Source organism: Nocardiopsis alkaliphila YIM 80379 (assembly GCF_000341005.1).
Taxonomy (GTDB): Bacteria; Actinomycetota; Actinomycetes; order Streptosporangiales; family Streptosporangiaceae; genus Nocardiopsis; species Nocardiopsis alkaliphila.
On sequence record NZ_ANBD01000126.1, the window covers coordinates 1 to 57375 of the forward strand.

The following is a 57375-nucleotide window of genomic DNA, read 5'->3' on the forward strand; positions in this document are numbered from 1 at the left end:
ACCGAGATCCCATCCCCGGTGGCCGGGGTACTCACCAAGATCCTCGTGGACGAGGACGAGACGGTCGAGATCGGTGACCGGATCGCCCTGATCGGTGGTGCGGGTTCCGCTCCGGCCCCCTCCGAACAGGGCGAGCCCGAACAGAGCGAGTCCCAGGGCGTGGCCGAGTCCACTCCGGCCGAGCCCGAGAGCAAGCCCGAGCCCGAGAGCAAGCCCGAACCCGCTCCGGCCGAGCCCGCTCCGGCCGAGCCCGAGTCCTCCACCGAGGAGGACTCCATGAGTGCTCCGACCGTGGACGTCGAGACCCTCAGCGGTACCGGTCGCTCTTCCGGTACCGACGCCGTGGCCGAGTCCTACGTGACCCCCTTGGTGCGCAAGCTCGCCGCCGAGCACCGCGTCGACCTGAGCCGTGTCTCGGGCAGCGGTGTGGGGGGCCGTATCCGTAAGCAGGACGTCCTCAAGGCCGCCGAGGAGCAGAAGAAGGCCGCCTCGTCGGCGCCCGCCGCCCCGGTCAAGCGCAAGGCCTCCTCGGACACGTCGTTGCGCGGCCGTACCGAGAAGCTGAGCCGCCTGCGCAAGTCCATCGCCGAGCGCATGGTCGAGTCTCTGCGCATCTCCGCGACGACGACCCAGGTCATCGAGGTCGACGTCAGCAAGATCGCGCGTCTGAGCGAGCAGGCCGGCGAGAGCTTCGCCGAGCGCGAGGGCGTGGAACTGAACTTCTTCCCGTTCTTCGCCGCCGCCACGGTGGAGGCCCTCAAGGCCCACCCGAAGGTCAACGCCGTGATCAACGCCGCCGACCAGACGGTGACCTACCACGACGTCGAGAACCTGGCCGTCTCGGTGGACACCGAACGCGGCCTGCTCGCCCCGGTGGTCAAGAACGCCGGGGCGCTCAGCCTCGGCGACCTGGCCCGTAGCCTCACCGACCTCACCGAGCGCGCCCACACCGGCAAGCTCGGCCCGGACGAGCTGGGGGGCGGCACGTTCTCGATCTCCGAGACCGGCCACACCGGTGCCTTGTTCGGCACGCCCATCATCAACCAGCCGCAGGTCGCCATCCTGGAGACCGGCACCGTCGTCAAGCGTCCGGTCGTGGTCGAGGACGAGGCCATGGGGGGTGAGGTCATCGCGGTCCGTTCGATGGTCTACCTGTCGATGGCCCACGACCACCGTCTGATCGACAGCGCCGACGCCGGTCGCTTCCTCCAGACGGTCAAGGAGCGCCTGGAAGAGGGAGCCTTCGAGGACGAACTGGGTCTGTCCTAGTCGCTCGCGCCTTGGCGCCTCCTCCGGCCCGGGCCGGGCATCGTCCGCGATGCTCGGCCCGGGCCGTTCCGCGTCCTCGTGCCGAGGGTCCTCCAGGGAGCGAGGTCACACCCGCCACCTTGACCTCAACCGAACTCGAGGTCCTAACGTGGGAAGGTAAGTTCGGACCGTGCCCCTGAAAAAGGACCCACATGCATCACGAGAACCTACGAGTCGCGGTCGTCCTCGGCGGCAACCGGCGAGGACGCACGGGGCCGGCCGTCTCGGCCTGGTTCCTCGACCTGATCGCGGCTCGGCCCGATCTCGTGGTGGACACACTGAACGTCGGCGAGCCGGAGGGGGACGGCCACGGCACACGGGTGGAGGCCTTCGCCGAGACCATCGCCGCCGCCGACGCCTTCGTGGTGGTGACTCCCGAGTACAACCACGGTTACCCGGGTCCGCTCAAGAGCGCCATCGACTCGGCCCGCAAGGAATGGTTCGCCAAACCGGTCGCGTTCGTCTCCTACGGAGGAATGTCGGGCGGCCTGCGGGCGGTGGAACAGTTGCGCTCGGTCTTCAACGAACTGCACGTGACCTCGGTACGAACCTCGGTGAGCCTGCACAACGCCCAAGAGATGTTCGTGGCGGACCCACCCACGGGCCAAGAGCTGCGCGGCGCCGAGATCGCGGTGGCGCAGATGCTGGACCAGCTGGTGTGGTGGGCGCTGTCCCTACGCGAGGCCAGACGAAGGCGTCCCTACCCCGGCTAGCTCCCAGGGATGACGACGGCGGACGGGGCGGCACCGTCGCCGGCACCGCCCCGTCTTTCTACCCCACCAATCACCATCCCCTGATGATCCCCATCATCAAAGGTCTGTGTCCGGGCGTACACCCACCTGAACGGTAGGGAGTCGCCCACAGTGGCTCCGCTCCGACGCGGAGTCCCCTGTCCCACCACTCAACCTAGAAGACCTCGGGCCCGCCCGCAGGGCTTTCACCGAAAAAGCCGGAGGAAACTTCGGACCACTTCCCGAGCCCTCGAACCCCGAACACCGGGAAACGGCCGGCCATTCCTCCGGACGGCCCATGGTCCGCGGTGCGTCATCCGACATCCTGGCCCGACCCGAACCCCTCACCGGGGCGTAAGGTGGGAGTGTGAGTGATCTCGTTTACGCATGGCTGGGCGACACCCCCATCCCGTACCACCAGGGCTGGGATCTCCAAAAGCGGCTCCACGAGAGCCGTGTCGCCGATGAGGTGCCCGACACGGTCCTTTTCCTGGAACACGAACCCGTGTACACGGCCGGCAAACGCACCGGGAGGTGGGATCGTCCCATCAGCGACCCCGGCGCCCCCGTCGTGGACATCGACCGGGGCGGCAAGATCACCTGGCACGGCCCCGGACAGCTCACGGTGTACCCCATCGTCAAGCTGGTCCAGCCCATCGACGTGATCGCCTACGTCCGCATGCTGGAGGAGTCGGTCATCCGCACCATCGCGGAATACGGCCTGACCGGCAGACGGGTCGAGGGGCGCAGTGGGGTGTGGCTGGACGCCGACCCCGAACGCGGCCTCATCGAACGCAAGATCTCGGCGATCGGCTGCCGCATCGCCCGTGGGGTCGGGATGCACGGGCTCGCCCTCAACTGCGAGAATGACCTGTCGTGGTTCGACCGGATCGTCCCGTGCGGGATCTCCGACGCGGGGGTCACCTCGCTCACCCACGAGTCGGGGCGCACCATCACCGTCGCCGACGTACGCCCACGCCTGGAACGACACCTGGCCGACGTGCTCGGAGCGGCGGAGTACAGCCACACCGACGGCATCGAGTCGCTCTTGGGCGCCACCGCCCAAGGGTGACACACCACACCATGAGCCAGTCCCCACCGGGACACGCCGCCCCCACAAGGGGCGTGAAGGTCCCCGTCACAGGGGTACAGAAGGGAACGGGTTCGCGTTGACCATCGCTCCTGAGGGCCGCAAGCTGCTGCGTGTGGAGGCGCGCAACAGCGAGACCCCCATCGAGAGAAAGCCGCCGTGGATCAAGATCAAGGCGCACATGGGGCCCGAGTACACCGAGCTCCAGTCCCTGGTCAAGGGTGAGGGCCTGCACACCGTCTGTCAGGAGGCGGGCTGCCCCAACATCTACGAGTGCTGGGAGGACCGGGAGGCCACCTTCCTCATCGGTGGCGACCAGTGCACGCGCCGGTGCGACTTCTGTCAGATCGCCACCGGCAAGCCCAGCGCCTTGGACAGGATGGAGCCGACCAAGGTCGCCACCTCCGTCCAGAAGATGGAACTGCGCTACGCCACCATCACCGGCGTGGCTCGCGACGACCTCGAGGACGGCGGCGCCTGGCTGTACGCCGAGACGGTCCGCAAGATCCACGAGCTCAACCCCGACACCGGCGTCGAGCTGCTCATCCCGGACTTCAACGCCGACCCCGACCAGCTGGCCGAGGTATTCGGTTCGCGTCCGGAGGTGCTGGCGCACAACGTGGAGACCGTACCGCGGATCTTCAAGCGCATCCGCCCGGGCTTCCGTTATGAACGTTCCCTCGAAGTCATCACCAAGGCCCGTCAGGACGGCCTGGTCACCAAGTCGAACCTGATCCTGGGCATGGGCGAGACCCGTGAGGAGATCAGCGAGGCCATGCGCGACCTGCACGAGGCCGGCTGCGACCTGCTCACCATCACCCAGTACCTGCGTCCCTCCAAGCTGCACCACCCGATCGACCGTTGGGTGAAGCCGCAGGAGTTCGTGGAACTGGGCAAGGAGGCCGAGGAGATCGGTTTCGCCGGCGTCATGTCCGGTCCCTTGGTGCGGTCCTCCTACCGGGCGGGCACGTTGTACAAGCAGGCCCTCGAAAAGCGTGAGGCCGAGGCCGCCACCACTGACCGCGCATAGCACTCGAATCACCCGAGTCGTGACCAAGCTGGAACGGTGGCCCGCGGGCCACCGTTCCGCATGTGGGCACACGGACGCATATCCTGGTGATTTCGAGGCGCCCGTTTCCGTGGCGCCGGAAGGCGTCGCGCCGAAGGTCGACCGTGAAGAGGAGGCAAGGCAGCACAGGGATCCCTTCCCCCACCGAGCCGTTCGGTGTGCGCTGCCTGAAAGCACGATGGCGAAGAAGTCCGACACCACGTCCGCCGGTAAGGGTGGCGAGAAGCAGCCGGGCCGGTTGAAGCAGATCGGCATGGTCGCCAAGGTCGTCCACCAGCAGAGCCCGCGCACGATCCCGCTCGCGATCACCGTCGCGGTCCTGATCTTCGCCGTCTTCATCGGCATCGGCGTCTGGACCGGGTCCTGGATCATCTGGCCGTTGACCGGTCTGCCGATCGCCTTCCTGGTCGGCTTCATCATGTTCATCCGGTCCGCCCAGAAGGTCCAGTACAAGATGCTGGACGGCCGCCTGGGCGCCGGTATGGCGATCTTGGAGAACATGCGCGGCAACTGGGTGGTCGAGCCCGGCGTCGCCGCCAACAAGCAAATGGACGTCGTCCACCGGGTGGTGGGCCGTCCCGGCGTCATCCTGGTCGGTGAGGGCGACCCCGGTCGTCTGCGCGGCCTGATCGCCGGTGAGAAGAAGCGCGTGGCGCGCGTGGCCCATGACACGCCCATCTACGACTTCAAGGTCGGTAACGGCGAGGATCAGGTGCCGGTCTCCAAATTGCAGCGCACCCTGGTCAAACTGCCTCGAAACCTGGACAAGTCCGGCACCGCGGAGCTGAACTACCGGCTCAAGGCGCTTCCCGCCGCGATGCAACTGCCCAAGGGACCGATGCCCAAGGGTGCCAAGTTGCCCAAGGGCATGCGCGGCAAGATGGGCGGCTGAGCCCACTCGGCCCCATCCTCGACGGACCTTCCACGGGGCCGTCTCACCGGCCGGTGCGACGGCCCCGTTCGCGTGCCCGGGTCAAGGTCCCGAAGACGCCGGATCGTGGCTGATGAGGTCGCCCGGCTGACAGTCCAGTTCGCGACACAGGGCGGCCAGGGTGGAGAAGCGAATCGCCTTGGCGCGACCGTTCTTGAGCACGGACAGGTTGACCACCGTGACGCCCACCCGTTCGGAGAGTTCGGCGAGGGTCATCCCGCGTTCGGCCAACAGCTCGCCCAGGTGGACGCGGATCCCGGTGTCCTCCCGCGAAGGCATCAGACGAGTCCTTCGACGTCGTCGCGCATCCTGGCGCCCCGCCGGAAGACCTCGGCCAGAGCGGCCAGGAGCAGCCCGGCGAGCAGCGCCACCAGAGGCCCCGATTCCAGGGAGAGGGTGAAGGACACCAGGACCATCCCGTCCTCGGGCACCACTCCGTGTTGGAGGAAGAGACCGGCGAACCCGTCCGCGGTGGGTACCAGGATCGCCGCGAGGATCATGGTGAGGGCGATGGTGTAGATACGTCGCACGTTGGCGGGGACGAAGGGGTCACCTTGGTCCAGGCTCCGAAGGACCCGCAGGATCAGGTAGAGGATCGTGAGCGCGGCGGCCTGGGTGAGCAGGGTCGACAGCACCAGCATGAGGCGCTGGAGGGTGCTCGGGTCCTCGAAGCGCAGCGTCATCTTCGGCTCTTCGACGATCGTGACGTCGTCGACCACCGGTTCCACGTCGGGAACGGTCGCGGGAGCGCCCATCGGCTGATGGACGGTGATCTGAGCGAACCGGCCCAGGCCCTCCGCGGGCAGGAGCGGGGTGATCCACAGCAGTGAGGCCAGGAAGGTCAGGCCCACCAGGACCATCCCCAGCGCCAGGATGGTCTGCGTCGCGACGGAGTCGGCTCGGCTCCAACGGAGGCGGAATCGTCTGGGGGAGGAAGGGCTTTCAGCGGACAAGGGCACCTCCATATCGTTTTTCGATATTAACGATAAACGATATTCCCTGGAGGTGGAAACGGCCCGCCCCCTTCAACGGGAGCGGGCCTTGGGGGCCGTGCGGGATCAGCCGCAGTCGACCTCGTCCTCAGCGGCACTGGTGCCACCCAGGTCCTCGATCGTGTCGCCACTACCACCGGAGCCATCGCCCGCTCCCGTGACGCCCTCCCAGCCGCCGCTCATGACCAGTTCCAGGTCATCGCCCAGCGAGGGCTCCTCGACGATCTCTGCGCCGCCTTGAACGGCCGAGGCCAGGACCTCGGCGTGCTCGCCCCGCCCCGGACCGTGGTAGACGGTGGTGTTCTGCGGGACGCGCAGCTCGGGGTTGGTCGTGTCGATGACCGTGAAGCCCTGTTCGATCAGCAAGGGCTCGACCTGGGCCCCCAAGCCGTCGACGCCGGTGTTGTTGAGCAGCACCAGGGAGACGTCGGAGGGTTCGAGCTCATCTTCGGAATCAGCGGAATCGTCCTTGCCGGCCGCCGCCTCGGTGAGCTCGCCGGTGGCCACCGAGGAGAACAGGTCCTGAGCGTTCGGCTGCAGCAACTGCACCTTGTTGGTGTTGGCCGGGTAGTCCTCGACCGGCGCGGTGACCATGTTCATCCGCCCCAGGTCGACCTCGCGCATGGCCACGGCCAGTTCGGTCATCTTGTCCACGGTGAGCCGGTCATCGGTCACCAGGCTGTCGGTGACCGAGTCCAGGAAACCGACGAGACTGCTGGGGCTGGAAAGGATGTCACCAGAGGTGACCTCCCGCAGGATGGCGCCCATCATGCGCTGCTGGTTCTGGATCCGCCCCAGGTCGCTGCCGCCCTCCGCGCTGTCACGTGAGCGAGCCAGCCCCAGGGCCTGCTCACCATCAAGGCGTTGCTCCCCCGCGTCCAGTCGCAGGTGCGCCTTGGGATCGTCGATGGGTTCGGGAACACACATCTGGACGCCGCCGATGGAGTCGACGATGTGCTCGAACCCGGCGAAGTCCACCATGACCATGTGATCGAGGTGGATGCCGGTGACCGTTTCCACGGTGTTGCCCTGACAGTCCATGCCGCCATAGGTCATGGCGTGGTTGAGCTGGTCGACGCCCCCGGCCCAGCCGGCCCCACCCTCGCCCGGATCGCACGCCGGGATCTCCACCATCGTGTCGCGAGGCAGGTTGACCATGGTCACGCCACCCTTGTCCACGTCGATGCTGACGACCACCAGGACATCGGGGCGGACGCCGTTGAGCTCGTTGTAGGCGGCGTCGTCCCCGGCCCTTTCGTCGGTGCCCAACAGCAGGATGTTGTGCAGGCCATCGGCCTGGGCCGGCCGGTCCCCCCAACCGTCGGGGTCGACCTCGGCGGTCTCGATACCGAGGATGTCCTGGTAGCCGGTGTAGACCACCAGAGTCGAGACGATGACCACGCCGGTCACCACGCACGCCACCCACTTACCGAGACTCATCTTGGCGACCGTGGCGGCCGTAGACATGTTTCTGGGGGCCAAGAGGGCACCTGCGATTCGATCTGGGACGAGAGGGAAGGTCCGACCGGAAGGGTTGGGCCACCCACGGGAGGGGCCGCGGGGTACTCGGACGTAACCCCCCGGATGGTACCGGAACGGTCTCGGTGTGTCAGACCCCGACCATCGTCGCCCCAGGCGAGGTCACGCCCCACCCGGGGCATCGGTGGTCAGCCGCCGACCCGGAGGGAGGCGTTGTCGTTGGCGGTGTAGTACAGGTTGCCGGCCATACCGGGACTCAGGACGTCCTGGTTACCGCCATAGTTCGGCGAGTAGTACATGCGTGCGATCTTGTTGCTGCGATTGTTCATGCTGGCGGCGTTGTTGCGGACCAGTTGGTTCATGCCCTGGGCCCCGCTGGTACAGCCGCAGAACTGGAACTTGAGGGTGGTGTACTCCCGGTGGTGGCTCGTTTGCGTGGTCTGGGACCCTTCCGCCCAGGTGCGGTAGTGCACGCACACGGCACCCGCGGTACAGGGCTCCTGACTCACCCATCCGTTGATATTGCGCTGAGCGGCCTGGGCCGTCCCGGCCACACCCAGGAGTGCGGCCGCGAAGACCACCGCCAGGAGCGCGGAAAGGGTTCTGGAACGCTTCACGTGAGGGGTTCTCCTTCTTGTCGGGGGGCGACCGGACGTGGGGACACGCCGGTACGGCGAAGGGAGCGACGGTGTTCGCTCAGGGGTGTTCCTCCAGCGAGGTCAGCGCGTTCTCCACGGCCTCCTCCAACTGGGCATGACGTTCCAGGAGTTCGGTCTCGTGCCGGGTGATGAGCTCCACCTGAACCTCGGTCTCGACCCGGACCATGAGATCGATCAGCCCGACCTCCTCCTTGCACTCCACCGCGGTGATCGCGGCCACGGTGTCGTCCACGGCCACGGCGCTCTCGGAGGACCCCACCAGCCAGAAGTCCTCCCCCGGGTAGCCGGCCCCGTCCATACACACGACCCACTCCCCCATCGCGTCGATGACCTCGGCGTCGTCCAGCGCCCGGTCGAAGGAGACGGCCTTGATCCACTCGGCGGTTCCGGCGATCCCGGGTTGCTCGCCCGCGATGCCCTCCTGCGCTTGCTCCTTGGTGACGATCTCCATGTGGGGGTCCACCCTCGCGTGAGCCCATCCGAAGCAGCCGTGCACGGGCACCGGTTCGCCGCTGGGGGTGTGAACGTCCTCGCGGCCGCCGAACAACGCGTCCATGGCGTCCTGCTCGGTCTGCCCGCCGTGATCGATGCGCCAGGGCGGGTCGGTGCCCTCCTCCGCGCCGTCCAGGTGTTCGGGGGCACCGAAGCCGTACTCTTCGGCGCTGTCCAGGCTGACGAGACCGTAACGCCGGTACTCACCGTGGGGGCCGAAGAAGGCGGTGTCCGTCTCCAGGTGCTCGTTCGTCTCGGGTACGTGGGTGTAGTCGTACCCCAGGCCCCGCATACAGCTTTCGACGTGTGCCCCGGCGGCTTGGGTGATGGTCCTCAGCTGGGCTTCGTTGGTGCGGTAGTCGTAGATCGGCAGATGGAGCCGTTCGGTGAGGTCACGGTCTTCCCCAGGAAGCACGGTCGCGTCCCGTTCCGGCGGGCCGAGACCGTCGGTGCCGGGGGAACAGGCCACGAGGAAGCCGAGCGCCACCGCACACGTGACCGCTGTCATACGCTGGGAGAACGTTTCCATTGTTCGATCTATGTTTCCTTCTCGCGGGGGATCACGGACAGCGATATGAGGCTGTCCGAGGCAGTCGGAAAATAGCAGATAAAACCGGTGGGCACCGGACTTCCCGGTGACGATGATCTCTGATCACTGACTTTTCCGAAATGGACAAAAGAGCGCCACCAGCGAACCTTTCGGGATGTACCGTTTCCAGAAAGGAAACGTCACGGTTCCGCAGCGGCCGCCTCGTCGGTGTGGAGCGCTCCCGGATCACCGGCTCGTCAGGTCCACCGCCCGTTCCAGTACGGCCTCCATCTCCTCGGCACGCTCCCGCAGAGCCGTCTCGTTGGCGGCGATGTCACGCTCCTGGATCCGGGAGAGGACCTCCAGGTAGGTCTCGGTCAACCCGGCCTCCTCCCGGCACTCCACGTTGCGTACGGCCGCCTCGGTGTCATCGGAGTCCACCCGTGTGTCCCGCCCCGAACCCACGGTGTCGGGGTCCTCGCCGGGGTAACCGGAATCTGCCATACAGTCCCGCCAGGCGGCTTCGGCGTCCAGCACCTCCTGGTCCGCGGCGGCCTCCTCCTGGGAGTCGTTGGAGATCTGTGTGGCCACGGGGCTCTCCCCCAATGGGGTGGGGACCTCACCCGCCTGGGCCTCTTCCACCCCGATGATCCGGACACCCTCGTCTAGTTCGGTTTCGGCCCACCCTTCGCATCCCCACTCCGGGACGGGATCTCCCGACGGGGTCTCCGCCCCCTCCGGGAAGCCTTGGAGCGCCGCCACCGCGGCATCGTAGGTCTGGCCCTGGTGGTCGATCCTGAGGTCGCGGAGTTCACCACCGGCGCCTTCCTCATAGCGTCCGTCGAACATCTCTTCCTCGTGCTGTCTCAGGAGTTCCTCCGGGTGGGAGAAGCCGTTCTCTGCGGCGTACTCGGCGTCGACGTGCCACCGGCCCAGGTAGTTGCTCTGCGGGCCGAAGGCGGCGACGGAAAGAGGATCGACTTCCTGGGGTTCTCCACGAGTGAAGGAGAAGCCGAGGTCTCGCATGCACTCCTCGACGAGGATCTCGTGGGCGTTGCGCAGGGTGGCCTGCTCCACCGCGGTGAACATGTAGGCGTGGATGGGAAGGTCGAAGAGTTCGTCCATCGCCTCGTCCGCTCCGGGGACCGGGGACTCGGCGTCCTCACGCAGTTCGGCGTCGGGGGCGGGGGAGTCGGAGGTGGAGCAACCGACGGCCGCGACCCCCAGGGTGATCGCGATCAAGGCGGTGCGCAGCGCGCTCACCGTGCGAACGAGTTCATCAGGCATGGGGGCTCCCTGAGGTTGTGGGTGTTCAAGATGGGATGTCCTGGGTTCCCAGGACGGTGGGGTGTGACTGATGTGGGAGGTGGAGGGGTCCGGGACGGTTCAGGAACGCAGGGCCTGGGCGGGTTCGGTGCGGGCCGCGCGCCAGGCCGGATAGGCCCCGGCCACCAGACCCACACCCGCACCGATCAGGGGGGCCGCGGCGATGGTGCGGGGGTCCAGCAGCGGCCCCCACCCCTGGAACAGGGAGACGACGACGACCGTTCCCGCGCCCAGGGCTGCGCCGACCATACCGCCCACGAAACCCGACCCGGCCGACTCGGTGAGGAACTGGGCGGCGATCTGGGAACGTCGGGCACCCATCGCCCGACGTAGGCCGATCTCCGGCACCCGCTCGATGACCGACACCAAAGTGGTGTTGGCGATGCCGAGCGCCCCCACCCCCAGGCACACCACGGCCAAGGCCATGAACAGTCCGGTCAGGTCGTTGTCGATGCCGTCACGCAGGGTGCGCGGATCCGGTGGGACCTGAACCTGGAGGGCGGCCGGGTGGTCCGGGCGCAAAGCGACACGGATCTCGTCGCCCACCTGCTGGGCGGCGCCCATTCGGGTGTCGACGATCAGCGTGTTCTCTCCCATCCCCGGTTCGGGGGCGCCCCAGGTCTCCATGGCCGAGCTTCGCGGCACCATGACCGAGGCCAGAGTCGCGGGGTGGCGCTCCACGTCCTCGACGATGCCGATCACGGTGAAGGGGTGACGTCCCACGAACAGCGTCGGTCGGTGTTCGACGCCGTTCAGCCCGATCCGGTGCGCGGCGGCCCGGCCCAGCACCGCCACCGGCTGGGTGTTCTCCTCGTGGAAGGAATCGAAGACCCTGCCGTGGGCGAGTCGGGCGTGCACGGCGTCGAAGTAACCGGGTGAGACGGCGAGCACGTCGACGGAGACCCCTGCCGGTTCCGTCCCCGGCGGCCCAGGGGGCAGCAGGGACCCCTGAGCCGATTCTCCACCGGGCTCTCGGATGTCGGGGACGAAGTACGACCCGGCGGCGGTCACTCCGTTGACCGCCATGGCCGCCTTTTCGGGGTCCTCCCCCAGACCGGGTTCGACCCCTCCCGGAAGGTCGTCGACGTTGCTCTGGTCGGTGACGGTGACCTCGGTGGCGGTCATGGCGTCGAAGCGGTCGCCGATCTGGCCCGCAGCGGTGGAGGCCAGACCCAGTGTGGCGACGAAGACGGTGATGCCGATGACCGTGCCCAGACCGGTCAGCGCCGTCCTGCCGGGACGGGCGAGCATGCCGGAGGCGGCTTCGGACAGGAGGTCGCGCAGCGGAAGCCGGTGCGGGGCGGGCCCGGACCAGGTGCGGCGGGGCATCGACGACTCCCCTCGCTGAGACACCCGTCCCGGATGATCACGGTGCGCTGCCCGCGCGCCGCCACACCGGTGTCGTGGGTGACGACCAACAGGGTGATGCCATCGGCGTGGAGTTCGTCCAGGAGCGAGAGGACCGAGGCGGCCGTGGTCGAGTCCAGGTTGCCGGTGGGCTCGTCGCACAACAGCAGGGAGGGCCGGGCGGCGAGAGCGCGAGCGATCGCCACCCGTTGGCGTTCTCCTCCGGAGAGGGTGGCCGCCAAGGCGTGTTCTCGGTGGCTCAACCCCACCCGCCGCAGAGCCGTGCGCGCCCGGGCGGTGCGTTCGGCGCGAGGGACGCCGGTATAGACCATGCTCAGTCGGGTGTTGTCGAGGGCACTGCGGTGGCCGATGAGGTGGAAGGACTGGAAGACGAAGCCGATGCGGTCGCCGCGGAGCGCGCTACGGTGTCGTTCACCCATGTCGGCGGGGTCGATGCCGTCGATGAGGTAGGTGCCGCCGGTGGGGGTGTCCAGCAGGCCGACCAGGTTGAGGAAGGTCGACTTGCCCGAACCGGAGGGTCCGACCACCGTCACGTACTCCCCCGCCTCGATGGTCAGATCGACGTCGCGCAGAGCGTGCACCGGGGAGGGTCCATCGAAGGTACGGCTCACTCCGCGCATGTCGATGACGGGGGTCATGTGTCCGACACCACCACGGTGTCGCCGACCTCCACACCCTCGACCTCGACCCAACCGCCCGCGGTGGTACCGATGCGCACCTCGACCTCGGTTCCATCCGGTCTGACCAGGTACGTGGTGCCGTCATGGCGGGAGAAGACTGCGGCGGAGGGAACCGCCGGGACCGGCTCCCCGGTGGCGGCGATCTCAATGGTGATCCGCACGTCGGCACCGCTCAATCGTTCCGTGAAGTCACCGGTGACCAGAAGCTGGTGCCCCTCGTCCCCGCCTTGGCCCTCCGGACCGTCCTCCTCGGTCTCGTTCGGGGGCAGGAGGGAGGCGACCTCGGCCTCGACCTCGACCCCGTGGGCCTCGGAGTGCACGAGGACGGCAGCTCCGACCTCGATCAGCGCGTGTTCGTTGTCGGAGACCACGGTGGTGGCGGACAGGCCACCGGAGGCCACTTCCAGGAACGGGCCCTCGGCGAGTTCGCCGACACGTGCGTGCAGCGTGTGCAGGGAGGAGGGGAATCCGGGAAGGAAGGCCAGTTCACCTCGGGGGATGGTCGGCCCGCCCACGGGCGCGGGACCGTCGGTGTCCTCCGGTCCGCTCGGTGAGGTCTCCGGAACCGTGTCGGTGAGGGGGGCGTAGCCGCGATTGTCGTACATCGCCTCGACCGCGGCCTGGGTGGCGGGGCCGTACACCCCGTTGGCCTCGGGCAGGGCGAAGCCCAGGGAGAGCAACGCCTCCTGGAGTTGGGTGACGTCACGCCCCTCCATCCCCGGGAGCAGGTCCCGGTACATGGGGAACTCTCCGGGGAGGGCGATGAGGGGACGGCCCGCCACTTCGGCCACCACGGAGCCGGGAAGGATCTCCTCCCCCACCGCGATCGGGGTGGCGGTGACCACCGGGTCACCCGCGGGTCCGGGGCCCGGCGCGGTGATGGTGGCGGTGAACTCGGAGCCGACGGTGCCACGGAGGACGATCGTGTCGACGAGTTCACGCTCCTCGACGCCGGCGGTCAGGGTACTGGGAGGTGGAGGCGCGGCCTCGGCCGCCCTTTGCTGGGGCGAGCGGACGAACACGGTCGCGGCGAAGGCGCACGCCGACGCCAGGGCGCACACCACGACGACAATGGCCAAGGTCCTGGCCCGTGAGGGAGCTTTCGACACGAGGAATCTCTGGTGGGGGTAGGGGTCCCGGAAAATGCGGGGAAATCCTTCGATAATCCGCCCGGGGTCGGGTGATCATAGCAGGACCACCTCACACGTGAATGGCCCTGTTCTTCTTCATGACGAGTATTGACGGAGCCGGTTCATAAAAGAAACCGGCAGGCCCCGAAGGACCTGCCGGAATGGTTCCCGAGAGGTTCGGGTCGAGGTGGCCTCAGCAGGCGCTCTCCTCCGCGGCCTCGGCGGTCACACCACCCAGGTCCTCGGTGATGGACAGGTCGGTCTCGGCCGAGGAGTCGCCCGCGAAGCCGTTCCAGTCGCTGCTCGCCACCAACTCCAGGGTCTGCTCCAGTCCCTCGATCTCCTCGGTCACGGCGTTCTGTAGCGAGCCCGCCAACAATTCGGCGGCGGCTTTGTCTCCAGGGCCGTGGTAGACCGTGCTGGCCTCGGGGAAACGCGATTCGGGGTTGCCCGTACCGGTGACCACGTAGCCCTCTTGGACCAGCACCGCCTGGATCTCCAGGGCGAGCCCATCGATGCCGGTGTTGTTGATGACCTCGACGGAGATGTCGGAGGGATCGAGCGAGGTCTCCTCGTTCCGCTCCGTGTCCGAGTCGTCGTCTCCGCCGGCCAGGTCCACGCCCGCGTTGATCGCCTCGAACAGCTCCGAGGCCTGGGGCTGACTCATGATGATGCGGTTGTTGTCCTCGGGGTGTTCCCCGTTGGGAACGGTGACGAACTGGATCCGATCCAGGTCCACCTCGCGCATGGAGATGGCGATGTCGGTCATGATGTCGACGGTGAGCTCGTCATCGGTGGTGATGGAGTCGGTGACCGCGCCCAGGAAGTTGGTGATGGTGATCGGACTGGTCATCACCTCACTGCTGAGTACCTCGCGCAGCATGGCGCCCATGAACTCCTGCTGGCGGTCGATGCGGGACAGGTCGCTGCCGTCCCCCTGGGCGTAGCGGGAACGTACGAAGCCCAGGGAGTCCTCACCATCGAGTGTCTGGAGCCCGGCGTCCAGCTTCAGGTGCGCCTTGGGGTCGTCGATGGGCTCGGGGATGCACATCTGCACCCCACCGATCGCGTCCACCATGTCCTTGAACCCGGCGAAGTCCATCATGACGAAGTGGTCCAGGTGCACGCCGGTGACCAGCTCGACCGCCTTCCACTGGCAGCCCACCCCACCGAAGGTCATGGCGGAGTTGATCATGCCCTGGTGGGGCCCCATGCCCTCGTACCCTTCGGACGGGTCACAGGCGGGAAGGTCGACCACCAGGTCCCGAGGCAGGTTGACCAGGGTCGCGGCCCCGTTGTCCACGTTGATGCTGGCGATGAGCATCGTGTCGGGGCGCTCGCCCTCGGCCTCGCCATAGTCGGCGTTCTCGCCCGAACGCACGTCGGAGCCGATGATGAGAAGGTTCATGACCCCCTCGACGCTGGTGGGCCGATCCCACTCGTCGGTGTCCACCTGGGCGGTGGTGATGTTGCCGACCAGACCCTGGTACCAGCCATAACCGCCCAGGCTCGCCACGATGGTGAGCGCGGTGACGACACAGGCGATCCACTGCCCCGCGGACAGACGGGAGTCGCCCAAAGCGCCGGAAGAGCGGGGGGCGGAACGTTTTCCAGCCATGCGAACCTTCGGATGCGAACAGACCTTGGAGGGGCGGGGTCAGGGCGGCCTGGAGGTCGCGGCCCCGAGAAAGCTGTGAACGGATGTTAACAGCGGTTCGATGAGGGCTCGGACCAGACCCGAATCCGATTCGGTGCGCCTGGTGATGACTCAGTAACGGGTAGCGATGGTGCCCGCTGCCCGGTCGTGCAGGCCACGCGTGTCACGGTCGTAGACCACGGCCGGGATGACCAGGCACAACAACAGGGTTCGCAGCACCATGGACACGAACCAGGGCCAAGAGCGCTCCCCGGTGGCCGTGATGCCGACGCCGACGATCCGCCGCCCGATCGTTGTACCGAACAGGGTCAGCAGCACGATGTTCATCGCCGCGTAGACCACCAACGTGGACAAGGTGGTGAAGTTGGTCAGGGCGAGGGCCTCCTCCTCCCCACCGGCCGCGGCCGCGGCCGTGAGGTCCTGACCGATCAGCCCCACGCTAAGGGCGACCGACACCAGCAGAACGGACAGGCTCCAGTCCAGAGCCAGGCCGACCAGTCGACGCATGACCCCTGGAACCGATCCGGGTCCACTCTCGGGCAGGCCGAGTCTGTTGCCCCGATAGCGGAAGTCATCGTCGAGGGCGGCGACGGACCGACTCTTGTCACTCATGTTTTCACGGTATCGGCACGTCATGGACGCGCGTACCCAGGTGGGGCGGGCCATCGTGACCAACGCCCGGACCGGGGGTGGCACCGATCACCTTCAGAGCGAAAAAACGCCCCCTCTCCCCTTATGGCAAGGGAAAACACCAGGTCGAACGGCCTACCAGACACCTTGGACCGACTGCGTAACATGCAGGAAACAATCGAGACATGGTGTGGAAATCACCCGCTTCTAGCTTCGATCACGAAGCCGGGAGACGACGTACGGTCCGAACACGGCCGCGATGGAGCGGCGAGGACCACGGGCCCGTCGTCTCAGCCATCTGCACGGAGGTGCCGTTTTGTTCAGCAACGCCGACGAGGTGCTCGCCTACATCCGAGACGAGGACGTTAAGTTCCTCGATGTCCGTTTCACGGACCTGTTCGGGGGTGTGAACCACGTTACCCTCCCGACGGAGAACGTGGACGAATCCACCTTCACCGATGGCCAGATGTTCGACGGCTCCTCGATTCGCGGCTTCCAGGCCATCCACGAGTCCGACATGCTGCTGCTGCCCGACCTGAGCACGGGTGTCCTGGACCCCTTCCGCAAGCACAAGACGCTGAACATGACGTTCTTCGTCCACGACCCGCTCACCCTGGAGTCCTACAGTCGCGACCCGCGTAACATCGCCCGCAAGGCCGAGGCCTACCTGCGCGGCTCGGGTGTGGCCGACACCGCTTTCTTCGGCGCCGAGGCCGAGTTCTACATCTTCGACGACGTCAAGTTCGAGACCCGGGCCAACACCGGCTATTACGAGATCGACTCCATCGAGGGCGCCTGGAACACCGGTTCCGCCATCGAGGGCGGCAACCGCGGCTACCGTCCGCGCTACAAGGGCGGCTACTTTCCCGTCGAGCCGGTCGACCACTACAGCGACCTGCGTTCGGACATGGTTCGCACCCTGATCGACTCCGGTATCGAGGTGGAGCTCCAGCACCACGAGGTCGGCACCGCGGGTCAGGCCGAGATCGGTATCCGGTTCGGCACCCTGCTCAAGCACGCGGACAACGTGCAGTTGTACAAGTACATCGTGAAGAACGTCGCCAACGCCGCCGGCAAGACGGCCACCTTCATGCCCAAGCCGCTCTTCGGCGACAACGGCTCCGGCATGCACTGTCACCAGAGCCTGTGGAAGGACGGCGAGCCGCTGTTCTTCGACGAGTCCGGTTACGGTCAACTCTCCGACACGGCCCGCTACTACATCGGTGGCCTGCTCAAGCACGCCTCGGCGCTGCTGGCGTTCACCAACCCGACGGTGAACTCCTTCCACCGCTTGGTCCCGGGTTACGAAGCTCCGATCAACCTGGTCTACAGCCAGCGCAACCGCTCGGCCTGCATCCGCCTGCCGCTGACCGGATCCAACCCCAAGGCCAAGCGCATCGAGTTCCGCGTGCCGGACCCGTCGGCCAACCCCTACCTGGCCTTCTCCGCCATGCTCATGGCGGGTCTGGACGGCGTCAAGAACAAGATCGAGCCGCCGGAGCCGCTCGACAAGGACCTGTACGAGCTGCCGCCGACCGAGGCCGCCGACATCGAGACGGTCCCCGCTTCCTTGGACGCCGCCCTGGAGGCCTTGGAGGCCGACCACGAGTTCCTGCTCGAGGGCGGGGTCTTCACCAAGGACCTGATCGAGACCTACATCGACTTCAAGCGCACCGAGGAGATCGACTCCCTGCGCCTGCGCCCGCACCCGCGCGAGTTCGAGCTCTACTACGACATCTAGCACCTCCTCTCGGGGCCGGTATCCGTTCGGGTGCCGGCCCCGGGTCGTACCCGGTCGGCCCGAGTCGTGCGGTGCGGTACGCATCGGACGGCTACCGTTGACCCGTGGCAAGGGACGGAAGAAGCGACATGACGGCAGGCGCGCTCGCCCGGCGCGGCTTCAGCGACAGCAAGCGGGCGCTGAGGCTGGTGGAGGAGACCGGGATGGACGCCCGGGCCGACGCCGACCTCTTGGACGCCCTCGGTGCCGCGGCCGACCCCGACCAGGCCTTGTTGGGTCTGCTTCGACTGTTGGAGGCCTCCCCCGACCCCGGGGAGGTCATCAGCGCGCTGCGCCGAGAGCGGGACCTGCGGGCCAGGTTGTCCAAGGTGCTGGGCGCCTCCCCGGCCCTGGCCGACCATTTGGTGCGTCACCCCGAAGACTGGCGTGAGCTGCGCGGGGCCGACGCCGCACGCACCCCCGAACCGGAGGAGCTGCGTCGGGGCCTGCTGCACACGGTGGGAGCCCAGCCCGACGACGTCGCGCCCGTCGCCGACCCCGCCGTGGTCGAGGGAGCGGATTCGGACCCCTGGACGGCCCTGCGACACACGCTTCGGGTCTCGTACCGCAGGCGATTGCTGCGTCTGGCCGGACGTGATCTGACCGGGGCCGACACCGTGGAAGAGGTCGCGGCGGAGCTGGCGGACCTGGCCTCGTCCCTATTGGACGCGGCGTTGGCGGTGGCCCGAGCGGAGTCGCCCGAGGACGCGGCACTGTGCCGGTTGGCCGTGATCGGCATGGGCAAGTGCGGTGGCCGCGAACTGAACTACGTCAGCGACGTGGACGTGGTCTTCGTGGCCGAGCCCGTCGAAGGGTCCGACGAACAGGACGCCATGAGGGCGGCGACCCGTCTGGCCACGGCCATGATGCGGGTTCCGTCACAGACCGACACCGAGGGCACCCTGTGGGAGGTCGACCCGGCCCTGCGGCCCGAGGGCAGGCACGGTCCCTTGGTGCGCTCGTTGTCGAGCCACGTGACCTACTACGAGCGTTGGGCCAAGACCTGGGAGTTCCAGGCCCTGCTCAAGGCCCGACCGATCGCCGGTGACACTTCCCTGGGCCTGGCCTACGTGAAGGCCATCGCGCCGATGGTGTGGGAGGCCTCCGGACGCAAGGACTTCGTGGAGGACGTGCAGGCGATGCGCCGTCGAGTGGTGGCGCACATCCCCACTGGTGAGGCCGAGCGTGAACTGAAGCTGGGCCCGGGCGGGCTACGCGACATCGAGTTCTCCGTGCAGCTGCTCCAGTTGGTGCACGGTCGCACCGACGACCGGCTGCGTTCGGGTAACACCCTCCAGGCCTTGACCGCCCTGTCCAAACACGGGTACGTGGGGCGCGAGGACGCTGCGGGGCTCACCGACGCCTATCGGTTCCTGCGCCGGATGGAACATCTGCTCCAGTTGGAGCGATTGCGCCGTACCCACCTGATACCCGATTCGAGTACGCAGGAGGGCTCCACCCGGTTGCGCGCTCTAGGACGGGCGCTGGGGTTCACCGCCGACCCGGTGAGCGAGTTGACCGAGGCACGTAAACGGGTCTCGGCGAAGGTGCGACGTCTGCACGAGAAGTTGTTCTACCGGCCCCTGTTGAACGCGGTGGCCAAATTGCCCGACGAAGAGGTGCGCCTATCGCCCGATCAGGCCAAGGACCGGTTGGGCGCGTTGGGTTTCGCCGATCCGCGTGGGGCACTACGCCATCTGGAGGCACTGACCTCCGGCCTGTCCCGGCGGGCCGCCATCCAGCGCACGTTGTTGCCGGTGATGCTGGGCTGGTTCTCCGATGCCCCCGACCCGGACGCGGGCCTGTTGGGGTTTCGGCAGGTCAGCGAGGCCCTGGGCACCACACCGTGGTATCTGCGGCTGCTTCGCGACGACGTCCGGGTGGCCGAGCGGATGGCGTGGTTGCTCGGAACCAGCCGTTACGTGACCGAGCTGCTGCTACGCGCTCCCGAGTCGGTGGCGACACTGGCCGACGACGCCGAACTACGCCGTCGGTCGACGCGGAGCCTGTTGGCCGAGGCGGACGCGGCGCTGCGCCGGTACGAGACCCCGGAGAAGGCGGTCTCCGCGGTGCGTGCCCTGCGTCGCCGTGAGCTGTTGCGTACGGCCTCCGCGGACCTGCTGGAGGTGTCCTCGGTGGAGGAGGTCGGCACGGCGTTGACCGACATCGCCGCGGTGACCATCGACGCGGCCTTGCGCGCTGCCTACACCAAGGTGGTGGCCGAGGCGGGGGGCGAGGTCCTCACGCGAGTGTGCGTGGTGGCGATGGGGCGGTTCGGTGGTGGTGAGCTGACCTACGCCAGTGACGCCGACGTGATGTACGTGCACGACCCGATGCCGGGTGTGGACACCGGAGCGGCCACCAGGCAGGCGTTGGCGATCGTGCGGGAACTCGCCCGGTTGTTGGAGGTGCCCCAAAGCGAGCCACCGCTTCAGGTGGACACCGATCTGCGGCCCGAGGGCAAGAGCGGGCCGGTGGTACGCACCCTGGCCTCCTACGCCGCCTACTACGAACGCTGGTCGCAGGCGTGGGAGAGCCAGGCGCTGTTGCGGGCCCGGCCGATCGCCGGCGACGAGGAGTTGCGCGCCTCCTTCCTCGCCCTGATCGACCCCCTGCGATATCCGGCCGGTGGGATCGGCTCGACGGCGGTGCTGGAGATCCGCAAGCTCAAGGCGCGGATGGAGGCCGAGAGGCTGCCGCGCGGGGCCGATCCCACCCTGCACACGAAGTTGGGCCGGGGTGGGTTGTCGGACGTGGAGTGGACGGTGCAGCTGCTCCAGTTGCGACACGCCCACCAATACCCGGACCTGCGCACAACCGGGACCTTGGAGGCGCTTCGGGTGGCCATCGAGCACGATCTGGTCACCGCCGACGACGGCGCGGTGCTGGAGCACGCCTGGCGATCGGCCTCTCGGGTGCGCGGCATGGTGATGCTGGTGCGTGGGCGGGGTGGTGACTCACTTCCCTCGGACCTGCGGATGCGCGCGGCCCTGGCCGAGGCCATGGGGTACCGGGCCGAGGCCGAGGACGAGGACCACTTGGAGACCGTGGGGTCGGCGGAGCGGTTGACCGAGGACTACCTGCGCGCCACCCGCCGGGCCCGGTCGGTCATGGAGCGGACCTTCTACGACGACTGAACCGCTCTCCTGGCCGGTCGTTGAACGGGTCGGCGAGTCGGCTCCACCCGAGTCCTGAAGGGCCGGGCTTGGAGTCGGCGCCCGACCGGTCGCCAGGGCGGTTCCTCCCTGAAGCGGGGTGCCCCACGCGCGGGAGTGAGCGCGTGGGGCACCGGGATGGACCGGGAGTGAACGGTCCGGGGCGGGCACGTGCCGTTCAGGTGCTCAGTGTCGCGCCCAGGTGACGGAAGTGCTCGGACCGACGCGGTTGTCTCCGGGTTCCCACTCCACGCCACCGTCCGGGTTCACCTTGACCAGTTTCCACTCGGTACCGGAGCCCAGGGGTACGGTGCCGTTCCACCGGGGATAGGTGTCGGCGTCGGTTTCGAGCGCGACCCCGCCGGTGGGCTCCCAGGAACCGAGCTCGGGGGTGGAACCGACCACGTACACCTGTTGTCCGAACCAGGTTTCGACGGTGGCGGTGAGGGTGTTCGAATCACCGGGGTCGCCACCGTCGCAGTCCTGTTCGCACTCGGCTCCCACGTGCAACGCCAAGGCGCCGTTGGCCGGCACGGTGGCGCTGACCCGGCCATCGGACACGGTGGCCGTGCCCGGGCCCGCGACGTTGTCGTAGTCACCGTCGGGCAGGGAGGTGGGCGCGCTCAGCGACCAACTCCCACCGGAGGCGTTGAAGGCCGCGAAGCCGGCCTCCCCGCGGTCGAAGGCCACCCGCGCCGAACCGTCCCGAGCACGTTCGGTCAAGGGGGTACCGCTCACCGCGTTACGGAAGGCGACCATGCCACTGACCGTCTCGTCGCGGTGCTCGCACACCCAGTCGCCACCGGCGGAACAGTCACTGTCGGCGGTGATCCACCCGGCGGGATTGCCGTCGACCTCACCGACGCTGGGCGGGCCCTCTGTCTCGTTGCCCTGGAAGTCATAACTCGACATCACCACGGGCGTTCCGTAGGGGTGGGCGAGCATGAAGGCGGTGGCGAGGTAGTAGCGTTCGCCGTCCACATGGGTGAGGGTGGGCTCGTAGCGCTGGGTGTCGTGGTTGTCGACGAAGACCACGGCCTCGGCGGAGGTGAGGCCACCGTGCTCGGGCATCGAGGTCAAGTCGGCGATGTCACCGTTGGCGAAGCTCGAGGCGATGTCACGCTTGTAGTCGAAGTTGGTGACCTGACCGTAGGGCGTATAGGCGGTGTAGGGGATCGTCTGGTCCCCGTAGACCTCGTGGTAGACGTGCGGAGCGCCACCGAAGCCCGGCACCTCGTCCAGGGCCGCGATGATGGCGCCCATGTCCTCCTCGGGGACGTGTTTGGAGGCGTCCACCCGGAATCCGCCCACCCCCATGGCCACGAGCCCGTTGAGGTAGCGGACGATCTGTGCTCGAACGTGGTCCGACCCCGTGTCCAGGTCGGCCAGGTCGAGGAGTTGGCAGTTCTGCACCTCTTCCTTGTCGTTCCAGTCCTGGATGCTGTCGTAGCAGGGGCCGAAGTCGTCGTAGCCGTAGGAGGCTCGACCGTCCCCGAACAGGTCCGGGTGGTCGTACCGGTCCCACTCGGTGCCGGCGCTGCCGGGGCGCTCGACCTCCTTGGGGCCGGTCATGTGGTTGATGACGGCGTCCACGTAGATGCGAACACCGTTGTCGGCACAGGTGTCCACCATGTCCTGGAATTCCTCGGCGGTGCCGCGCCGGGTGTTGTCGATGCTGTAGGAGACCGGTTGGTAGTCCTGCCACCAGGGGAAGTTCCCGCCTTCGGAGAAGGGGACGACCACGTGTTCCTGGGGCGGGGAGACCTGCACGCCACCGTAACCGTTGGGGCCGAGGAAGTCGGCGCACTCGGCGGCGACCGAGTCCCAATTCCACTGGAAGAGGTGCACGATGGTGTCGCCGGCGCTCTCCTGAGCGGCGAGGGGGGTCTTCGTCGGGGCTTGTTGGGAGGCCGCGGGGCCGGGAATCGCCAGCAGGCCCATTCCCAGGACCACGGCTCCGGCGAGGGCGCCGAGTCGGGGTCTTCTCATCTGCGCTCCTTGGGGGGTTCCGCGACGGGGCCACACCGCCCCGACGCCATCTTCTTGCAGTTCTTGCAAGAGCTTACGAAGCAGTGATGAAGGTAACACGCAGATGCGCGCGTGTGAACCAGGGGTTTCCGCGCCCTCACGAGAATCAGACCCGTGACCTCCATGAAAGCCACTGCAAGTTTTCTGAAAAAGGCTTGCGGAGGCCATCACCACCCCTTGAAGAGGACATCGAAAAGCCGGTGGCGGGTCGAGAACCGACCCGCCACCGGCGGACGCCCTTGTTGAGGAGGGAGCGGGCGTACGACTTACCAGAAGACCGCCACACCGATGTTGACGATGGCGAGTACGCCGGCGATGATCGCCAAGTTCTTGGCGGGCTTGCGCAGGTTGAGCACACCGAGCACCACGACGCTCAGTGCCACGACCAATTTGACCGCGATCTTGACGTGGTTCATCTCGGCGACGTCGCCCATCTCCGCCACCCCGACCAGGAGCAGACCGGTGACGAACTGGAGCAGGGCGCTGTGCAACAGGACCTTGGTGGCCTTGATGTTCTCGGTCATCAGCTGCATCAAGAAACCGGCGATGATGCCGGCCAGGCCGAGCATGTGCAGGAAGACGAGGAAGAGGTAGAGGAAAGCCATGCCCCACAGACTACTACGTCATGTAGTTGTCAATTCCCCGTCCCACCCTTTTCTCCGGCGAAGGTCCTGGCCCGCCAGAACCGATCTCATCTCCCGTTGGGCACACCCCACCGCCGCCACAGCAACCAGAGCAGCATCATCAGCGCGCCCACACCCACCGTGCCGACCAAGGTCTCCCGGTCGAGCACCTGGCCCACTCGGGCGAACATCGTCGATTCCGCGACCAGGAGCGCCTCGCTCGCACACGCCGAGGGGTCCGCCTCACGCTCCAGCAGCAGGCAGGCGGTACTCACCACCCGCTCCTCCCCCGGCACCTCCTCGGACACCCTGACCCGCACGGTGTAGACGGCCTCACCACCCGGGGGCACGTCGACCCGCCAGTTGGCGACCCCCTCCTCCAGCATTCCGCCCTGGTCGACGTCCACCACCTCCAGTGGTTCTGGGAGGTGCTGCGCGAGCAGGCCGTTCTCCACCGCCGTGTCACCCTCGTTGACCACCGTCGCCCGGTAGGTGAACTCCTCCCCTCGCAGTGGCGATCGCCCGGAACCGGACAGGGCCAACTCCACGAGTGCGGCGTCGAACCCCCCTCCATCCCCGCCGGTCGAAGGCGTGCTCGCTTCGCCGTGCTCCGCCGAGGCCGGAGCGGACAACAGAACGGCCACCGCCATCCCCGCGACCGTGCCGGCCACCGCACGCTCGCGTGCCCTGCCCAGACCTCGTCCACGGACGCCCCCGAAAGCGATCAGTCTCATCCCACGTCCCCCTGATCCGACTCCATGACACGACAAGACAACTACGGGTGATCACAGTCAGGGGTGCGATGACACGCCGTCCCCAGGAGAAGCCCACCTTCGGCCCACTGGAGGGCGGGGAGGCGAGCGCGGGCGGGGCAGCGGCCGGACACCTCCCCGTAGCGGCCGGCCCTGGTGCCGGCCGTGGTCGGGCTCGCCTGACGCCGACACCCCCTCTACGCCCCGTTCGCCGCAGCGAGATCACCGCCGTCGATCCGGACTCCCGCCCCAGACGCCCACATCCCCCACGCGGAAGTCCTCCGAGTGGACACCTTTCCTCGATAGGCCTTCAGTCTTCGAGGTCGACGCGGTTCACCACCCGGGTGACCAGCTCCTCCAGGTCGCCCTCGGGCCCCAGCACGCCGGGCAGGGTGAGGTGCTCGGTCACCAGCCGGTTCAGGGCCAGGTAGAGGATCAAGACGGTGTCCCTGCCGCCGGGCATGGCCACCTCCTCGTGAAAGGCGACGTTGGCCTCCAGGTCCGCGCGCACCCGGGCGGTGAGGTCCCGACGCAGTTCGGGACGCCGGGTCGCCTCCAGTTGGAGTTCCAGGGTGGCCAGGTAGACAGCGGGTTCGGCGACCAGGCGGGCGACCGTGGCGCGCATGGCCTCGGCCAGTCCGGCCCGATCTCCGGGTCCGGTGAGCAGGTCGTCCCACTCGGCCCGTTCAGGCGTGAAGCGCTCGTAGGTGCGCACGCTGATCTGGGCGAGTAGGTCGTCGCGGTCGGTGAAGTAGTTGGACGCGGTGCCGGTGGGCACCTTCGCCCGAACGTCGACCGCACGGAAGGTGAGCCCGCGCGCCCCTTCCTCGGCGAGTACCTCGATGGCGGCGTCCAGCAGGGCCACCCGCCGCTCGGGGTTCCTGACCATGGCTCTCTCCCGTTTCTCGAAAATCCCTTGGCATACCACTACAGATGGAGTACTTTGCTTGAAGTACTCCAATCATAGTGGTCATCGACAACGAAAAACCTTCTCGCGAAGGGCCAGAGGAGAACCATGCGAACCCTCACCTACTTCGTCGCGGTCTCGCTCGACGGCTTCGTCTGCGCGCCCGACGGTTCCTTCGACTTCTTTCCCAGCGGCAGCGAATACGACGAGAACACCGACTTCCACCTGAACGAATACCCGGAACTGGTCCCGACGAGCGTCCGTGCCGGGCTGGGGCTGGACACACCCAACAGGCACTTCGACACGATGCTCCAAGGTCGGGGCTCCTACCAGGTCGCCTTGGACCAGGCGATGACCAGTCCCTACGGCCACATGCGCGAATACGTGTTCTCCCGAACGCTGCCCGCCGACATCGACCCGAACGTGACCGTCGTGGCCACCGATCCTCGTACGAAGGTCCGCGAACTCAAGGCGCAAGAGAGCGAACTCGACGTCTGTCTGGTCGGCGGCCCCACCCTCGCCGGCACCCTGTTGCCGGAGATCGACGAGCTCCTGATCAAACGCTATCCCGTGATCGTCGGAGCCGGAAAACCGCTTTTCGCGGGCGCGACGTTCGACCCGACCCTCTTCGCCCGGGTGAAGAGCGACGTCTACGCCAACGGGTCCGACTACACGCTCTTTCGCCGCCACGAATCCTCGTCCGTGTGACCGAACGCCCATGACCCGGATGTTCACGTTCGCGAGGGCTCAAAACCCCCTCGTGAACGGCCATAATGCGTGTGTGGGGCACGGACCGGGCAGGCCACCGAGTGTGCGCGGAAATACCCCGGAAATATCCGCCCGGCACACTGGACCTTGGGACAAGGCCCGGCTCGGCTCCGCGACCACCGGAGTGGGCCGGAACCGATCGGCATCGAGGAAGGTTGATCGTGAATCGACAGCAGGAATTCGTGCTCCGCACGCTGGAGGAGCGCGACATCCGGTTCGTGAGGCTGTGGTTCACCGACGTGCTCGGGTACCTCAAGTCCGTGGCGGTGGCACCCGCCGAACTGGAGGCCGCCTTCTCCGAGGGCATCGGGTTCGACGGTTCCTCGATCGAGGGGTTCGCCCGGGTGCATGAGGCCGACATGCTCGCTCAGCCCGATCCCGCCACCTTCCAGGTATTGCCCTGGCGCAACGAGCCGCACGGCACCGCGCGCATGTACTGCGACATCCTCATGCCCGACGGTTCGCCCTCCCCGGCCGATCCGCGCCACGTGCTCAAGCGACAGCTCAGCAAGGCCTCCGAGCTCGGGTTCACCTTCTACACCCACCCCGAGATCGAGTTCTACCTGCTCAAGAAGTTCCCAGAACAGGGAGAGTTCCCCGAGCCGAACGACTCGGGTGGCTACTTCGACCACACCCCGCACAACAGCGCACACGACTTCCGGCGCAACGCGATCAACATGCTCGAAGCCATGGGCATCTCGGTGGAGTACAGCCACCACGAGGCCGGCCCCGGCCAGCAGGAGATCGACCTGCGCTACGCGGACGCGCTGACCACCGCCGACAACATCATGACCTTCCGGCTGGTGATGAAGGAGGTGGCGATGGAGCAGGGCGTGTACGCCACCTTCATGCCCAAGCCCTTCACCCAATACCCGGGATCGGGTATGCACACCCACCTGTCGCTGTTCGAGGGCGACCGCAACGCCTTCTACGAGCCGGGCGCCGATTACCAGCTGTCCAAGGTGGGACGCGGGTTCATCGCCGGTCTGCTGCGCCACGCCGACGAGATCGCGGCCGTGACCAACCAATGGGTGAACTCCTACAAGCGACTGTGGGACGACCCTGCGGCCTCCGCCGGAATGGGTGGTGAGGCACCCGCCTACATCTGCTGGGGACACAACAACCGCTCCGCCCTGGTCCGGGTGCCGATGTACAAGCCGGGCAAGTCCAACTCCAGCCGGATCGAGATCCGTTCCCTGGACAGCGCCACCAACCCGTACCTGGCCTACGCGGTCGTTCTGGCCGCCGGACTCAAGGGCATCGAGGAGGGGTACGAACTGCCCCCGGGTGCCGAGGACGACGTGTGGGCGCTGACCGACGCCGAACGTCGAGCGCTCGGGATCCGGCCCCTGCCGCAGAGCCTGGACGAGGCGCTGCGTCTGATGGAGAGCAGCGAGTTGGTCGCCGAGGCCCTAGGCGAGCACGTGTTCGACTTCTTCCTGCGCAACAAGAAGGCGGAATGGTACTCCTACCGCCGGCAGGTGACCCCGTACGAGCTCCAGCGCTACCTGCCCACGTTGTAGGGCGCACAGGAAGTACGAACGTACGGCCCCCGCCGGCCAGGATGGTCGACGGGGGCGTCGTCGCTTCCGTGGTCACGTCCGGTGAAGGGAAAGAAGCCGGAAATTCTCCGCGAGCGACGTCCTCCACGGAACAGACACCGGCGAACACGCGTTGACAACCCTTGGGAACCGATTTCCTACCGAAGCGATCGACTACCGCCGGCCGCTTCCCCGCCCGCCACCGACCCATGCCTTCTCCTGGAGCCCACGCCCTTGAGCCAGACCATCGACACCGCCACCGTCCGATTCCAGGTCGACCGCGGCCCCATGCCGCTTCTGGTCGACGTTCGCACCCCCGCCGAGTTCGAGGACGCGCACGTTCCCGGCGCGATCAACCTTCCCTTGGCGGCCCTGGAGTGGCACGCCGAGCGCGTGTCCCGCGACGCCACCGAACAGATCGTCCTGGTCTGTCAGAACGGGCCGCGCGCCAAGCGGGCGCAGGCCCGGCTCGCCGCCGCCGGACTCACCGACACCGTCGTGCTCGAAGGGGGTTTGAACGCCTGGGAGGACGAGGACGGGCCTGTGGTACGCGGCCCCGAACACTGGGCGTTGGAACGGCAGGCACGCCTGGTCGCCGGGTCCCTCGTGCTGGTGGCCGCCCTGGCGAGCCTGTGGTGGACCCCAGCGGCGTTCGTCGCGGCCTTCATCGGCGCCGGGCTGGTCTTCGCCGGGTTGACCGACACCTGCGGAATGGCCCTGTTGCTGGCCAAGCTTCCCTACAACCGGCCGACCACCAAGGTGGACGTGGAGGCGTCCCTGGCCCGGATCTCCCGCGCCGGCGGTCGGGTCTGACCAAGACTCAACCGAGCCCGAATCCGAGCTCGCGGGCCCGGGCCACGGCGGCGGTGCGATTGTCGACCTCCAGCTTGGCCATGAGGTTGGTGACGTGCACGCTCACCGTCTTGGCCGAGATGAACAACGCCTCCCCCACCTGGCGATTGCTCAAGCCCTTGGCCACCTGGATCAGGACCTCCGCCTCACGCGGGGTGAGCCCGGCGGGCAAGGTCGTCGGGGCCGGCCTGGTCCCGGCCAGGGCCGAGCTCATCCCGTCCACGTGGTCTCGCCCCCCGAACTCCGCCTCACCGTTCAATTCCCTGGCCCGCTCCACCATCGTCCGAGCCCGATCGAGATCGCCCAGTGCGAGCAGGGCCCAAAAGGCCCCACGAGAGGCTTCGAACAGCTTTCCCGGGCCGGCCTCCACCGCCAACGCCAGTGCGTGCTCCCAATGCACGAGCGCACGAGCCGGATCCGTTTCGAGCCACCCTCGGGCCATGTGCCGGCCGAGTCTGGCCGAAGGCGCACTCGGCCAGTCCGCACGCTCCACCCTCCGCCACAACAGCACGGCCAGTTCCTCGGCGAGTTCGGCGTCTTGGGGCAGATCACGGCGGCGCAGGCGGGCCACCAGCTCGGCCCAGGCCGGCGTTCCCTGAAAACCGGCCCGACCCTCGCTGATCAGTCCGATGTCCGCCTCCGCCTCGAAGGCCAAGCGCGCGGCCTCGGCCCAGCGCTCTCCCGGTCCGTCCAGCAGGAGCCCCAACCACCCGTAGTAGTGCGAAACGTACTCCAGAGCCGAGCTGCGGTCCCGGGGCAACAACCGGGTGAACTCGCCCAAGGCCTTCTCGCAGGCGTCCCAATCGCCCCTGATCGCGTGTATCTGGGCGATGATCACCTGACGACGTGCGGCCGCGAGGTCCCCCACCTCGGGGTGGGTCTCCAGTACCCGTTGGGCCTCGCTCACCCGTCCCAGGGCGATGAGGTAGATGGCGACCCCGTTGGCGTGGAAGCCACCCTGGCTGCGCAGGATCCCCAGGTCCGCGCACCGATCCAGGACCTCTCGGGCCAGTTCCAGGGCTCCCTCCGGTTCCAAGCGCAGGTGCAGGTTGTGGGCCAGGTTGTTGAGCCCGCGCAACTCCACTTGGACCTCACCCGAATCCCGGGCGATGCGAATCCCTTCCCGAAGCATCTCCACGGACTCGTCGGATCCGGTGACGCCCAGCAGGGAGCCCAAGGTGACCAGGGCGTCGGCCTCACTGGCCCGATCCCCGACCCCGCGCGCGGTCTCGATGGCGGTCCGGGAGACCTCCTCGGCCTCCTCGTCGAACCCCTGGAGCATCAAGGCCGAGGCCATGGCCGCGCCGATCAGGGCCTGTTCGGGGTGGTCCTCGGGGAGCATCCCGGTGGCGGCGCGCAGATCGTCCAAGGCCGCGCTACGGCCCAGGTCCTTGTAGGCGCGGGCACGGGCCACGAGCAGGCGTGCGGCCGTCTGGGGATCGTCCGCGGAGTCCAGGTCGGCGAGGCCGTCGGTGGCGTGCTCGGCCGCACGACGTAGCTCCCCGGCCACCTGGGCGGCCAGACACACCCGAAGCAGCAACGCGCCACGGTCCAGTCCGAGGCGTTCGGCGGCGTCGGGCACCGACTCCCACAGTTCCAGCACCCGTTCGAGGAGTTCCAGGTATTCGGGGTGGGCGGCCGAGGCCAGGGCCCGTTCGGCGGCCTCCCAGGAGGCGACCAAGGCGCGCGCGTGGTCGTGGGCGGCGTAGGCGTGGTGGGCGAGTCGAGCCACGGTCTCGCTCCGGGACAGTCCGGCCACTCCGGTGGCCAGGGCCTCGGTGTAGCGGCGGTGTGCTCGGACGCGCTGACCGGGCAGCAGGTCGTTCTTGACCGCCTCGGCGAGCAGGGCGTGCCGGAACACGTAACCGGTGTCGGTGGCGGTGATGAGTCGGGCGTCCACCGCCTGGCGGAGGGCCTCGTCCAGGTCGTCCTCATCGATCCCGGAACGTTCGGCCACGTCGGCGAGCAGGGTGTGGCCCACCCGATCACCGGCGAGCGCGGCCAGCCCCAGGACCTTGCGAGCGGTGGCGGGGAGTGGCTCGACGTGACGCATGAGCAGTTCCCGGGGCCCTTCGGGGACACCACCCTCGGCGCCGCCGGTGCCCAGGAAGGATTCGACGAACAGGGGGTTGCCGCCGCTGCGCTCGTGCAGCAGGTCCAGGTCACCGGAGGAAAGGGAGCCGCCCAGCGCGGCGGCCTGTTCGGCCACCTCTTGGCGGGAGAGCGGCTCCAGGTCCAGTCGGGTGACGCGGGGCAAGCGCTCCAGTTCGGGCAGGAGGGACCGCAGTGGGTGAGTGCGGTGCAGGTCGTCGGTGCGCACCGAGATCACCAGGTGGAGGGGAACGGCGTGGAAGTTGCGCAAGAGGAAGACGAGGAGGTCGCGGGTGGAGGCATCGGACCAGTGCAGGTCCTCCACCGCCAGAGCGAGCCCGTCAGGACGGGATCGCTCCTCCAGGAAGGTCAGTACCGCCTCGAACAGGCGGGCACGGCCGTGTTCGTCGTGGACGGGCGGTATGGGAGCGGTCTCGCCCAGGCCCGGCAGGAGGCGAACGATCTCGGCCGCCTCTTCGAGTGGCCCGTCGTCGGTGCGCAGCAGTTGGCGTAGCAAGGCGGTGAAGGGGGCCAAGGCCACACCTTCGGTGCCCAATTCCAGGCAGGCGCCCAATGCCTTCCGGGCCATGGGGGTCCGGTCCAGGTACTCGGCGAGCAGTCGTGACTTGCCGATGCCGGCGTCCCCGCACAGTAGGACCGCGCGGGACCCCCCTTCCAGCGCCCGGTGGGCGTCGGTGAGGAGGTGGTCGAGATGGCGCTTGCGGCCCACGAGGGCGACGGATTCGGTGGGGGGCATACGGATCAGTATGCACCGATCCGCTCCACCCATCGTCGAGCGCCCGGTTCGGGAGCACCTCGCCTGCGGGCGGAGCGGACCTTCGGGCTCAGGCCTGGCCGAGCCAGAGGTCGGGGCCGAAGACCTCGTAGTGCACCTTGCGGGCGGGCAGCCCGCTCTTGAGCAGTTCGGAACGGACCGCACGCATGAACGGCAGCGGGCCGCACATGTACGCCTCGGCGTCCGCGGGCACCTCGACACGGCTCATGTCGATGTCGCCGAGGTACACGCGGTCCTCCTCGGAGCCCTCGTGGCCATCCTCGTACCAGGTGTGGGCGGTGGCTCCGGGCAGGCGCTCGACCAGCGCGGCGACCTCCTCTCGGTGGGCGTGGTCCTGGGGGGACCGATCGGCGTGCAGGACCAACACACGACGAGCGCTGTCGTGATCGGCCAGGTGACGCAGCATCGCCACCATCGGAGTGTTGCCGATCCCCGCCGAGACCAGCACCAGGGGATGGTCGCCCTCGGAGAGGGTGACGTCGCCCGCCGGGGTGGAGACCATGAGGGTGTCGCCGGGCGCGGCGGTGCCGTGCAGGAGGCTGGAGACCTCACCGGCGGGGTGGTCCTCACCGGCGCGCAGGCGCTTGACGGTGATGCGACGGCGGCTGCCGTCCCAGCCGGAGACCGAGTACTGGCGGGCCTGATGGATGCCGTCGGGCATCCGCACCCGTACGCTGACGTACTGGCCGGCGCGAAAGTCCGGGGCGGGGGCGCCGTCTCCGGGTTCCAGGGTGAGGGTGGCGGCGTCGGGGGTCTGCTCGTGGCGTTCGGCCACCGTCCAGGGGCGCCATACGTCGCGTCCGGTGCCACCGGCCTCCTGGTACAGGCGGGCCTCCATGGCGATGAGGGCGCCGGCCATGAGCCAGTACACCTCGTCCCAGGCGGCGACGACGTCGGGCGTGGCGGCCTCCCCCAGGGTGTGGGCGATCGCTTCGAAGAGGTACTTGTGCACGATCACGTACTGGTCCTCGGTGACTCCGAGGGAGACGTGCTTGTGCGCGATGCGGGACAGGAGGGCGTCCGGACGCTCGTCGGGGTTGTCGAGCAGCATCGTGGCGAAGGCCGCGATGGAGCCGGCCAGGGCCTGTCGCTGTTCACCGCTGGCCTGGTTGCCCCGGTTGAACAGCCCGTCGAGCAGCTCGGGACGCTCGCCCAGCATCGTGTCGTAGAACCGGGCTGTGATGGTGTCCAGCGCTCCGGCGACGGCGGGGATGGTGGCGCGGACCGTGGCCGCGGACTCGGTGGAGAGCACGCTTCCTCCTAGGCCGAGAGGTCTCCCGGCAGAGATAATTGGCATCTGCAATGCATATTAAATCCCTCTCTCGGGCCCCTCACAGCGGGGTGGTCGAAAGAGCTTTACCCCTGCTCGGCGGGGCTTGTCGCGGCGGAACCGTCTTGACGCAGCACGGTCAGGACCTGCCGCGTGGGCGAGGCCACCAGGGACTCCACGGTCACCTCGTCCAGGGAGGCGTAGAAGGCCTCACGGGCCCGGGCCAACGCCCCCCGCAGATTGCACGCCGCACGCAGGGGGCAGGGTGGATCGTCCTCACAACCGGCCAGGTCACCATCGCCCTCCAACTCACGGACGATCGCCCCGACCGAGGAACGGCGCCCCGCCTCGGTCAGCAGCAATCCACCGCCACGGCCACGGCGCGCCTCGACCAAACCGAGTTCGGACAGGCGCGCCACCACCTTGGCCATGTGGGTGTAGGGCACGGCGAGCATCCCGGCGACGGTGCGGGTGGTGAAGAGTTCGCCCTCCCTCGCCACCGCGAGCCGCATGACCAGGCGTAGGGAGACGTCGGTGAAGGCGGTCAGGCGCATAGACCCATGTTAGGCCCTGTTCTCCGGATCATTCCGGGCTCGTGGCCCCCGTTCGACGCGGTCCATCGGTGTCGGAAACGTCACTCTTCGCGGTACGCGCCCCGGAGACCTCGCGAGGCATCCACAGGAGCACCACCAACAGCCCCACCAGACCAAAGCCCAACGAGACCAGTGCCGCCAGGTGCAGGCCCGAGAGGAAGGCCTCCTTGGCCGGGGCGACCAGCACCCGCCCCTGCTCGCCCAGGCCCCGAGCCAAGGCCATCGTGCCCTCGATCGACTCACCGGCCGCACTCACCTGTTCGGGGCTCACCTCGGCCTCGGCCGTCGCCTCCTCCAGGACGGGCGCCATGGTCGACCGGTAGTGGAAGGAGATCACCGCGCCGAGGACCGCCACACCCATGGCGGTGGCCACCTGGCGCACCGTGTTCTGCACCGCCGACGCGGCTCCGGCCTTGGCCGGCGGCACCGACGACATGATCGCGTCCGTGGCCGGGGTGAGCACCACCGCCATCGCCGAGGTCTGGAGGAAGAAGAACGCGATGATCAGCCACAGTGGGGTGTCCTGCTCGATCTGTGCGTAGAACACGAAGCTGCAGCACACGATCACCACCCCCGTGGCCGCCAGGGCGCGTCTTCCCACCAGGCGGACCAGGGTGGGGCTGAGCGGGGCGAAGAGCATCTGACCGAGCGCGGCGGGCAACACCAGCAATCCCGCGATGAACGGCGTGAACTCGCGCACGCTCTGCCAGTAGAAGCTGAGGAAGAAGATGATCCCGGACATGCTGAAGAACAGCACCATGATGATGGCGACGGACACGCTGAATCGGGGGTCGCGGAAGAACCGCACGTCCAGGGAGGGGTCGGGGGTGCGCGCCTCGTGCAGCAGGAAGAGCACGAGTACCACCACGCCCAACGCCAGGGAGCCGAATACGTCCCAGTCGGCCAGGGACGCCCTCTCCCCCGCCGTGATGATCCCGTAGATCAGCAGCACCAGACCGGGGATGGACAACAGCACGCCCACCACGTCGGGGCGACCGGCGTGCTCGTCCCTGGACTCGGGGATGAGGACGAACATCAGCACCAACCCGACCAGTACGAACGGCACGTTCACCAGGAAGATCGAGCCCCACCAGAAGTTCTCCAGCAGCAGTCCGCCCGCCGACGGCCCGATCGCCATCGCCAGGCCCACCGCACCGGCCCAGATGCCGATCGCCCGGCCGCGTTCCTCGGCGGGAAAGACATTGGTGATCACCGACAAGGTCTGTGGCATGACCATGGAAGCACCGAATCCCATCACCGCGCGCGCCGCGATGAGCTGTTCGGGACTTCGCGAATAGGCCGACAGGGCCGAAGCGACACCGAACACCACCAGTCCCCCTACGAGCAGCCGGCGACGGCCCCATCGGTCACCGAGGACGCCGAAGGTGAACAGTAGCCCCGCGAAGACCAGGGTGTAGGAGTTGATCGCCCAGGCCAGCTGAGCCTGACTCGCGCCCACGCCGTCCACCGGGTCGGACAGGGTGCGCAACGCCACGTTGAGGATCGTGTTGTCGGCCACGATCACCAACAGGCAGATGATGAGTACCGCGAGTCCACCCCACCTGCGCCGGTACGCCGTCCGCTGGTCCATCAACCACCATCCATAGCCGGGGACGCCCCCTTCCCGGGGCAGAGCACCCGAAGAAGTCCGACCATCTGATGAAGGGTCTTCTTATCGGGATCGCAACTCTACCGGTACGCGGACTATACGCACGAAGGAACCTCGCAGTTCATCGCACACGAGCTCCGATAAACATCAACCCGGGTTTCTTTTTCATCTCCCCAAACCCACTCTTTACTCGAACCGAGTACCGGAAGCCTACTACCTGGCACCATCACACCGAGTATCGAAAGAAAGAGGAGCCAGCGTCCGGATGTGGCCAACTTGCTTTTAACTCGGCCCCTGCTTTCGCTACTCTTTCGGCCACCGGAAGAGCCATGAATTTAAAACGGAGGCCCAAAAGGTGCCTGAAATCATCCCCCAGATTTCACCGCAAGCGGCTTACGACGAGCTCGCCAAACACTACGATGCCGTCAGTAGCACACCGGACTACCACCGGTGGATGCAACTATTCGATGACCTCCTTCGTGAGTACGAAGTGCGGGGACCCCTGCTCCTCGACCTCGGGTGCGGAACCGGAAACAGTTCCGTCGAGCTCAAGAAGCAGGGTTACCAGGTCACCGGAATCGACATCTCCCCCGAAATGATCAAGGTAGCCGGGAACAAGGAAGAGATGGCCGGCATCGAGTTCCGGGTCGGGGAACTCACCGCCCTCCCCTGCCCATCCGGGTCCTTCGACGCCGCCACCGCGGCAGGCGAACCCTTCCACTATCTCCTGGAGGAGAGCACCCTGACCAGTGCCTTCTCCGAGGTCAAGCGAGTACTCGCGCCCCAAGGTCTGCTGGTGGCGGAGATGAACACCACGATGGCCTTCCGCGTATCGGCGGAAGGACCGGGCGTGCGCCGAGCCAAGGGAAGTTTCGTCTGTTTCTCCCCCTCCAGCAGCACACCCTTCTCTCCGGGTGGGCTACTCGACTTGGAGGCCGACTCGTTCGTCGAACAAAGTGACGGCGCCTGGGAGCACCTATCCACCCGGCACAGGACCAGGCATTTCACCCACGAACAGATCCTGCAATGCCTCAAGGAATCAGGACTCGAATTCGTCGCCGCACGAGGATTCCACGGATCAGGACTCGCCCAAGACCTTGATGAAGAGCATCACATCAAAGCCCTGTACGTCGCCCGACGTGCAGCATCCGAGGGCTGATCATCCTGAAAAGGAAAGCCTTCGCCCCCTGGGATGAATCCATCCCGAAACCAAAAGGAGATCCCATGAAGATCAAGATCGAGCAGGTCGAAGAGCTCCGCATCATCATCGAGTTCAGGGCAGCTTAATAATAGTCGGAGGCCGGCCCTTCGGGTCTGGCCTCCTTTCTTTTCCAGAAAGGGCGACGATGAAATACAGATCGGTGGAGGGGCTCGGCTGCGCGTGGAACGCCCAAGGACTTCTGGTCAAGAACCCCATCACGCGCTCCACCATCACCACCGAGCCCGTGACAGTGGCGCTGCTTCACCATTTCCGTGATTGGAACACCGTGGCCCGAGCCGCCGAAGAGGTCGGCTACGACGAGGAGAGCGTGACGGAGGCCGTTCGGTCCCTGCACTCCCTCGGTTTCCTCACCGCCGAGGACGACCCCGAGGAGGGCGTCTCCTCCGCTCTGGACCCGTGGCGCCCCTGGTCGCACGAGGGGACCTCGTTCCACTTCATGACCCGGGACGCTCCGTTCGTGGAGACCACCGATCACATCAGGGAGGAACTGACGACCCAGACCCCTCCCCCGTTGTTCAAGGACTACCCCGACGCCGACCGGTTGTTCCTCCCGCGCCGTCAGAGGCGACTCAACGCTCCCTACGACGAAGTCCTCTACGGCCGCAGGACCCATCGGGACTTCGCGGCCGAACCCGTGGACCGCGAGACCTTCTCCACCCTCATGGGAGCGGTCTTCGGCCTGAAGGACTTCATCGACGCCAAGCAGTTCGGTTCGCTCATGTTGCGGACCAGCCCCTCGGGCGGTTCCCGGCACGAACTGGAGGCCTACGTCGCGGTGTCGGATGTGACCGACGTGGACCCGGGGATCTACCACTACGGCGTCCGAGAGCACTCCCTGGAACTCATCCGGGAGGGAGACTTCCGGGATGAGTTGACCCTCATGTGCAACTCCCAGTCCGGAGTCGGCCAAGCGGCGTTCTCCGTCATCCTGACCGCGGTCGTGGAACGCATGAGCGCCAAGTACCGGCATCCGAGGGCCTATCGGGTCATGTTGATGAACGCCGGACATCTCGGCCAGACCTTCGCACTGACCGCCACCGCCCTCGGTCTGGGGCCCTTCCACACCGCCGCGTTCAACGATTCCCGCGTGGAGGAACTCATCGGCGTGGACGGAGTGTCCGAGACCGCGCTCTACGTACTCTCCGCAGGACTCCCCAAGACCGACGAACGGGGCGAGGTGCTCCTTTCCAACCCCCCGATGAGCCTCGCTTCCTCCAGGGCGAGCCGATTCGACACCGGCCGTGACTAGATCTTTGGGTGGCACCAGTCGGCCCGCCCCCTCCGTGCGACTGAGCGGCGCCTTCCATCGCTTCTGGGCCGCCCACACCAGCGCGAACCTGGGCGACGGGATCCTGCTCACACTGTTGCCACTGATGGCTTCCGCGATCACCACCGACCCGTTCATGGTGTCGTTGCTGACCGTGGCCGCCTACCTTCCCTGGGTCATGTTCGGGCTGCACGCCGGAGCCTTGGTCGACCGAGTCGACAAGCGCCGGATGATGGTCATCGCCAACTCGCTGCGATGCGTGTGCCTGGGGCTGCTCATGCTGCTCGTCTGGATGGACGCCACACCGATCTGGGCGCTGTGTCTGTTCGCGTTCGCCCTGGCGATCTGCGAGGTGCTCCACGACGGCTCCGCACGCGCGCTACTGCCCCTGCTCACCCCGCGCTCGCTGCTACCCGGCGCCAACAGTCGGCTGGAGGGGGCGCGGGTCCTGGCTTCGGACTTCGTGGGCGGCCCGGCGGCGAGTTTGCTGTTCGTGGTGGCCCCCGTGTTCGCGGTGGCGCTCAACGCCGGTACCTATCTCGTGGGAGGGCTGTTACTGCTCGCGGCCCTGTCGACGTCGACACGCCCCCCGCCCACGGAGCCCTCGGAGATGGCCGGGAAACCCAGGAACGGGCGTGGCTCGCTCACCCAGGACGCCATCAGCGGACTGTGGTTCGTTTGGAGGGATCGGCTCCAGCGAGGCTTCACCGCCACGGCCGCGATGTCGGCGTTCGCCACCGGCCTGGTGTCGGCCATACTCGTGCTCTACGTCACCCGGACCCTGGGCGTGAGTGAAGCTTTGTTCGGCGTCTACACGGCCGTCGCAGCCGTGGGCGCGCTTGCCGGCGCCATGGTCTGCGGATCCCTCATCGGACGTCTTGGCGCGGGCCGAGTCCTGATCGGCGCGTACGTACTGGCCAGCGCCTCCCTGATGGCGCTGGGCGTGTTCCCCGACGTCTACGTCGGCGCGGTCGCGCTCGGGCTCTTCGGACTGTCCGGCACCGCCATCTCGGTGAGCGCGGTCTCCACACTCCAGGCCATCACCCCCGTGCCCGTCCTGGGCCGTGCCGGCATGACCCGTGCCCTACTCACCCACACGGCCATCCCCCTGGGGGCGCTCATGGGTGGGGTCCTGGGACGGCTGGGGCTCCAGGTCCCGTTCGTCGTCGCGGGCCTGCTGCTCCTGGTGGTTCCCGCGATCTTTTGGCGGGTGATCCATGAGGCGGCCGCCCGGGCGGCCGAAGATTCCTGAACCGCTGTCCGAAGCCGAACCGACCGAGGGGGAATCCTCGCACACTCGAAATCGTTTCCCCGAAGAGGATGGGCCGATCGCGTCCATGCGATGATGTTGTCGGCGTGCGGCCCCTCTGCCCGTCCCCTCCCGCACCTCGTACCGGGTGGGAGGTCACGGTGAGCGGGAACGACCGCACGACCGCACGGGCTCCTCATGGGGAACCCGCGTGCCAGAGCACGCACCACAACCCTTTTCGTCCACACGTCCGGGGACACCCACACGGGTGCTTCGAGACAACGGAGGAAGACCATCATGAGCACCACGTCCCAGCCGCCCTCGGCGGGAAACGCCCTGTACGGCGGCGTCACCAACCGACGTGTCACCATCCGTGACCTGGCCCGGGCCAAGGAGCGCGGCGAGCGCTGGCCGATGCTGACCGCCTACGACGCCCTCACCTCCCGAATCTTCGACGACGCGGGCATCCCGGTCCTGCTCGTCGGCGACTCCGCCGCCAACGTCGTCTACGGCTACGACTCCACCGTCCCGGTGACGGTGGACGAACTGATCCCGCTGACCGCGGCCGTGGTCCGTTCCACCAAGCGGGCGCTGGTCGTGGCCGACCTTCCCTTCGGCTCCTACCAAGGCTCGCCCCAGCAGGCCTTGGAGACCGCCTCCCGGTTCATGAAGGAGGGCAACGCCCAGGCCGTGAAGCTGGAGGGCGGCCACACAGTGGCCCCCCAGGTGGAGATGCTGGTCTCGGCCGGTATTCCGGTCATGGCACACGTGGGTCTGACCCCACAATCCGTCAACACCCTGGGCGGTTACCGCGTGCAAGGCCGAGGCGAGGCCGCCGCCGGACTACTCAAGGACGCCAAGGAACTGGAGCGCGCCGGTGCGTTCGCGGTGGTGTTGGAGGCCGTCCCCGCCGATCTGGCCGCTCAGGTCACCGAGCAGCTGTCCGTTCCGACCATCGGGATCGGCGCCGGTGTCGGCACCGATGCCCAGGTCCTGGTCTGGCAGGACATGGCCGGGCTGAGCCCGCGGGTGGCCAAGTTCGTCAAGACCTACGCGAACCTGGGCGAAACGCTGCGTGAGGCCGCGTCCACCTACGCGGACGAGGTCGTCAACGGTGCCTTCCCCGCCGAGGAGCACACCTACGCGAGCTGACCTTTCGGTCGTCGAAGGCCGGTCGGGCCCGCCCCGGCCGGCCTTCGTCGCGCCGAACACCTCGTTCGGGCACGGAACAAGTGTGCGCGATACGAGGTTGGTGCTGGTCAACGCATCCGAATCAAGGGGGACCGGACATGGCACCGAGCAGCGCACCGACCGTCGGCGTGGCCTGGCTGGCCGAGCACCTGGGCGAGGAGAACCTCGTCCTGCTGGACTCGACCACCCACCTGAGCATGCCCGAGAACGGGCCCTACACCGTGGAGTCGGGCCGAAAGACCTTCGACGCCGAACACATCCCGGGCGCCCACTTCGCGGACCTGCTCACCGACTTCGCCGACCCCGACGCCCCGGCCCCGTGGACGGTCCCGTCCTCGGAGCGCTTCGCGGCGAGCGCGGGTGCCCTGGGCATCGGCCCGGGCACACGCGTGGTGGTCTACGACCAGTCCAACGGGTTCTGGGCCACCCGCCTATGGTGGCACCTGCGGCTGGGGGGGGTTNNCGACGACGTGGAGGTCCTCAACGGTGGGTTGAACGCCTGGAAGGCGGCCGGGCACCCGGTCACGGACAAGCCTTCCCCTGCGCCCACACCGCGCACCTTCCAAGCGCGCCGCCGCCCCGAACTGCTGCGCTCCACCGAAGAGGTCCACGCCGCCCTGGACGACCCGCGCACGGTTCTGGTCAACGTCTTGGACCCACAGACCTACAGCGGCCGAAAGCAGACCTACGCCCGTGCCGGGCACATCCCCGGCAGCCTCAACCTGCCGGTGAGCGAGGTCACCGATCCCGAGACCGGAACGCTCAAATCGGCGGAGGAGTTGCGCACCCTGTTCGCGGACAAGGGGCTGCTCGACCCAGGGGTCACACCGGTCACCTATTGCGGCGGTGGCATCGCCGCCACCGGAGTGGCCCACGCCCTGGCGTTGGCCGGGCGTGAGGACGTGGCCGTCTACGACGGTTCCATGACCGCGTGGGCCGCGGACGACTCCCTTCCGCTGGTCACCGGCGACCAGCCCCGGTAGGGGCGGGCACCACGCCCACGATGCCCAGGCCCAGGCTCAGGGCGAGGCACGTTCGGGTCCGGCCTCCGGCTCCTTCGGGGGCCGCTCGAACGCCCGAGCGGACCGGCCGAAGGCGGGGACGAGCGCCGCCGCCAAGTAGACCGCCGCCCCGGCGACCAGGACCGGGGCCACGCCGAGGACCCCGATGGCCACGCCGATGCCGGGAGCGGCGATCGGCGCCCCGATCCGGGCCAAGGCGCCGATCATCGACATGCCCCGCCCCACCAGGTTCGGGGGCAGGCGCTCGAAGAGCATCGCCGACAGGATCGGGTTGATCAGGCCGCCGAACAGGCCGGAAGCCCCCCACACCACCAGGACCGCCCACAGCGGTAGGTCCAAGGCCAGCACGAGGATGCGCGGCGGGCCGGCGACGGCCAAGGCGAAGAAGAAGGTCGCGCGTCGGGGCAGGCGATGGCCGAACCAGGCGGCGGCCAGGGAGCCGATCACCGAAGCACCGCCGAGCGCTCCCGCGACCAGCCCGACCCCCTCGGGGCCCCATCCGCTTTCGTGGGCCCATACCGGCAGCGCCAGGCTCATCACAGCGACGTCCACGACATTGGTCACCAGGACCATCGCCACCAGGGTGCGCAAGGGCAGATCTCCCCAGACGACACGCCACCCCGCTCGCAGCCGCCTCAGGTAGCCGTGACCCTCTTCCGGATCGGCTCCGGAACGTTCGAACGTCTCGGTGTCGTGGCGCAACATCAGAACCATGATCAGAGCGGCCAGCAGCATCAGGACGGCGTTGAGGTACAGGGCGGTGAGCGCGCCCAAGGCCGCGGTCACGGCCCCGGCGGCGATCGGCCCCACCGTCATGGAGAGTCGGTCGACGGTGCCGGTGAGTCCGGTGACCCGTTCCACCCGTACCCCGGCGGCACGTGCCACGAACGGCGACAGTGAGACCTTGGCGGCTTCGGAGGGTCCGGTGGCCAGACCGATCACCGTGACCAAGGCGAGCAGGACCGGGAAGGGCAACAGGCCGGCGGTGAAGAGCAGGGGAATCGTGATGAGGGCGGCCGCCGCCAGCAGGTCCACCCGGATGCTCACGGCACGCTGCCCCACCCGGTCCAGGACGGGGCCCACGAACAGCCGGGCCAGGGTGTAGGCGCCCATCTCGAACAGGGTGACCAGACCCATGTGGGCGGGGCTCCCGGTGGTCTCCAGAACGAACCAGGGGATGGCGATCATGGCCAGCCGGGTGCCGATGTAGGCGCAGGCCTCGGCGGCCACCAACCCGACCACGGGTCTCATGGTGTTTTCTTCGGTGCGGAGGGCCCTCGGGGGTCCGAGGCGTTGTCGGGGCCGGGAAAGGCGGCGAACTGGATGTTGACGGTGCGCCCTTCCCCTCCCCCCTCGTGGTGGTAACGGTCGAGGAGCTCGACGACCTCGGCACGGAAGCGCTCCATCTGTTCCAAGGTGAGGTCGATGGTGCGGTCGGCCATGAACTGGGCCTCACGCCAACCTTCGGGTCGGGCGGACCACAGGTCGACCGCGGTGGCCAGCCGCGCGGACCAGCGGGCTGCCAGGGCGTGACGTAGCGCCGTGGTGAGTTCGGGCGCTTCGGTGTCCAGGTGCTCGGGCAACCGGAAGCCCTCGTGCACCGCCCGCCACCAGCGTTCCCGGCTCGTGCCCAGGTCCGGGTCCTCCTCGATGAATCCGTAGGTCTCCAGCTGACGCAGGTGGTAACTGGCCGAGGCCGAGGAGATGCCCAGTTCACCCGCGATGGTCTTGCCGGTGGCGGGGCCCTGCTGGATTCGCTGGTAGAGACGCATTCGTAGGGGATGGGCCAGGCCTCGCAGGGAACGCGCGTTCAAAAGCGCCGCGTTCGCGAAGGGGTCCCGGGTAGGCGAGGCGGGCTCGTGTTCTTCGGTCATGTCGTCACCGTATATGGCCAAGGGTTGTTGGCCAAGACTCCTTGGCCAAGGAAACTTGGCCGGGATCGGCCGGGAATCGAAGGAACGCCCCTCCACGGAGGACCATCGAACACGTGAGCCGCACCACAGCCTCGTTACCGCCCGGTAGTACAGTGACGCCGACACCAGGACCGTCCACGGGCCGGGTCCCGGCCCCACCGGGAGGACAGCACATGCGCATCTCGATGCCGCTCCAGTACGCGGGCGAGCCCAAGTCGGCCGTCGACCAGGTCGTCGAACTGGAGAAGGCCGGACTGGACACCGTGTGGGTCGCCGAGGCCTACGGTTACGACAGCCCCACCCTCATGGGCTACCTGGCCGCGCGCACCGAACGCGTGCACATCGGCTCGGCCATCCTGCCCATGTACAGCCGTACGCCCACCCTCGTCGCGATGACCGCCGCGGGGCTCGACTACCTCTCCGAGGGCCGTGCCATCCTCGGTCTGGGCGCCAGCGGGCCTCAGGTGATCGAGGGTTTCCACGGCGTCCCCTACAGCAAGCCGCTGGCCCGCACCCGCGAGACCATCGAGATCTGCCGCAAGGTGTGGGCGCGCGAGGACCGCCTCACCCACGACGGCGACGTGTTCACCCTTCCGTTGCCGCCCGAGCACGGCACCGGCCTGGGCAAACCGCTCAAGATCATCAACCACCCCGTGCGCCCGCGCATCCCGATCTACGTGGCCTCCCTGGGCATGAAGAACGTCGAGATGACCGCCCGGATCGCCGACGGTTGGCTGCCGCACCTGTTCATCCCGGAGAAGGCCGAAAAGGTGTGGGGCCAGGCCCTGGCCAAGGGCAAGGCCGAACGCGATGCCTCCCTGGGCGACCTCGACGTCTCGGCCGGTGGCCTGCTCGCCATCGGCGAGGGCGAGGACACCAAGAAGCTCTTGGAGTTCACCCGCCCGATGATCGCCCTGTACGTGGGCGGTATGGGCGCCAAGGGCAAGAACTTCTACAACACCGTCGCCCAGCGCTACGGCTATGAGGAAGCCGCGGAGAAGATCCAAGACCTGTACCTGGCCGGGAAGAAGGAAGAGGCGGCCGCGGCCGTCCCGGACGAGTTCGTGGAGCTGACCAACCTGGTCGGCCCCGAGTCCTACGTGCGCGAACGGGTAGAGGCCTTTCGCGCCGCCGGGGTCACCCAGCTCAACGTCACCCCGATGGGCGAGAACCCCGCGAAGCTGATCGAAAAGGTCAAGGAGTGGGCCTCCTAGCACCGTAGCCGTCGGGGCTCACCCGTTACGGAGCGGTGGTGTCCGGGGTGGTGCGTCGCCAGGCGGCGAAGCGCCGTTCCAGGCGTCGCGACGGGGTGAACCTCGGCTGCCCCGTCCCCACAGCGCGGGAGAGGGCGCTGGAGAGGGCTCTGAGGCTGTCGGGGCCCCGGCCAAGACGGGCACCGGAGCCGGCCACGGCGGGGACGCGGCCGGCCCCCGCCCCCAAGGGGAAGAGCAGGCCAACGAAGCACTACGAGAGGCTCCACACGCGCGACGGTGCCGCCCAAGACCTTCCGGGCGGCACCGTCGCGCGCGTTCGTCTACAGCCCGGTGATCCGGATACCCGCGTGGGTCTTGTAGCGGCGGTTGATGGCGATGAGGTTGGCGGTGAGCGCCTCCACCTGGTGGGCGTTGCGCAACCGGCCGCCGAACACGCCCCGCACCCCGGAGATGCGTTCGGCCAGGGCACGCACCACGTCGGTGGCCTCCCGATCCTCTCCCAGCACCAGCACGTCCAGGTCGACCTCGTCCACCTCCGGATCCAGCAGCAGCTTCGCCGACACGTGGTGGAAGGCCGCGGTGACCCTGCTGCCCGGCAGCACCTCGGCGGCCTGTTGGGCGGCGCTGCCCTCGGTGACCTCCAGGGCGAACGGCCCCTTCTTGTCGAAACCCAGCGGGTTGACGCAGTCCACGACGATCTTCCCGGCGAGCCTGTCGGCCAGCTCGACCAACAGCTCACGGTGACCGTCCCAGGGCACCGCGACGATCACGATGTCACCCTGCTCGGCGGCCTCGGCGTTGTCCACCCCGTGCACCCGGATCTGAGCGGCCTCGGCCTCCGCCAGTTCACTCGCGGCCTTGGCGGCCCGTTCGGCGCTACGAGAACCGATGTAGACGGTGTGTCCGGCCAGGGCGAACCGACGTGCCAGTCCTCGCCCCTGATCGCCGGTGCCACCCAGCACGGCGATGGTCTTCCCGGTGATGTCCACGCCCTGCGGCGCGTTCTGTTCGCTCATGGAGCCGATCCTGCCAGAACGGGATTCGGTAACGAGGGAGCAGGGCGGGCGTCAACGCTCTTCCTTCTCGTCCTCCTCGTCCCATGCCTCGTTGCGCTCGGCGGCGATGTCGAGCGCCTGCGCCGCCGTCGCCTGATCCGGGTAGGGGCCCAGACGTCGGCTGTTGGGGCAGCCCTTACCGTGTTCGACCTCGTTGTGCCTGAGACAGAACCACCAGTCACCGTTCTGCGCGTCCAGCACAGCCGACCGCCTCCTTCTCATCGTGGATCTGATGGGGCACCTACCCGCGCCCGGGGTACTCATCACACCCCTGAACACGGCGGTTCGGTACCACTCACGAACTACAATCAGTGTCCATGACTACTCCGCTGGTTCCTGGGCGCATCTCGCCACAACGTTCGGTCCCCTCCCACATCGTTCGCCCGGAGTACGTCGGTAAGAAGCACCCCGTCGAAGGTGTCCTCGGTGACATCCACGACGCCGAGACCATCGAGCGCATCCGCGTGGCGGGCCGGATCGCGGCGCAGGCCCTCGAGGAGGTCGGCAAGCACATCGTGCCGGGTGTGACCACCGACGAACTGGACCGGGTCGGCCACGAGTTCCTGCTGGACCACGGCGCCTACCCCAGTCCCCTGGGCTACAAGGGTTACCCGAAGTCGCTGTGCTCCTCCCTCAACGAGGTCATCTGCCACGGCATCCCCGACGACACGGTCATCTCCGAGGGCGACATCGTCAACATCGACATCACCGCCTACAAGGACGGGGTGCACGGCGACACCAACGCCACCTTCCTGGCCGGAAACGTGTCCGAGGAGAACCGGCTGCTGGTGGAGCGCACCCGGGAGGCGACCATGCGCGCCATCAAGGCGTGCCGCCCCGGTCGCCAGATCAACGTGATCGGCCGCGTGATCGAGTCCTACGCCAAGCGTTTCGGCTACGGCGTGGTCCGCGACTTCACCGGTCACGGAGTGGGGCCCGAATTCCACTCCGGCCTGATCATCCCGCACTACGACGACCCGCGCGCCACCACCGTCATGGAGCCGGGCATGGTGTTCACCATCGAGCCGATGATCACCCTTGGTGGCGTGGAGTACGACTTGTGGGAAGACGGGTGGACCGCGGTGACCGCCGACCGAAAGTGGACGGCGCAGTTCGAGCACACCCTGGCCATCACCGAGTCCGGCGCGGACATCCTCACCCTGCCTTGACCTGGGAACTCCTCGGGCCCCGGCACCGCCGGGGCCTTCGCCGTACCCGGTGGCGGGCGCCGCCGAGACCACGGTCGCTCCGTCCTGTGTCCGCCCGTCCCGAACGACGCCGCCCCCAGGCCTATCGACCGAAACCCTGTACAAGGATCGTGGAATCGACCTCTGACACCTTCCGAGCGACAGGGATCCTCCCCATGGCGTTGTTCGTCCATCTGACCTCCCGCGCCGACATCGCCCGCGTCCAGCGGTCCGGTGTGCACACCTCCTCCGGGCAGGGGGACGTTCGAGGAGTCTTCTGCTTCCCCATCCTCCCCTCGTACACGGTGACCCACCAGTGGCTGAACGCCCTCGGGCCACACCATGAACCACACGGCCTGGTGGCGGTCGACGTGTGCCTTCCGGACGACGAGCCGGTGACGGTGGGCCACTTCGACGACCCGAACGCGCGAGTGGTGACCGCGTTGAAGGCGGTCCGCCTGATCAGCGAGTTGGAGGACCCCAGCGGGTGGGAGGTGGTCGTGCCCCGTCCGATACTCCCGGACGAGGTCCGGTGCATACGGGAGGTCCGCAGGCTCGCCGACCGGTCATCCCTTCCCGAACCGATCGCCCACGTGATGGCCGAAGGCCTGGCCGACCCCTTCCCCGATTCCGTTCCGACCCCCTATCCGCGTTTTCCGGCACCTTCGCCGACCCGGGCCGGGTGATTCCCTGAGCGGATCCGCGAGGACCGACGCCCCGACCATGGACCTGTGGCCCCGTGCACCCTCTAGGCCCTAGGCTCTGCCTGGTGAAGATCCTCATCTCCGCGGACATGGAGGGCGCCACCGGCGTCACCTGGCCCGCCGACTGCGAACCCGGAACCGAACAGTGGCAGCGCTGCCGGTCGATGTTCACCGGTGACGTCAACGCCGCGATCGGCGGACTCTTCGAGGGTGGCGCCACCGAGGTCCTGGTGAACGAGGCGCACTCGACCATGCGCAACCTGTTGCTGGAAGAGCTCGACGAACGAGCCACCATGATCACCGGCCGGCACAAGGAGCTCTCGATGGTCGAGGGCGTGCAGACCGGTGACGTGGACGGGATCGTCTTCCTGGGCTACCACTGCGGCGCCGGGGACGACGGGGTGTTGGCCCACACCTACCTGCCCAACGCCATCACGAGGGTCTGGCTGGACGGCGAGCCCGCGAGCGAGGGTCGCCTCAACGCCGCCGTGGTCGCCGAGTACGGCACTCCCGTCATCTTGGTCACCGGAGACGACCGGGCCTGTGAGGACGCCGAATCCTACGCTCCCTTGGCACGGACGGTGGCGGTCAAGGACCACGTAAGCCGATACGCCGCGCGTTGTCGCCCGCCCGCGCGTACCGCCGCCGACATCCGTACGGCCGCGCAGGGGGCCATGACACTGGCCGGTCGGATCACCCCGGTCGTCCCCTCGGTCAGGGCCGTGGAGGTCGAGGTGGACTCCGCCCAGCTCGCCCAGGCCGCGGCGATCGTTCCGGGAGTGACTCGGATCGGCGAACGTCGGGTTCGCTACACCTCCCCGGACGCCTACGAAATGATCCGGGCGTTCAAGACGGTCACCACCATGATCTCCAACCACATGGAGAAGGACTACGGCTGACCGCCACATCCCTTCCGCGCCGTTACGCGGACAACCGACCTGGGCAGCGGGTAGAACAGTGCCGGGGGCCAAGACCCGCTCACGTTCGTGTACCCGCGTGTACCTCACCACCTCATACCACCCCGACGAAAGGCCGAGTCCGTGGGCCACACCGACACCTCCCCGCCCAGCAGTGCCAAAGAAGAGGCGCTGATCGCGGCGGGTGAGGACGCGATCCACCTGACCCGCGAGCTGATTCGGCGCGACTCCACCAACCGTGGTGGAGGCGAGGGCGACGAGCGCGCCGCCGCCGAGTTCGTGGCCGAGGCCCTGGGCGCGGCCGGCCTGTCCCCCCTGATCCTGGAGTCCGCCGATCGCCGCGCCAACGTGGTGGTGCGTATCCCGGGTACCGATCCCGACGCCGAGGCGTTGCTGGTCCACGGGCATCTGGACGTGGTGCCCGCCGACGCCCACGCCTGGTCGGTGCCACCCTTCGCCGGGGAGATCGCCGACTGTCCCGACACCGGCGTCCCGTCCCTGTGGGGGCGCGGGGCCGTGGACATGAAGAACACCGTCGGCATGGTCACGGCGGTGGTGAGGCACTGGTCGAGGCTGGGGCTGCGTCCCCGTCGCGACATCGTGTTGGCCTTCGTCGCCGATGAGGAGGACAGCGCCGTCTACGGGGCCGACTACCTGGTGCGCGAGCACGCCGACCTGTTCGAGGGCTGCACGGTGGCGATCGGTGAGGGTGGTGGCCACACCGTGCACGCCCTCGGGGGCGACGGAAAGCCGGTGCGGCTGTATCCGATCGGTTCGGGCGAACGCGGTAGCGCGTGGCTGACACTGCGTTCACACGGCAGCGCCGGGCACGGTTCGCGGCCCCCACGCGACAACGCGGTGGGGGCGTTGGCCGCCGCCGTGGCGCGCGTTCACGGGTATCGGTGGCCGCTGCACCTGACTCCGGTCACTCGGGCCGCGATCGACGCGATCACCGAGGCCCTGGGGGTGGAGCGCGTCCAGGGCGATCTCGACACCGACGAGTCCGTGGACGCCTTGGTCGCCCGGATGGGCACGGCGGCGTCCCTGGTAGGGCCCACCGTGCGCAACAGCGCCACCCCCACGATGTTCTCGGCCGGGTACAAGGTGAACGTGGTGCCGGGCGAGGCGAGCGCCGGGGTGGACGGCCGGGTGCTGCCCGGTGGGGAGGAGGCGTTCACCACCACCATGAACGAACTGACCGGTCCCCAGGTGAGCTGGGAGTACGCGCACGGATCGCCACCGGTGGCCGCGCCGGTGGATTCGGCGGCCTTCGACGCGTTGCGCGGGGCGCTATTGGCCCAAGATCCCCAGGCCCGTGTGGTTCCGGTGTGTCTGGCCGGGGGCACGGACGCCAAGGTGTTCTCACGGCTGGGGATCGACTGTTACGGATTCTCCCCGATGCGCCTGCCCGAAGGGTTGGACTATCCCGGTCTGCCGCACGGGGTGGACGAGCGAGTGCCGTTGGAGGGCTTGCGCTTCGGAGTTCGGGTACTGGACGGCTTCCTTCGCTCCTGACCTGACGTGGACACGAGCAAGGCGAATCGACCGGTGACCTGGCGCACCCCGTCGAGGAGGCGCCGTGGAGGGGATGAGGAAAGGGATGGGCGGCAACGTGGGGGAGTCGATGATCGAGACCAGCGAGGAGTTCAGCGGCGAACCCGAAAGGGTGGCGCGTCCCATCTCGCTCCGGCGCCCGCCGAGACTGCGTCGGGGTGATCGGGTGCGGCTGGGGGGGGCGNGGCGCCGTGCAGTCCGCTGCCGGAGTCCCAACTGAACGCGGCCGTGGAGATCCTCACGGGCTGGGGTCTGCGGGTCGAACCGGCTCCGCATGTGCGCGACCGTCATCCCACGTTGCCTTACCTGGCGGGTCAGGACCGGGATCGGGCCATGGACCTCCAGCAGGCCTGGTGCGACCCCGACGTGCGGGCGGTGTTCTGCGTACGTGGGGGCGATGGGGCGCACCGGATGCTGGACCTGCTCGACTTCGACGCGATGCGCCGCGTCGAGCCCAAGGCACTGATCGGGTTCAGCGACATCACCGCGCTGCACGAGGCGTTCGCGATCGAGTTGGGTGTGGCCACGCTGCACGGCCCGGTGGTGGGAACCCGCTACTTCGTGGGTGACGAAACGGCCCAGCGGGAGCTGTACACCACCCTGTTCGCCCCCGAGGAGCGCATGCTGTTGACCTCCCCCGGCGCACACGGCCTGGTCCCGGGGCGGGCCGAGGGGGTGTTGTTCGGTGGGAACCTGAGCCTGCTCAATGATGGTCTGGCCACACCGCACAGCCGATTGTCGGCGGCCGGGGGCATCCTGCTTCTGGAGGACGTCAACGAGGACGCGGCCAGGATCGACCGAATGCTCACCCACTTGTTGCGCACCGGATGGATGAACGGTGTGGCCGGAGTGGCGATCGGAACCTGGTCGGACTGCCCGCCGGACCCGGGAGCGATCGCCGAGCTGATGCGCGATCGGCTCGGCGCGTTGGGGGGGCCGGTGCTGTGGGGACTGGAGTTCGGTCACTGCGCCGCCCAGTTGACCCTGCCCTTGGGCGTCGCGGCGATGTTGGACACCGAGCGGGGCAGCCTGGAGTTGGCGGTCCCCGCTCTGATGTGATGCGAGAGGCCCTACTTCCGCTTCAACGCCGCCACCAGCCGGTCCGCCAACGGCGAGACCGGTTCGGCCGCCCTCAGCGTGGCCTCCCGCGCCCCCTCGGTCAGGCACCAGTCCCACCATCGATCCAAGGACTCCGGGGCCGGCTCTCGCTCGGAGTCCGTCACCGTCAATACCGGCCAGGCCCAGGCCCGCGCCTGCGCCGTGACCTTCGCCCCTCCGAGCACCGGGTCCACCACGAGTGCGGGCACACCGTTGCGCAGAGCCAGGACGAGCCCGTGCAGACGGGTGGTCACCACCAGGTCGGTACGGCGCACCAAAGCGTCGAACTGGGCAGGGGAGGCGCAGTGTTCCCAGTCCCTTCGATCGAGCCTGGTGTCCAGGGGCAGGCGTGCGCAGTCCTTGTCGACCAACCACCCGCCGAGAACCTCGTGCACTCGTTCGTGGTTCGAACACCCGCCGTACTCGGGCTGCCTCGGCGCGGCGGTCACCCCGACCACCGGAAGCGGACTTCCCGGCGGTGCTCCGTGCGCCAGATCGCGTTGGGGTCGTTCTCTGGGCCCATCCCGGGGCAGGACGTCGTGGAAACCGAGGAAGGCGGGGTCCTCGACGTCCACCACGGAGACCCCCACCGCCACCCGCCGGCAGTGGGGGAAGCGCCGGTGCAGGTCGCGTATCTGCTCGCCACCGGCCGGCCCGCAGACGAAGACCAGATCGGAGTAGTCACGTCCTTCGGCTTCTTCCAGGTCCATCCCCTCGGGTCTGAAGACGGGGCTCCAGGCCACGTCATGCGGGATCCCGGCGGCCCCCAGCCGCGCACACACCGTCTCGGCCGCACCGACGTCGCCCGCCGTGGCCTCTCCGTGCAGGAAGGAGAACCAGCCCGTCACCAGGACACGTTCGGGTGTCCTCCCGCCCGGGCCGAACCACCCTCCCGAACCCTCTTCCGCCTTCCGCACTCCGTCACCCCCATGGTGGGCGGATGATTTCCGTCCAGAAGGAGTCACAAACAGGGCATCGGGAATATTTGCGGCCCACTAACTTGGGACTCATCACACCCGCGCCCGGGCGTGTTCGTCCCCGTCCACGCGTCCGCCGGTGGTAGACACGGGTGCGCGTCGATGACGACCACAGGGGGAGCAATGAGCGAACAGGCACCACTGAAACTGAACGAGGCCGAACTGCGCGGTCTATTGGACGGACGTTGGGCCCACGTACGTGAACAGGCCCGGGACGTCCTGCAGGGTGAGCGGTTCGCTCCGGTACACGGCCTGTCGATGGAGGAGCATCGGGCCCGCACCTTCGATCAGCTCATCGCCCTGACCGAGACCGGCATACCCACCTACGGCTTCCCCGAGTCCGTGGGCGGCACCAACGACGTCGGTGCCTCCGTGGTGGCCTTCGAGATGCTCGTCGCCGACATGTCCCTCATGGTGAAGATGGGGGTGCAATTCGGACTGTTCGGCGGAGCCATCAGTGCTCTGGGCACGGAGGAACACCACCGTCGCTACCTGCCCGGCGTGATGAGCGTGGAGATTCCCGGCTGCTTCGCGATGACCGAGACCGGGCACGGCTCGGACGTGCAGCGGCTGCGCACCACCGCCACCTACGACCCGGCCACCGAGGAGTTCGTGGTCCACACCCCCGACGAGGCGGCCCGCAAGGACTACATCGGCAACGCCGCCCGGGACGGGCGCATGGCCGCGGTCTTCGCCCAGCTGCGGACTCCGGGCCCGGACGGACCGATCGAGCACGGAGTGCACACCCTGATGGTGCCGATCCGTGACGAGAACGGCGACCCGATGCCCGGGGTCACCATCGAGGACTGCGGTCACAAGGCCGGGCTCAACGGGGTGGACAACGGCCGGCTGTGGTTCGACCAGGTACGGGTGCCGCGCACCGACCTGCTCAATCGGTACGGCGACGTCGCCCCCGACGGCACCTACTCCAGCCCGATCGAGAACCCCAACCGGCGTTTCTTCACCATGTTGGGCACACTCATCCGAGGCCGGATCAGCGTGGCCGGAGGCGCGGGCACCGCCACCAAGGCGGCTCTGAGCATCGCCGTCCGCTACTCCGACACCCGCCGTCAGTTCACCCGCCCCTCCGCCGAGGACGGCCCCGCCCAAGAGGTGCCGATCCTCGACTACCTGGCCCACCAGCGCAAGCTGCTACCGGCCCTGGCCCGCACCTACGCGCTGCACTTCGCCCAGGAGGAACTGGTCACCCGACTGCACGAGCTCTCCAAGAACGAGGAACGCGACGAGCACGCCCAGCGCGAACTGGAATCGCGCGCGGCCGGGCTCAAGGCGGTGGCGACCTGGCACGCCACCCGGACCATCCAGACCTGCCGTGAGGCCTGCGGTGGTGCGGGCTACATGTCGAACAATCGGCTCCCGCAACTCAAGGCGGACTCCGACATCTTCACCACCTTCGAAGGCGACAACACGGTTCTCCTTCAGCAGGTCACCAAGGCCCTGCTGACCAACTTCCAGGACTCCTTCGGCGACCTGGACCAGCTGGGCCTGGCCAGGTTCATGGCGGGCAAGGTGTTCGAGACCGTCATCGAGCGCACCGCGGCCATCCCACTGATCGAACGGCTCATCGCCGCGGCCCCGGGCCGCGGCGATGATTCCGGCCTGTACAACAGGGGCTGGCACCTGGAGTTGTTGGAGGACCGGGAGAAGCACATCACCGAGGGCCTGGCCGCTCGGTTGCGTCGGGCCAAGAAGGACGGCAGCGACGCCTTCGAGGTGTTCAACCAGGCCCAGGACCACGTACTGGCCGCCGGGCGGGCTCACATGGACCGGGTGGTTCTGGAGGCGTTCGTGGCGGGTATCGACCGTTGCGGTGACAAGTCCACCGCCAAACTCCTGAACCGGTTGTGCGACCTGTACGTGCTCTCGGTGGTGGAGGAGGACAGCGGCTGGTTCCTGGAACACGAGCGGCTCTCCACCGCTCGTTCCAAGGCGATCACGGCCGCCGTGAACGAACTGTGCCGGGGCCTGCGGCCCTACGCCGTGCAACTGGTGGACGTCTTCGGGCTGCGTGATGAGTGGTTGGGCGCGCCGATCGCGTTGGGGGCCGAGCACGAGCGTCAGGGCGACCAGGCCTGATCCGGCCCGGACGCCGCTCCCCGTGCCGACGCGGGCACGGGGAGCGCCCCCTCTTCCCCCGGCCCCTCTCGTGGATCTAACCTGAAACACCTTCATGTCAGGTAGGTCACACGTGCGCACACCCCCCGTGCCTCCTCCCCCCGACCCCTCCGAACGCCCCCTACCGGCCGCCCTGGCCGAACCCACCCGTCCCGTCCGCACCCTGTGGGTGGCCGGCATCAGTCTGGCCAACCTCGGCATGTGGATGGCCTTCTTCGGTCCCCTCCAGGTCCTGCTCCCCGAGCAGGTCGGCCGGATCGCCCCCACCGACAAGGAGACCGTCCTGGCCTGGGTCACCGGGGTGGGCGCCATGATGGCCTTGATCGCCACTCCCCTGGCAGGCGCGTCGTCGGACCGCACCACCGGCCCGCTCGGGCGACGGCGCCCCTGGGTCCTGGCCGGGGCGGTGCTCGGCGGTGCCGGACTGATCGTGCTCGGCACCCAGGACACCGTCGTGGGTGTCCTGCTGGGTTGGTCGTTCGTACAGACCGCCCTGTCCTTCCTGAACGCCACCCTGCTCGCCGCCGTCCCGGACCACGTACCCCGCAGCCAGCGCGGCGCGGTCTCGGGATGGATCGGCGTCCCCCAATCCGCCGGTGTGGTCGCCGCCGTGGTCCTGGTGACCGTGGTGGTCACCGAGGTCGCTCCCGGCTACACGCTCATCGGGGTGCTGACCCTGGCCTGCGCGCTGCCCTTCGCGTTGCTCTCCCCGGACCCGCCGCTACCCCGCCAGGCTCGCCCGCCCTGGCGCGACCTGCTCCGGAACATGTGGGTCTCGCCTCGACGCCATCCGGACTTCGGGTGGGCCTTCCTCACCCGGTTCCTCATCGGTACCGGCAACGCGATGTTCATCCTGTACCTGCTGTACTTCCTGCGCGACGCGGTGGGCTATGAGGAACTCTTCCCCGGTTCGGAGGCCACCGATGGCCTACTGACGCTGATCCTGGTCTACACGGCCACGGTGGTGGCCACCACCGTGGTGGCGGGCGTGATCTCCGACCGCTTGGGGCGCAGACGCGTGATGGTCGCCTTGGCCGGGGTCGTCATGGGCGTGCCCGCGTTCATGGTGGCGCTCTCCCCCACCTGGACGACGCTGCTCGTGGGCGCGGTGGTGCTGGGCGTGGGCTTTGGAGTGTTCCTGTCGGTGGACAACGCCTTGGTCACCGAGGTTCTACCCAGTGCCCAGGGCCGCGCCAAGGACCTGGGGATCGTCAACATCGCCAGTTCGGGACCGCAGGTGATCGCACCGGTGCTGGCCGGACCGATCGTGGTGCACCTGGGTGGTTATCCGGTGCTGTACACCGTGTGCGGTCTCATCTGCCTGTGCGGCGCCGCCGTCGTCTGGAAGATCGAGGGTGTGCGGTGATCGGCGCCCCGACTCGTGTGCCGGGCCGAGGGCGTGACCGGCTCTGACCAGCGCGTAAGGGGTGGCGTTCAGCGCACTCGTGGGGCCACCATGGGATGATGGACGATCGGCGAATGTGGGACTGGCTGGTCCAAGAGTTGACCGAAGGTACCGAAGTGGTCGTGCAGCCGGGCGGGGTGGGTGATCCGGTGACCTACCAGGCCGCCGACCGGGTCGAGGTGCTGCCCGAGGACAAGGGCATCCGCATCATCTCTTTCCACGGGCACGGCCTGTCTCCGGCGATGACGCTGCACATGACCCCGGCCCGGTGGGCGAGGCATCTGCGCGAGACCGTCGAGGACGGTGTGGAGGCCTTCGGCACCCGCAACGAGGGCGGGATCGTCGAGGCCTTCGCGCTGTTCCTGGTGCACCTGGAGGAGGCCGTGGAGGGTCGGCGCCCCGGGGAGGACCACGTGGTGCTCACCCGGAACGGTCTGGACCCTCTACGTACGCCGCCGCACCTGCTTTGAGTCTCAGCCGCGGGCCCAGCGCAGGCAGACGTAGGCGATGCCGAAGAACAGCGCTCCGAACAACCCCGCGTAGGCCAGGCCCTGGAGCCAGGTGTCGCCCATGAACACCCGTAGTGGGACCAGGACGAGGGCGGCGATCACCGCGGGGCCGGCCGCGTTGAACACCGGCCGTCGGGAGAGTTCGTCAGGCATGGGTCGATCCTTACCAGGGTCAGTCGGTGATCGGGTCCAGCGGACCGGTGTCGGCACGGGTCATCCCGGCGACCTCCTCACCGCGCTGTCGGGCCGGTTCCCACCACCACCAGTGCGTCCGGGGCACCCAGAGGGGGATCTCCTCGACGCTGGTCGGGCCGGCCTCCGCCGCGATGGCCTCCAAGGCGTCGTCGATGCGCGGAATGGAGTCCAGATCCCCTTGGCGCATGAAACGTTCCCAGGGTACGAACTCGTCGCCGAGGATCTGCAGCATGGATCGGCGCCAGCAGGCAGGTCGGTAGCCCTCGTGTCTGCCGTGGTCGGCGGCCGTCTGGGTGCGCACCACGTACAGGCCCATCCGGTCCGGGTTGCTGCCGCTCACCAGGAGTTCGGCGAGGGTGGCGTTGAGGTTCTGGCCGGCCGGGGATCGACGCTGCGCCGGGGTCGTGGCCTGGTAGAGCTCGAAGAGGCGGGCTAAGGCCGTGTCCATGAGGGCGTCATGGTCCCGGCGTCTGGCGGCACTCTCCGCGAACGCGTCCACGACCCGCCTGGCCAGGCCGGGGAGGTCCCTGCCCGTTTCCGCACCCACCGACACACCGCCTCGTCCTCGTGTCCGTCGTCCTCGCGCCGCCGTGGCCGCACGCTTGCCCGGCTTTTCGATCATAATCCTCACGAAGCCGGACCAGGTAGGAGATTACCGGTTGGTAGCCGACGGTGGGTGTTCCTGGCCGTGGAGAGTGTGTTCGAGCATTCGGGCCCACTGGCCGACGATCCGACGGCGTCGGGCCCGGTCATCGGTCAACAGGTTGGCCAGGCCCAGCCCTCGGGCCAGGTCCAGGGTGGCCTGGACGGTCTCGCGCACACCGGGCACGGACTCGTCGGCTCCCAGCAGTTCCACCACGGCGTGGTGCACCAGCCGCCCCACGTGTCCCTCCAACGGAAGGACCTGTGCGCGCAGGGCGGGGTCGTTGGCGGCGCCCGCCCACAGTTGTAGGGCCGCGTCGAAATCGGGGCCACTGAAGGCGTCCACCACCATCTGCACCACGGCTTCGGTACGGCCCGGGCCCTCTGGGACGCTCCGTGCCCGCCGACGCAGTTCCTCGCTCCGGCCGTCGATCATGTGCCGCAGCGCCGCCAGCAACAACTCCTCCCGGGTGGGAAAGTGGTGCTGGGCCGCGCCGCGAGAGACCCCGGCGCGTTCGGCGACGGCACCGACGGTGGCCCCGGCCACCCCCCGTTCGGCCAGGCAGCCGACGGCGGCGTCCAACAGCCGGGCCCGGGTGGCCCGGCTGCGTTCCTGTCTGGGCTCCCGATCGGATGCCGTCTCCACTCGCGCCTCTTCCCTCGTTGATCAGTACGACTTGGGCAACCCCAGGGACTGCTGGGCCACGTAGTTGAGGATCATCTCGCGGCTCACCGGGGCGATCCTGGCCAGCCGAGAGGCCGCGATCATCGAGCCCAATCCGTATTCACTGGCCAGTCCGTTGCCGCCCAGGGTCTGCACGGCCTGGTCGACCGCGCGTACGCACGCCTCGGCGGCGGCGTACTTGGCCATGTTGGCGGCCTCTCCGGCCCCGGCGTCGTCGCCGGAATCGTAGCGGAGCGCGGCGTACTGGGCCATCAATCGAGCCTGTTCCGTCTCGATCTTGATCTGGGCCAGGGGGTGGGCCAGTCCTTGGTGTGCTCCGATGGGCCGGTCCCGCCACACCACGCGTTCCTTGGCGTAGGAGACCGCCTTGTCGAGCGCGTGGCGGGGGGAGGCCGGG

51 protein-coding genes and 1 pseudogene are annotated in these 57375 nt (G+C 68.1%); 24 read left to right on the forward strand and 28 right to left on the reverse strand.

The genetic code is table 11. The features are described 5' to 3' along the window. The 5 genes from sucB to D472_RS0117765 all read left to right on the forward strand — a co-directional run. Positions 1-1269 (forward strand): 2-oxoglutarate dehydrogenase, E2 component, dihydrolipoamide succinyltransferase (gene sucB, locus D472_RS0117745; protein WP_017605814.1); only part of this gene is annotated, 1269 nt, incomplete at its 5' end. A 191-nt stretch (positions 1270-1460) separates the two neighbouring features. Then, positions 1461-2021, forward strand: coding sequence for an NADPH-dependent FMN reductase (locus D472_RS0117750; protein WP_017605815.1), 561 nt, complete (start codon positions 1461-1463; stop codon positions 2019-2021). 385 nt (positions 2022-2406) lie between these two features. Continuing rightward, complete coding sequence (lipB, locus tag D472_RS0117755) at positions 2407-3111, forward strand: lipoyl(octanoyl) transferase LipB (protein ID WP_017605816.1); 705 nt, start codon at positions 2407-2409, stop codon at positions 3109-3111. A gap of 97 nt (positions 3112-3208) precedes the next feature. Further along, positions 3209-4159 carry a lipoyl synthase gene (lipA, locus tag D472_RS0117760; protein WP_017605817.1) on the forward strand — a complete coding sequence of 317 codons (951 nt, stop codon included), beginning with the start codon at positions 3209-3211 and terminating at the stop codon, positions 4157-4159. Between the two features lie 217 nt (positions 4160-4376). Continuing rightward, complete coding sequence (locus D472_RS0117765) at positions 4377-5090, forward strand: DUF4191 domain-containing protein (protein ID WP_017605818.1); 714 nt, start codon at positions 4377-4379, stop codon at positions 5088-5090. Between the two features lie 81 nt (positions 5091-5171). Here the strand turns inward: D472_RS0117765 and D472_RS0117770 are convergent, their stop codons facing one another. The 11 genes from D472_RS0117770 to D472_RS0117825 form a co-directional block, all read right to left on the reverse strand. After that, entirely contained in the window at positions 5172-5408 is a 237-nt protein-coding gene (locus tag D472_RS0117770) for a helix-turn-helix domain-containing protein (protein WP_017605819.1), read from the reverse strand. Continuing rightward, positions 5408-6082, reverse strand: coding sequence for a DUF2975 domain-containing protein (locus D472_RS0117775; RefSeq protein ID WP_026117818.1), 675 nt, complete (start codon positions 6080-6082; stop codon positions 5408-5410). Before D472_RS0117775 ends, D472_RS0117770 begins: the two co-directional genes overlap by 1 nt. A gap of 105 nt (positions 6083-6187) precedes the next feature. After that, on the reverse strand, positions 6188-7588 hold the full coding sequence (locus D472_RS0117780; protein WP_017605821.1) for an LCP family protein: 1401 nt from the start codon (positions 7586-7588) through the stop codon (positions 6188-6190). Between the two features lie 200 nt (positions 7589-7788). Next, a complete protein-coding gene (locus D472_RS0117785; protein WP_017605822.1) occupies positions 7789-8217 on the reverse strand; it encodes a peptidase inhibitor family I36 protein in 429 nt (142 codons plus the stop codon). Positions 8218-8296: 79 nt separating this feature from the next. Next, positions 8297-9259, reverse strand: coding sequence for a hypothetical protein (locus tag D472_RS0117790; protein WP_239643001.1), 963 nt, complete (start codon positions 9257-9259; stop codon positions 8297-8299). A gap of 267 nt (positions 9260-9526) precedes the next feature. Further along, positions 9527-10567 carry a hypothetical protein gene (locus D472_RS0117795; protein ID WP_051046024.1) on the reverse strand — a complete coding sequence of 347 codons (1041 nt, stop codon included), beginning with the start codon at positions 10565-10567 and terminating at the stop codon, positions 9527-9529. A 99-nt stretch (positions 10568-10666) separates the two neighbouring features. Further along, the gene (locus D472_RS0117800) at positions 10667-11935 is read right to left on the reverse strand and encodes an ABC transporter permease (protein WP_017605825.1); all 1269 of its coding nucleotides are present in this window, start codon (positions 11933-11935) and stop codon (positions 10667-10669) included. Continuing rightward, a complete protein-coding gene (locus D472_RS0117805; protein WP_017605826.1) occupies positions 11827-12612 on the reverse strand; it encodes an ATP-binding cassette domain-containing protein in 786 nt (261 codons plus the stop codon). Before D472_RS0117805 ends, D472_RS0117800 begins: the two co-directional genes overlap by 109 nt. Then, a complete protein-coding gene (locus tag D472_RS0117810; RefSeq protein ID WP_239643002.1) occupies positions 12609-13733 on the reverse strand; it encodes a peptidoglycan-binding protein in 1125 nt (374 codons plus the stop codon). The genes D472_RS0117805 and D472_RS0117810 overlap by 4 nt, the downstream gene beginning before the upstream one ends. 244 nt (positions 13734-13977) lie before the next feature. Further along, on the reverse strand, positions 13978-15402 hold the full coding sequence (locus D472_RS0117815) for an LCP family protein (RefSeq protein ID WP_026117820.1): 1425 nt from the start codon (positions 15400-15402) through the stop codon (positions 13978-13980). 150 nt (positions 15403-15552) lie between these two features. Next, entirely contained in the window at positions 15553-16053 is a 501-nt protein-coding gene (locus tag D472_RS0117825) for an RDD family protein (protein WP_026117821.1), read from the reverse strand. A 334-nt stretch (positions 16054-16387) separates the two neighbouring features. Here D472_RS0117825 and glnA point away from each other — a divergent pair, with 334 nt between their 5' ends. Beyond that, positions 16388-17812: a type I glutamate--ammonia ligase gene (gene glnA, locus D472_RS0117830; protein WP_017605830.1), complete on the forward strand. Its 1425-nt coding sequence runs from the start codon at positions 16388-16390 to the stop codon at positions 17810-17812. 128 nt (positions 17813-17940) lie between these two features. Further along, positions 17941-20988: a bifunctional [glutamine synthetase] adenylyltransferase/[glutamine synthetase]-adenylyl-L-tyrosine phosphorylase gene (locus tag D472_RS0117835; RefSeq protein ID WP_017605831.1), complete on the forward strand. Its 3048-nt coding sequence runs from the start codon at positions 17941-17943 to the stop codon at positions 20986-20988. A 204-nt stretch (positions 20989-21192) separates the two neighbouring features. Here D472_RS0117835 and D472_RS0117840 read toward each other — a convergent pair whose 3' ends face one another. From D472_RS0117840 to D472_RS0117855, 4 genes are all read right to left on the reverse strand, one after another. Continuing rightward, the gene (locus tag D472_RS0117840) at positions 21193-22995 is read right to left on the reverse strand and encodes a carbohydrate-binding module family 20 domain-containing protein (RefSeq protein ID WP_017605832.1); all 1803 of its coding nucleotides are present in this window, start codon (positions 22993-22995) and stop codon (positions 21193-21195) included. Between the two features lie 305 nt (positions 22996-23300). After that, positions 23301-23639 carry a hypothetical protein gene (locus D472_RS0117845; RefSeq protein WP_017605833.1) on the reverse strand — a complete coding sequence of 113 codons (339 nt, stop codon included), beginning with the start codon at positions 23637-23639 and terminating at the stop codon, positions 23301-23303. A gap of 86 nt (positions 23640-23725) precedes the next feature. After that, positions 23726-24391 carry a hypothetical protein gene (locus tag D472_RS0117850; protein WP_017605834.1) on the reverse strand — a complete coding sequence of 222 codons (666 nt, stop codon included), beginning with the start codon at positions 24389-24391 and terminating at the stop codon, positions 23726-23728. A 328-nt stretch (positions 24392-24719) separates the two neighbouring features. After that, entirely contained in the window at positions 24720-25298 is a 579-nt protein-coding gene (locus tag D472_RS0117855) for a TetR/AcrR family transcriptional regulator (RefSeq protein ID WP_017605835.1), read from the reverse strand. Between the two features lie 126 nt (positions 25299-25424). Between D472_RS0117855 and D472_RS0117860 the strand changes: the two genes are divergently transcribed. The 3 genes from D472_RS0117860 (at position 25425) to D472_RS0117870 (ending at position 28438) form a co-directional block, all read left to right on the forward strand. Then, on the forward strand, positions 25425-26024 hold the full coding sequence (locus D472_RS0117860; RefSeq protein ID WP_017605836.1) for a dihydrofolate reductase family protein: 600 nt from the start codon (positions 25425-25427) through the stop codon (positions 26022-26024). 221 nt (positions 26025-26245) lie between these two features. Then, entirely contained in the window at positions 26246-27607 is a 1362-nt protein-coding gene (locus D472_RS0117865; RefSeq protein WP_026117822.1) for a glutamine synthetase family protein, read from the forward strand. A 306-nt stretch (positions 27608-27913) separates the two neighbouring features. Continuing rightward, positions 27914-28438, forward strand: a complete 525-nt coding sequence (locus tag D472_RS0117870) for a rhodanese-like domain-containing protein (protein WP_193373486.1) — start codon at positions 27914-27916, stop codon at positions 28436-28438. A 7-nt stretch (positions 28439-28445) separates the two neighbouring features. Here D472_RS0117870 and D472_RS0117875 read toward each other — a convergent pair whose 3' ends face one another. The 4 genes from D472_RS0117875 to D472_RS0117890 form a co-directional block, all read right to left on the reverse strand. Further along, positions 28446-31325, reverse strand: coding sequence for a helix-turn-helix transcriptional regulator (locus D472_RS0117875; protein WP_017605839.1), 2880 nt, complete (start codon positions 31323-31325; stop codon positions 28446-28448). A gap of 88 nt (positions 31326-31413) precedes the next feature. Further along, positions 31414-32616 carry a globin domain-containing protein gene (locus D472_RS0117880; RefSeq protein WP_017605840.1) on the reverse strand — a complete coding sequence of 401 codons (1203 nt, stop codon included), beginning with the start codon at positions 32614-32616 and terminating at the stop codon, positions 31414-31416. Between the two features lie 104 nt (positions 32617-32720). After that, positions 32721-33188 carry an RrF2 family transcriptional regulator gene (locus D472_RS0117885; protein WP_017605841.1) on the reverse strand — a complete coding sequence of 156 codons (468 nt, stop codon included), beginning with the start codon at positions 33186-33188 and terminating at the stop codon, positions 32721-32723. A gap of 28 nt (positions 33189-33216) precedes the next feature. Continuing rightward, a complete protein-coding gene (locus D472_RS0117890) occupies positions 33217-34818 on the reverse strand; it encodes an MFS transporter (protein ID WP_017605842.1) in 1602 nt (533 codons plus the stop codon). Positions 34819-35191: 373 nt separating this feature from the next. Here D472_RS0117890 and D472_RS0117895 point away from each other — a divergent pair, with 373 nt between their 5' ends. The 5 genes from D472_RS0117895 to D472_RS0117915 all read left to right on the forward strand — a co-directional run bounded on the left by D472_RS0117895 (position 35192) and on the right by D472_RS0117915 (position 40748). Continuing rightward, positions 35192-35995, forward strand: coding sequence for a class I SAM-dependent DNA methyltransferase (locus D472_RS0117895; protein ID WP_017605843.1), 804 nt, complete (start codon positions 35192-35194; stop codon positions 35993-35995). Positions 35996-36182: 187 nt separating this feature from the next. Continuing rightward, the gene (locus D472_RS0117900; protein ID WP_017605844.1) at positions 36183-37307 is read left to right on the forward strand and encodes a SagB/ThcOx family dehydrogenase; all 1125 of its coding nucleotides are present in this window, start codon (positions 36183-36185) and stop codon (positions 37305-37307) included. Next, complete coding sequence (locus D472_RS0117905; protein WP_152447998.1) at positions 37300-38577, forward strand: MFS transporter; 1278 nt, start codon at positions 37300-37302, stop codon at positions 38575-38577. The genes D472_RS0117900 and D472_RS0117905 overlap by 8 nt, the downstream gene beginning before the upstream one ends. Before the next feature lie 294 nt (positions 38578-38871). Further along, positions 38872-39726, forward strand: a complete 855-nt coding sequence (gene panB / locus D472_RS0117910; protein ID WP_017605846.1) for a 3-methyl-2-oxobutanoate hydroxymethyltransferase — start codon at positions 38872-38874, stop codon at positions 39724-39726. Between the two features lie 137 nt (positions 39727-39863). After that, the gene (locus D472_RS0117915; protein ID WP_017605847.1) at positions 39864-40748 is read left to right on the forward strand and encodes a sulfurtransferase; all 885 of its coding nucleotides are present in this window, start codon (positions 39864-39866) and stop codon (positions 40746-40748) included. A 36-nt stretch (positions 40749-40784) separates the two neighbouring features. Here D472_RS0117915 and D472_RS0117920 read toward each other — a convergent pair whose 3' ends face one another. Continuing rightward, on the reverse strand, positions 40785-42038 hold the full coding sequence (locus D472_RS0117920; RefSeq protein WP_017605848.1) for an MFS transporter: 1254 nt from the start codon (positions 42036-42038) through the stop codon (positions 40785-40787). Continuing rightward, the gene (locus tag D472_RS0117925; protein ID WP_086003798.1) at positions 42035-42661 is read right to left on the reverse strand and encodes an ArsR/SmtB family transcription factor; all 627 of its coding nucleotides are present in this window, start codon (positions 42659-42661) and stop codon (positions 42035-42037) included. The genes D472_RS0117920 and D472_RS0117925 overlap by 4 nt, the downstream gene beginning before the upstream one ends. A 212-nt stretch (positions 42662-42873) precedes the next feature. Here D472_RS0117925 and D472_RS0117930 point away from each other — a divergent pair, with 212 nt between their 5' ends. Continuing rightward, a complete protein-coding gene (locus D472_RS0117930; RefSeq protein ID WP_017605850.1) occupies positions 42874-43914 on the forward strand; it encodes an LLM class F420-dependent oxidoreductase in 1041 nt (346 codons plus the stop codon). 320 nt (positions 43915-44234) lie between these two features. Here D472_RS0117930 and npdG read toward each other — a convergent pair whose 3' ends face one another. Beyond that, a complete protein-coding gene (gene npdG / locus D472_RS0117935) occupies positions 44235-44930 on the reverse strand; it encodes an NADPH-dependent F420 reductase (RefSeq protein WP_017605851.1) in 696 nt (231 codons plus the stop codon). Between the two features lie 51 nt (positions 44931-44981). After that, the gene (locus tag D472_RS0117940) at positions 44982-45170 is read right to left on the reverse strand and encodes a hypothetical protein (protein WP_017605852.1); all 189 of its coding nucleotides are present in this window, start codon (positions 45168-45170) and stop codon (positions 44982-44984) included. Between the two features lie 116 nt (positions 45171-45286). Between D472_RS0117940 and map the strand changes: the two genes are divergently transcribed. The 5 genes and pseudogenes from map (at position 45287) to D472_RS0117965 (ending at position 50390) form a co-directional block, all read left to right on the forward strand. Beyond that, positions 45287-46138: a type I methionyl aminopeptidase gene (gene map / locus D472_RS0117945; RefSeq protein WP_017605853.1), complete on the forward strand. Its 852-nt coding sequence runs from the start codon at positions 45287-45289 to the stop codon at positions 46136-46138. A gap of 194 nt (positions 46139-46332) precedes the next feature. Next, positions 46333-46842 carry a hypothetical protein gene (locus tag D472_RS25880; protein ID WP_017605854.1) on the forward strand — a complete coding sequence of 170 codons (510 nt, stop codon included), beginning with the start codon at positions 46333-46335 and terminating at the stop codon, positions 46840-46842. Positions 46843-46925: 83 nt separating this feature from the next. After that, entirely contained in the window at positions 46926-47759 is an 834-nt protein-coding gene (locus D472_RS0117955; protein ID WP_017605855.1) for a M55 family metallopeptidase, read from the forward strand. A 141-nt stretch (positions 47760-47900) separates the two neighbouring features. Then, positions 47901-49292 carry a M20/M25/M40 family metallo-hydrolase gene (locus D472_RS0117960; RefSeq protein WP_017605856.1) on the forward strand — a complete coding sequence of 464 codons (1392 nt, stop codon included), beginning with the start codon at positions 47901-47903 and terminating at the stop codon, positions 49290-49292. 109 nt (positions 49293-49401) lie between these two features. Then, positions 49402-50390, forward strand: a pseudogene (locus D472_RS0117965) (S66 peptidase family protein). 11 nt (positions 50391-50401) lie between these two features. On the opposite strand, the gene D472_RS0117970 reads toward D472_RS0117965, so the two are convergent. Further along, entirely contained in the window at positions 50402-51277 is an 876-nt protein-coding gene (locus tag D472_RS0117970) for a polysaccharide pyruvyl transferase family protein (RefSeq protein ID WP_033304155.1), read from the reverse strand. Between the two features lie 252 nt (positions 51278-51529). On the opposite strand from D472_RS0117970, the gene D472_RS0117975 reads away from it, so the two are divergent. From D472_RS0117975 to D472_RS0117985, 3 genes are all read left to right on the forward strand, one after another. Continuing rightward, positions 51530-53503 carry an acyl-CoA dehydrogenase family protein gene (locus D472_RS0117975; protein ID WP_017605859.1) on the forward strand — a complete coding sequence of 658 codons (1974 nt, stop codon included), beginning with the start codon at positions 51530-51532 and terminating at the stop codon, positions 53501-53503. 112 nt (positions 53504-53615) lie between these two features. Then, positions 53616-54908: an MFS transporter gene (locus D472_RS0117980; RefSeq protein WP_017605860.1), complete on the forward strand. Its 1293-nt coding sequence runs from the start codon at positions 53616-53618 to the stop codon at positions 54906-54908. 98 nt (positions 54909-55006) lie between these two features. Continuing rightward, entirely contained in the window at positions 55007-55417 is a 411-nt protein-coding gene (locus D472_RS0117985) for a hypothetical protein (protein ID WP_026117824.1), read from the forward strand. Between the two features lie 3 nt (positions 55418-55420). On the opposite strand, the gene D472_RS0117990 is transcribed toward D472_RS0117985, so the two are convergent. The 4 genes from D472_RS0117990 to D472_RS0118005 all read right to left on the reverse strand — a co-directional run. Beyond that, a complete protein-coding gene (locus tag D472_RS0117990) occupies positions 55421-55609 on the reverse strand; it encodes a hypothetical protein (RefSeq protein WP_017605862.1) in 189 nt (62 codons plus the stop codon). A 19-nt stretch (positions 55610-55628) separates the two neighbouring features. Continuing rightward, positions 55629-56204: a hypothetical protein gene (locus D472_RS0117995; RefSeq protein WP_017605863.1), complete on the reverse strand. Its 576-nt coding sequence runs from the start codon at positions 56202-56204 to the stop codon at positions 55629-55631. A gap of 99 nt (positions 56205-56303) precedes the next feature. Then, a complete protein-coding gene (locus tag D472_RS0118000) occupies positions 56304-56939 on the reverse strand; it encodes a TetR/AcrR family transcriptional regulator (protein ID WP_017605864.1) in 636 nt (211 codons plus the stop codon). 21 nt (positions 56940-56960) lie between these two features. Then, positions 56961-57375: acyl-CoA dehydrogenase family protein (locus tag D472_RS0118005; protein WP_017605865.1), on the reverse strand; the 415-nt coding region annotated here is incomplete at its 5' end.

Excerpts from the sequence above, each read along its gene's own strand:
- D472_RS0117855 (WP_017605835.1), bottom strand. The coding sequence starts at position 25,298 with ATGGTCAGGAACCCCGAGCGGCGGGTGGCCCTGCTGGACGCCGCCATC.
- D472_RS0117850 (WP_017605834.1), bottom strand. The coding sequence starts at position 24,391 with ATGAGACTGATCGCTTTCGGGGGCGTCCGTGGACGAGGTCTGGGCAGG.
- D472_RS0117990 (WP_017605862.1), bottom strand. The coding sequence starts at position 55,609 with ATGCCTGACGAACTCTCCCGACGGCCGGTGTTCAACGCGGCCGGCCCC.
- D472_RS0117835 (WP_017605831.1), top strand. The coding sequence starts at position 17,941 with ATGACGGCAGGCGCGCTCGCCCGGCGCGGCTTCAGCGACAGCAAGCGG.
- D472_RS0117925 (WP_086003798.1), bottom strand. The coding sequence starts at position 42,661 with ATGACCGAAGAACACGAGCCCGCCTCGCCTACCCGGGACCCCTTCGCG.
- D472_RS0117770 (WP_017605819.1), bottom strand. The coding sequence starts at position 5,408 with ATGCCTTCGCGGGAGGACACCGGGATCCGCGTCCACCTGGGCGAGCTG.
- D472_RS0117795 (WP_051046024.1), bottom strand. The coding sequence starts at position 10,567 with ATGCCTGATGAACTCGTTCGCACGGTGAGCGCGCTGCGCACCGCCTTG.
- D472_RS0117805 (WP_017605826.1), bottom strand. The coding sequence starts at position 12,612 with ATGACCCCCGTCATCGACATGCGCGGAGTGAGCCGTACCTTCGATGGA.
- D472_RS0117825 (WP_026117821.1), bottom strand. The coding sequence starts at position 16,053 with ATGAGTGACAAGAGTCGGTCCGTCGCCGCCCTCGACGATGACTTCCGC.
- panB (WP_017605846.1), top strand. The coding sequence starts at position 38,872 with ATGAGCACCACGTCCCAGCCGCCCTCGGCGGGAAACGCCCTGTACGGC.
- D472_RS0117815 (WP_026117820.1), bottom strand. The coding sequence starts at position 15,402 with ATGGCTGGAAAACGTTCCGCCCCCCGCTCTTCCGGCGCTTTGGGCGAC.
- D472_RS25880 (WP_017605854.1), top strand. The coding sequence starts at position 46,333 with ATGGCGTTGTTCGTCCATCTGACCTCCCGCGCCGACATCGCCCGCGTC.
- D472_RS0117750 (WP_017605815.1), top strand. The coding sequence starts at position 1,461 with ATGCATCACGAGAACCTACGAGTCGCGGTCGTCCTCGGCGGCAACCGG.
- D472_RS0117875 (WP_017605839.1), bottom strand. The coding sequence starts at position 31,325 with ATGCCCCCCACCGAATCCGTCGCCCTCGTGGGCCGCAAGCGCCATCTC.
- D472_RS0117780 (WP_017605821.1), bottom strand. The coding sequence starts at position 7,588 with ATGTCTACGGCCGCCACGGTCGCCAAGATGAGTCTCGGTAAGTGGGTG.
- D472_RS0117800 (WP_017605825.1), bottom strand. The coding sequence starts at position 11,935 with ATGCCCCGCCGCACCTGGTCCGGGCCCGCCCCGCACCGGCTTCCGCTG.
- D472_RS0117920 (WP_017605848.1), bottom strand. The coding sequence starts at position 42,038 with ATGAGACCCGTGGTCGGGTTGGTGGCCGCCGAGGCCTGCGCCTACATC.
- D472_RS0117885 (WP_017605841.1), bottom strand. The coding sequence starts at position 33,188 with ATGCGCCTGACCGCCTTCACCGACGTCTCCCTACGCCTGGTCATGCGG.
- D472_RS0117840 (WP_017605832.1), bottom strand. The coding sequence starts at position 22,995 with ATGAGAAGACCCCGACTCGGCGCCCTCGCCGGAGCCGTGGTCCTGGGA.
- D472_RS0117790 (WP_239643001.1), bottom strand. The coding sequence starts at position 9,259 with ATGACAGCGGTCACGTGTGCGGTGGCGCTCGGCTTCCTCGTGGCCTGT.
- D472_RS0117860 (WP_017605836.1), top strand. The coding sequence starts at position 25,425 with ATGCGAACCCTCACCTACTTCGTCGCGGTCTCGCTCGACGGCTTCGTC.
- D472_RS0117985 (WP_026117824.1), top strand. The coding sequence starts at position 55,007 with ATGGACGATCGGCGAATGTGGGACTGGCTGGTCCAAGAGTTGACCGAA.
- D472_RS0117765 (WP_017605818.1), top strand. The coding sequence starts at position 4,377 with ATGGCGAAGAAGTCCGACACCACGTCCGCCGGTAAGGGTGGCGAGAAG.
- D472_RS0117900 (WP_017605844.1), top strand. The coding sequence starts at position 36,183 with ATGAAATACAGATCGGTGGAGGGGCTCGGCTGCGCGTGGAACGCCCAA.
- D472_RS0117870 (WP_193373486.1), top strand. The coding sequence starts at position 27,914 with ATGCCGCTTCTGGTCGACGTTCGCACCCCCGCCGAGTTCGAGGACGCG.
- D472_RS0117975 (WP_017605859.1), top strand. The coding sequence starts at position 51,530 with ATGAGCGAACAGGCACCACTGAAACTGAACGAGGCCGAACTGCGCGGT.
- npdG (WP_017605851.1), bottom strand. The coding sequence starts at position 44,930 with ATGAGCGAACAGAACGCGCCGCAGGGCGTGGACATCACCGGGAAGACC.
- D472_RS0117845 (WP_017605833.1), bottom strand. The coding sequence starts at position 23,639 with ATGGCTTTCCTCTACCTCTTCCTCGTCTTCCTGCACATGCTCGGCCTG.
- D472_RS0117890 (WP_017605842.1), bottom strand. The coding sequence starts at position 34,818 with ATGGACCAGCGGACGGCGTACCGGCGCAGGTGGGGTGGACTCGCGGTA.
- D472_RS0117930 (WP_017605850.1), top strand. The coding sequence starts at position 42,874 with ATGCGCATCTCGATGCCGCTCCAGTACGCGGGCGAGCCCAAGTCGGCC.
- map (WP_017605853.1), top strand. The coding sequence starts at position 45,287 with ATGACTACTCCGCTGGTTCCTGGGCGCATCTCGCCACAACGTTCGGTC.